The sequence below is a fragment of the Trinickia mobilis genome, from assembly GCF_017315705.1.
In the GTDB taxonomy this organism is placed as follows: domain Bacteria; phylum Pseudomonadota; class Gammaproteobacteria; order Burkholderiales; family Burkholderiaceae; genus Trinickia_A; species Trinickia_A mobilis.
In genome coordinates this window covers 1-57,259 of record NZ_JAFLRF010000039.1, presented here as the reverse complement: position 1 = coordinate 57,259, position 57,259 = coordinate 1, and the positions used below count along the sequence as shown (strand labels likewise).

At 61.9% G+C, this 57,259-nt stretch carries 53 protein-coding genes and 1 pseudogene; 31 read left to right on the top strand and 23 right to left on the bottom strand.

All coding sequences use genetic code 11. The annotated features are described in order from the left end of the window. The 6 genes from J3489_RS30900 to J3489_RS30875 all read left to right on the top strand — a co-directional run. A partial coding sequence (locus J3489_RS30900; protein WP_242540434.1) for a thiamine pyrophosphate-dependent enzyme occupies positions 1–461 on the top strand: 461 nt, incomplete at its 5' end. Next, a complete protein-coding gene (locus J3489_RS30895; RefSeq protein ID WP_207004622.1) occupies positions 454–1,296 on the top strand; it encodes an aspartate dehydrogenase in 843 nt (280 codons plus the stop codon). The genes J3489_RS30900 and J3489_RS30895, both read left to right, overlap by 8 nt. Positions 1,297–1,335: 39 nt before the next feature. After that, positions 1,336–2,826 (top strand): aldehyde dehydrogenase, encoded by a 1,491-nt coding sequence (locus tag J3489_RS30890; RefSeq protein ID WP_207004621.1) that lies wholly within the window; start codon positions 1,336–1,338, stop codon positions 2,824–2,826. An 11-nt stretch (positions 2,827–2,837) separates the two neighbouring features. Continuing rightward, a complete protein-coding gene (locus tag J3489_RS30885) occupies positions 2,838–3,803 on the top strand; it encodes a VOC family protein (protein WP_207004620.1) in 966 nt (321 codons plus the stop codon). Continuing rightward, on the top strand, positions 3,796–5,049 hold the full coding sequence (locus J3489_RS30880) for an NAD(P)/FAD-dependent oxidoreductase (protein ID WP_207004619.1): 1,254 nt from the start codon (positions 3,796–3,798) through the stop codon (positions 5,047–5,049). The genes J3489_RS30885 and J3489_RS30880 overlap by 8 nt, the downstream gene beginning before the upstream one ends. A 26-nt stretch (positions 5,050–5,075) precedes the next feature. Beyond that, positions 5,076–6,488 (top strand): MFS transporter, encoded by a 1,413-nt coding sequence (locus J3489_RS30875; protein WP_207004618.1) that lies wholly within the window; start codon positions 5,076–5,078, stop codon positions 6,486–6,488. A 126-nt stretch (positions 6,489–6,614) separates the two neighbouring features. On the opposite strand, the gene J3489_RS30870 is transcribed toward J3489_RS30875, so the two are convergent. Beyond that, positions 6,615–7,526: a LysR family transcriptional regulator gene (locus tag J3489_RS30870; protein WP_207004617.1), complete on the bottom strand. Its 912-nt coding sequence runs from the start codon at positions 7,524–7,526 to the stop codon at positions 6,615–6,617. A 131-nt stretch (positions 7,527–7,657) separates the two neighbouring features. Here J3489_RS30870 and J3489_RS30865 point away from each other — a divergent pair, with 131 nt between their 5' ends. From J3489_RS30865 to J3489_RS30855, 3 genes are all read left to right on the top strand, one after another. Continuing rightward, the gene (locus J3489_RS30865; RefSeq protein ID WP_207004616.1) at positions 7,658–8,449 is read left to right on the top strand and encodes a glutathione S-transferase family protein; all 792 of its coding nucleotides are present in this window, start codon (positions 7,658–7,660) and stop codon (positions 8,447–8,449) included. A 175-nt stretch (positions 8,450–8,624) separates the two neighbouring features. Next, the gene (gene gor, locus J3489_RS30860) at positions 8,625–10,043 is read left to right on the top strand and encodes a glutathione-disulfide reductase (protein WP_207004615.1); all 1,419 of its coding nucleotides are present in this window, start codon (positions 8,625–8,627) and stop codon (positions 10,041–10,043) included. Positions 10,044–10,271: 228 nt separating this feature from the next. After that, entirely contained in the window at positions 10,272–10,595 is a 324-nt protein-coding gene (locus J3489_RS30855; protein WP_207004614.1) for a hypothetical protein, read from the top strand. A 93-nt stretch (positions 10,596–10,688) separates the two neighbouring features. Here J3489_RS30855 and J3489_RS30850 read toward each other — a convergent pair whose 3' ends face one another. Continuing rightward, positions 10,689–11,588 (bottom strand): helix-turn-helix domain-containing protein, encoded by a 900-nt coding sequence (locus J3489_RS30850; RefSeq protein WP_207004624.1) that lies wholly within the window; start codon positions 11,586–11,588, stop codon positions 10,689–10,691. Between the two features lie 278 nt (positions 11,589–11,866). Here J3489_RS30850 and J3489_RS30845 point away from each other — a divergent pair, with 278 nt between their 5' ends. From J3489_RS30845 to J3489_RS30810, 8 genes are all read left to right on the top strand, one after another. After that, entirely contained in the window at positions 11,867–12,925 is a 1,059-nt protein-coding gene (locus tag J3489_RS30845) for a porin (protein WP_207004613.1), read from the top strand. Between the two features lie 350 nt (positions 12,926–13,275). After that, on the top strand, positions 13,276–14,532 hold the full coding sequence (locus J3489_RS30840; RefSeq protein ID WP_207004612.1) for an MFS transporter: 1,257 nt from the start codon (positions 13,276–13,278) through the stop codon (positions 14,530–14,532). Between the two features lie 69 nt (positions 14,533–14,601). Next, the gene (locus J3489_RS30835) at positions 14,602–15,450 is read left to right on the top strand and encodes a dihydroorotate dehydrogenase electron transfer subunit (protein WP_207004611.1); all 849 of its coding nucleotides are present in this window, start codon (positions 14,602–14,604) and stop codon (positions 15,448–15,450) included. Next, entirely contained in the window at positions 15,443–16,393 is a 951-nt protein-coding gene (locus J3489_RS30830) for a dihydroorotate dehydrogenase (protein WP_207004623.1), read from the top strand. Before J3489_RS30835 ends, J3489_RS30830 begins: the two co-directional genes overlap by 8 nt. 89 nt (positions 16,394–16,482) lie before the next feature. Next, positions 16,483–17,736, top strand: a complete 1,254-nt coding sequence (locus J3489_RS30825) for an allantoate amidohydrolase (RefSeq protein ID WP_207004610.1) — start codon at positions 16,483–16,485, stop codon at positions 17,734–17,736. Positions 17,737–17,763: 27 nt separating this feature from the next. Continuing rightward, a complete protein-coding gene (pyrC, locus tag J3489_RS30820; protein WP_207004609.1) occupies positions 17,764–18,819 on the top strand; it encodes a dihydroorotase in 1,056 nt (351 codons plus the stop codon). 31 nt (positions 18,820–18,850) lie between these two features. Further along, positions 18,851–20,320, top strand: coding sequence for an aspartate ammonia-lyase (aspA, locus tag J3489_RS30815; RefSeq protein ID WP_207004608.1), 1,470 nt, complete (start codon positions 18,851–18,853; stop codon positions 20,318–20,320). A 37-nt stretch (positions 20,321–20,357) separates the two neighbouring features. Then, a complete protein-coding gene (locus tag J3489_RS30810; protein ID WP_207004607.1) occupies positions 20,358–21,044 on the top strand; it encodes an orotate phosphoribosyltransferase in 687 nt (228 codons plus the stop codon). Positions 21,045–21,141: 97 nt separating this feature from the next. Here J3489_RS30810 and J3489_RS30805 read toward each other — a convergent pair whose 3' ends face one another. From J3489_RS30805 to J3489_RS30790, 4 genes are all read right to left on the bottom strand, one after another. Further along, on the bottom strand, positions 21,142–22,170 hold the full coding sequence (locus J3489_RS30805) for a LysR family transcriptional regulator (RefSeq protein ID WP_207004606.1): 1,029 nt from the start codon (positions 22,168–22,170) through the stop codon (positions 21,142–21,144). Positions 22,171–22,389: 219 nt separating this feature from the next. After that, the gene (locus J3489_RS30800) at positions 22,390–23,082 is read right to left on the bottom strand and encodes a class I SAM-dependent methyltransferase (protein WP_207004605.1); all 693 of its coding nucleotides are present in this window, start codon (positions 23,080–23,082) and stop codon (positions 22,390–22,392) included. A 55-nt stretch (positions 23,083–23,137) separates the two neighbouring features. Continuing rightward, the gene (locus tag J3489_RS30795) at positions 23,138–23,896 is read right to left on the bottom strand and encodes a TylF/MycF/NovP-related O-methyltransferase (protein ID WP_207004604.1); all 759 of its coding nucleotides are present in this window, start codon (positions 23,894–23,896) and stop codon (positions 23,138–23,140) included. A gap of 10 nt (positions 23,897–23,906) precedes the next feature. Beyond that, positions 23,907–24,893: an ATP-grasp domain-containing protein gene (locus J3489_RS30790; RefSeq protein WP_242540433.1), complete on the bottom strand. Its 987-nt coding sequence runs from the start codon at positions 24,891–24,893 to the stop codon at positions 23,907–23,909. A gap of 48 nt (positions 24,894–24,941) precedes the next feature. On the opposite strand from J3489_RS30790, the gene J3489_RS38000 reads away from it, so the two are divergent. Beyond that, complete coding sequence (locus J3489_RS38000) at positions 24,942–25,106, top strand: hypothetical protein (RefSeq protein ID WP_242540432.1); 165 nt, start codon at positions 24,942–24,944, stop codon at positions 25,104–25,106. 99 nt (positions 25,107–25,205) lie between these two features. Here J3489_RS38000 and J3489_RS30785 read toward each other — a convergent pair whose 3' ends face one another. The 12 genes and pseudogenes from J3489_RS30785 to fliD form a co-directional block, all read right to left on the bottom strand. Then, a complete protein-coding gene (locus J3489_RS30785; RefSeq protein WP_207004602.1) occupies positions 25,206–25,943 on the bottom strand; it encodes a class I SAM-dependent methyltransferase in 738 nt (245 codons plus the stop codon). 4 nt (positions 25,944–25,947) lie between these two features. Further along, complete coding sequence (locus J3489_RS30780) at positions 25,948–26,733, bottom strand: phytanoyl-CoA dioxygenase family protein (protein ID WP_207004601.1); 786 nt, start codon at positions 26,731–26,733, stop codon at positions 25,948–25,950. A gap of 8 nt (positions 26,734–26,741) precedes the next feature. After that, entirely contained in the window at positions 26,742–27,704 is a 963-nt protein-coding gene (locus J3489_RS30775) for a hypothetical protein (protein ID WP_207004600.1), read from the bottom strand. Beyond that, positions 27,701–28,399: a WbqC family protein gene (locus J3489_RS30770; RefSeq protein ID WP_207004599.1), complete on the bottom strand. Its 699-nt coding sequence runs from the start codon at positions 28,397–28,399 to the stop codon at positions 27,701–27,703. Before J3489_RS30770 ends, J3489_RS30775 begins: the two co-directional genes overlap by 4 nt. Further along, positions 28,396–29,547, bottom strand: coding sequence for a DegT/DnrJ/EryC1/StrS family aminotransferase (locus J3489_RS30765; RefSeq protein WP_207004598.1), 1,152 nt, complete (start codon positions 29,545–29,547; stop codon positions 28,396–28,398). The genes J3489_RS30770 and J3489_RS30765 overlap by 4 nt, the downstream gene beginning before the upstream one ends. 221 nt (positions 29,548–29,768) lie before the next feature. Further along, complete coding sequence (serC, locus tag J3489_RS30760; RefSeq protein WP_207004597.1) at positions 29,769–30,863, bottom strand: 3-phosphoserine/phosphohydroxythreonine transaminase; 1,095 nt, start codon at positions 30,861–30,863, stop codon at positions 29,769–29,771. Continuing rightward, the gene (locus J3489_RS30755; protein WP_207004596.1) at positions 30,860–32,125 is read right to left on the bottom strand and encodes an ATP-grasp domain-containing protein; all 1,266 of its coding nucleotides are present in this window, start codon (positions 32,123–32,125) and stop codon (positions 30,860–30,862) included. Before J3489_RS30755 ends, serC begins: the two co-directional genes overlap by 4 nt. 196 nt (positions 32,126–32,321) lie before the next feature. Continuing rightward, positions 32,322–34,250, bottom strand: a complete 1,929-nt coding sequence (locus J3489_RS30750; RefSeq protein WP_242540437.1) for an O-linked N-acetylglucosamine transferase, SPINDLY family protein — start codon at positions 34,248–34,250, stop codon at positions 32,322–32,324. A gap of 243 nt (positions 34,251–34,493) precedes the next feature. After that, positions 34,494–35,201: pseudogene (locus tag J3489_RS37995) on the bottom strand (LbetaH domain-containing protein); the annotation flags it as partial. Positions 35,202–35,503: 302 nt separating this feature from the next. Beyond that, positions 35,504–35,851 carry a flagellar protein FliT gene (locus J3489_RS30745; protein WP_207004594.1) on the bottom strand — a complete coding sequence of 116 codons (348 nt, stop codon included), beginning with the start codon at positions 35,849–35,851 and terminating at the stop codon, positions 35,504–35,506. A gap of 7 nt (positions 35,852–35,858) precedes the next feature. After that, on the bottom strand, positions 35,859–36,293 hold the full coding sequence (fliS, locus tag J3489_RS30740) for a flagellar export chaperone FliS (protein WP_207004593.1): 435 nt from the start codon (positions 36,291–36,293) through the stop codon (positions 35,859–35,861). A 35-nt stretch (positions 36,294–36,328) separates the two neighbouring features. Then, the gene (gene fliD / locus J3489_RS30735; protein WP_207004592.1) at positions 36,329–38,578 is read right to left on the bottom strand and encodes a flagellar filament capping protein FliD; all 2,250 of its coding nucleotides are present in this window, start codon (positions 38,576–38,578) and stop codon (positions 36,329–36,331) included. Between fliD and J3489_RS30730 the strand changes: the two genes are divergently transcribed. Beyond that, the gene (locus J3489_RS30730; protein ID WP_207004591.1) at positions 38,544–38,789 is read left to right on the top strand and encodes a hypothetical protein; all 246 of its coding nucleotides are present in this window, start codon (positions 38,544–38,546) and stop codon (positions 38,787–38,789) included. The genes fliD and J3489_RS30730 overlap by 35 nt on opposite strands. A 76-nt stretch (positions 38,790–38,865) precedes the next feature. On the opposite strand, the gene J3489_RS30725 is transcribed toward J3489_RS30730, so the two are convergent. Further along, positions 38,866–41,046 carry a flagellin N-terminal helical domain-containing protein gene (locus J3489_RS30725; protein WP_207004590.1) on the bottom strand — a complete coding sequence of 727 codons (2,181 nt, stop codon included), beginning with the start codon at positions 41,044–41,046 and terminating at the stop codon, positions 38,866–38,868. 478 nt (positions 41,047–41,524) lie between these two features. Here J3489_RS30725 and J3489_RS30720 point away from each other — a divergent pair, with 478 nt between their 5' ends. From J3489_RS30720 to rpsU, 3 genes are all read left to right on the top strand, one after another. Next, the gene (locus tag J3489_RS30720) at positions 41,525–43,420 is read left to right on the top strand and encodes a tetratricopeptide repeat-containing glycosyltransferase family protein (protein WP_207004589.1); all 1,896 of its coding nucleotides are present in this window, start codon (positions 41,525–41,527) and stop codon (positions 43,418–43,420) included. Positions 43,421–43,582: 162 nt separating this feature from the next. Further along, on the top strand, positions 43,583–44,524 hold the full coding sequence (locus J3489_RS30715) for an aldo/keto reductase (RefSeq protein WP_207004588.1): 942 nt from the start codon (positions 43,583–43,585) through the stop codon (positions 44,522–44,524). 381 nt (positions 44,525–44,905) lie between these two features. Further along, positions 44,906–45,118 carry a 30S ribosomal protein S21 gene (gene rpsU / locus J3489_RS30710; protein WP_006050883.1) on the top strand — a complete coding sequence of 71 codons (213 nt, stop codon included), beginning with the start codon at positions 44,906–44,908 and terminating at the stop codon, positions 45,116–45,118. A 192-nt stretch (positions 45,119–45,310) separates the two neighbouring features. Here the strand turns inward: rpsU and J3489_RS30705 are convergent, their stop codons facing one another. Both J3489_RS30705 and J3489_RS30700 read right to left on the bottom strand, forming a co-directional pair. Then, entirely contained in the window at positions 45,311–45,739 is a 429-nt protein-coding gene (locus J3489_RS30705) for a hypothetical protein (protein WP_207004587.1), read from the bottom strand. Between the two features lie 342 nt (positions 45,740–46,081). Next, positions 46,082–46,687, bottom strand: coding sequence for a DNA-3-methyladenine glycosylase I (locus J3489_RS30700; protein WP_207004586.1), 606 nt, complete (start codon positions 46,685–46,687; stop codon positions 46,082–46,084). Positions 46,688–46,846: 159 nt separating this feature from the next. Between J3489_RS30700 and J3489_RS30695 the strand changes: the two genes are divergently transcribed. Continuing rightward, positions 46,847–47,740: a glucosamine kinase nucleotide-binding domain-containing protein gene (locus tag J3489_RS30695; protein ID WP_207004585.1), complete on the top strand. Its 894-nt coding sequence runs from the start codon at positions 46,847–46,849 to the stop codon at positions 47,738–47,740. 101 nt (positions 47,741–47,841) lie between these two features. Further along, on the top strand, positions 47,842–48,663 hold the full coding sequence (locus J3489_RS30690; protein ID WP_207004584.1) for a Cof-type HAD-IIB family hydrolase: 822 nt from the start codon (positions 47,842–47,844) through the stop codon (positions 48,661–48,663). Positions 48,664–48,758: 95 nt separating this feature from the next. On the opposite strand, the gene J3489_RS30685 is transcribed toward J3489_RS30690, so the two are convergent. Next, a complete protein-coding gene (locus tag J3489_RS30685; protein WP_207004583.1) occupies positions 48,759–49,478 on the bottom strand; it encodes a histidine phosphatase family protein in 720 nt (239 codons plus the stop codon). Positions 49,479–49,855: 377 nt separating this feature from the next. On the opposite strand from J3489_RS30685, the gene J3489_RS30680 reads away from it, so the two are divergent. Then, a complete protein-coding gene (locus tag J3489_RS30680) occupies positions 49,856–50,155 on the top strand; it encodes an H-NS histone family protein (RefSeq protein WP_207004582.1) in 300 nt (99 codons plus the stop codon). A 424-nt stretch (positions 50,156–50,579) separates the two neighbouring features. Here the strand turns inward: J3489_RS30680 and J3489_RS30675 are convergent, their stop codons facing one another. After that, positions 50,580–51,644, bottom strand: a complete 1,065-nt coding sequence (locus J3489_RS30675; RefSeq protein ID WP_207004581.1) for a glycosyltransferase family 4 protein — start codon at positions 51,642–51,644, stop codon at positions 50,580–50,582. A gap of 696 nt (positions 51,645–52,340) precedes the next feature. Here J3489_RS30675 and flhD point away from each other — a divergent pair. From flhD to J3489_RS30645, 6 genes are all read left to right on the top strand, one after another. Continuing rightward, positions 52,341–52,661, top strand: coding sequence for a flagellar transcriptional regulator FlhD (flhD, locus tag J3489_RS30670; protein ID WP_207004580.1), 321 nt, complete (start codon positions 52,341–52,343; stop codon positions 52,659–52,661). A 246-nt stretch (positions 52,662–52,907) separates the two neighbouring features. Further along, on the top strand, positions 52,908–53,462 hold the full coding sequence (gene flhC, locus J3489_RS30665) for a flagellar transcriptional regulator FlhC (protein WP_207004579.1): 555 nt from the start codon (positions 52,908–52,910) through the stop codon (positions 53,460–53,462). 273 nt (positions 53,463–53,735) lie between these two features. Next, positions 53,736–54,596: a flagellar motor stator protein MotA gene (gene motA, locus J3489_RS30660; protein ID WP_207004578.1), complete on the top strand. Its 861-nt coding sequence runs from the start codon at positions 53,736–53,738 to the stop codon at positions 54,594–54,596. 163 nt (positions 54,597–54,759) lie between these two features. Further along, entirely contained in the window at positions 54,760–55,764 is a 1,005-nt protein-coding gene (gene motB, locus J3489_RS30655; RefSeq protein ID WP_207004577.1) for a flagellar motor protein MotB, read from the top strand. Between the two features lie 54 nt (positions 55,765–55,818). After that, a complete protein-coding gene (locus J3489_RS30650; RefSeq protein WP_207004576.1) occupies positions 55,819–56,184 on the top strand; it encodes a response regulator in 366 nt (121 codons plus the stop codon). Between the two features lie 145 nt (positions 56,185–56,329). Continuing rightward, a partial coding sequence (locus tag J3489_RS30645; protein ID WP_207004575.1) for an Hpt domain-containing protein occupies positions 56,330–57,259 on the top strand: 930 nt, incomplete at its 3' end.

Below are 57,259 nucleotides of genomic sequence, written 5' to 3'. Positions count from 1 at the left end.
CAGGCGTGCATGCGCTGGGCGGCGGCATCGGCCAGGGCATGCAGATGGCGATCGGCGCGGCGCTCGCCGGATCGGCTGCGAAGACGGTTTGCCTCGTCGGCGACGGCGGCTTGATGGTCAACGTCGGCGAGCTCGCGACGGCCGTGCAGGAAAACGCCGACGTGATGATCGTGCTGATGAACGACCAGTGCTACGGCGTGATCCGCAACATCCAGGACGCGCAGTACGGCGGGCGCCGCTACTACGTCGATCTGCACCAGCCGGACTTCGCGCAGTTCTGCGCGAGCCTCGGTCTCACGCACTACCGCATCTCGTCGCTCGATGCGGCCGATGCGGTCATCCGCGAAGGTCTCGCGAAAGAGGGGCCGGTGCTCGTCGAAGTCGACATGCTCTCGATCGGCCAGTTCGCGACGGCGTTCGCCGGCCCGCCGGTGAAGACCGAGGAGCCTGAACATGCGTGACAGTCTGCAGGACGAGCATCGCCGCGGGCATCTCGCGCCGATCGATGTCGCGATGATCGGCTTCGGCGCAATCGGGCAAACCGTCTATCGCTCGGCAGCCGCCGACCCTCACGTGCACGTCTCGCACGTGATCGTGCCGGAGCATCAGGCGGCCACGGTGCGCGAAGCGGTAGGCAAAGGCGTCGACGTGGTGTCGTCGGTCGCGGCGCTGTCGAGCCGTCCGCACTTTGCGCTCGAATGCGCGGGGCATAGCGCGCTCGTCGATCACGTCGTGCCGCTCTTGAAGGCCGGCACCGATTGCGCGGTGGCGTCGATCGGCGCGCTGTCGGACCTCGCGCTGCTCGACGCGTTGTCCGCCGCCGCCGACGAAGGCGATGCGACGCTCACGCTCTTGTCCGGCGCGATCGGCGGCGTCGATGCGCTCGCGGCAGCGAAGCTCGGCGGCCTCGACGAAGTGGTGTACATCGGCCGCAAGCCGCCGCTCGGCTGGCTCGGCACGCCGGCGGAAGTGCTCTGCGATCTGCACGCGATGACCGATCAACGCGTGATTTTCGAAGGCAGCGCGCGCGACGCCGCGCGGCTCTTTCCGAAGAACGCGAACGTCGCCGCGACCATCGCGCTCGCGGGCCTCGGGCTCGACGAAACGAAAGTGCGTCTGATCGCCGACCCGAACGTGATGCGCAACGTGCATCGCGTCATCGCGCGCGGTGCGTTCGGCGAAATGTCGCTCGAAATATGCGGCAAGCCGCTCCCCGACAACCCCAAGACCTCGGCTTTGACGGCCTTCAGCGCGCTCCGTGCGCTGCGCAATCGCGCGGCGCGCTGCGTGATCTGACGGCGTAGGTCGACGCAAACGATCTGACGGACGACACACATGACTGATTTCGATTCGAGCCTCGTTCCGTCGGGCGACATCCTGATTGGCGGCGAGTGGCGGCAAGGCCGCGGCGCGCCGTACAGAAGCGTGTACCCGGCAGACCAGACGATCAACGCGGAAATCTCGACAGCTGACGCCGAAGACGCGCGCGAAGCCATCGAAGCCGCGGATGCGGCATGGCGCGACGCGAACTGGGCTGGCCTGAAGCCGCATCAGCGCGCGAGCGTGCTGTACCGCGTCGCCGAGCTGATCGGCGCGCGCCACGAAGCGCTCGCGCAATTGCAGCGGCGCGACAACGGCAAGCCGATCGGCGAAACCCGCGCACTCGTGGCGAGCGCCGCCAATACCTTCCGCTACTTCGCCGCGTGCCTCGAAACGCTTGACGAAGATCTGACGCCGTCGCGCGGCGACTATCTGACGATGAGCGTGCACGAGCCGCTCGGCGTGATCGGTGCGATCACGCCGTGGAATTCTCCGATTGCGTCCGATGCGCAGAAGCTTGCGCCCGCCCTTGCGGCCGGCAATGCGGTCGTGCTGAAGCCGGCCGAAGTCACGCCGCTCGTTTCGCTCGCGCTCGCACGCATCTGCGAGGAAGCCGGCGTGCCGAAGGGCGTGCTGAGCGTGCTGCCCGGCAAGGGTTCGGTAGTCGGGGACGCGCTCGTGCGCCATCCGCTCGTCAAGAAGGTGTCGTTTACGGGCGGCACCTCGGTGGGCCGCGGCATCGCGCGCATCGCCGCCGAGAAGCTCATGCCCGTCTCGCTCGAACTCGGCGGCAAGTCGCCGACCATCGTGTTCGACGACGCCGATCTCGATCACGCGGTCAACGGCGTGCTGTACGGCATTTTCAGTTCGTCGGGCGAAGCTTGCATCGCGGGCTCGCGGTTGTTCGTGCAGCGCTCGATCTACCGCGCATTCATGGAGCGGCTCGTGGAGGGCGCGCGGCGCTTGCGCGTCGGCGATCCCTCGCGCGTCGAGACGCAAATGGGGCCATTGATTTCCGCGCAGCATCGCGAATCGGTCGAACGCTACGTCGCGCTCGGTCTTCAGGAAGGCGGCCGCCTGCTGTGCGGCGGCGAGCGCCCGGCCGGCGACGGACGCGAAAACGGCTTCTTCTATCAGCCGACGATCCTCGATGGCCTCGCGAACAGCGCGCGCATTTGCCAGGAAGAAATCTTCGGGCCGGTGCTCGTCGCGATGCCGTTCGACGACGAAGCCTCGCTCGTCCAGCACGCCAACGACAGCGTGTTCGGCCTCGCCGCCGGCATCTGGACGCGCGACTACAAGCGCGCATGGCGCGTGGCCCGTGCGCTCGAAACGGGCACCGTGTGGATCAACACCTACAAGCTGTTCTCGATCTCGACACCGTTCTCGGGCTGGAAGGAAAGCGGCATGGGCCGCGAGAAGGGCCGGCTTGGCATCCGCGAGTACATGCAGCAAAAGAGCCTCTACTGGGGCTTGAATGACGCACCGCTGCCGTGGGCGAATTGAAGAGGTCGGTCATGACGATTCTTGGCATAGAGCAGGTTACTTACGGCGTGACGGATCTCGCGGCTTGCCGGCGGTTTTTCGCGGATTGGGGCTTGAAGGAAGTCGCGCACGACGAAACGAGCGCGCGCTTCGAAACGCTGAACGGTTGCACGGTGCTCGCGGTCGACAGCAACGATCCGTCCCTGCCGCCCGCGTTCGAGGCGGGGCCGACGCTGCGCGAAGTCACGTGGGGCGTCGCGACGCGCGCGGAACTCGACGCGCTGCGCGGCCGCTTCGCGGGGCAGCCGGGCCATTTCGAAGCGGAGGAGGCCGTCGGCTGCATCGATCCGAACGGCATGGCGATTCGTGTCGAAGCGACCAGAAAGCGAGCGCTCGACATCAAGGGCTCGCTTTCGAACGTATGGGGCGAGACGCTTCGCGTCGATCAGCCGAGCACGATATACGAGCGGGCCGAACCGGTCGAGGTTGGGCATGTCGTGTTCTTCACGAACCGGCTCGTCGAGCAAGAAGCGTTCTATCACGAACTGCTCGGCTTCGAGACCTCGGACCGCTACCCGGGGCGCGGCGCCTTCATGCGCTGCGCGCCGCACGGCGGCCACCACGACCTGTTCCTGCTGCAACTGCCGGACGGCAAGCGCGGCCTGAACCACGTCGCCTTTACGGTGCGCGACATTCATGAAGTGTTCGGCGGCGGCATGCACATCAGCCGCTGCGGCTGGACGACACAGCTCGGCCCAGGGCGGCATCCGGTCTCCTCGGCGTACTTCTGGTATTTCCAGAATCCTGCCGGCGGCCTGATCGAGTATTACGCCGACGAGGATGTCCTTACGCCGGCGTGGCAGCCGCGCGAATTCGAGCCCGGTCCCACCGTGTTCGCGGAATGGGCGATCGAAGCCGGCCTCGACGGCAACACGCGTCGTCAGAAAAACGCGCCCGCGCCGGCCGGCCGGTTCATGACGGAGCGCAAAGATGACTGAAGCACCGTTTCAGGCAGGTTCCGTGGGCGCCGGGCTTCGTACCGTCGTCGTGATCGGCGGCGGGCAGGCAGCGGGGTGGGTCGTCAAGACGCTGCGCAAAGAGGGCTTCGCGGGCCGGCTCGTGATGATCGCCGACGAGATCCACCTGCCGTATGAGCGTCCGCCGCTGTCGAAAGCGGTGCTTTCCGGCGAGGCCGGCATCGAAACGGTGCGGCTCGTGGCCCCCGATGCGTTCACCGCGCTCGGCGTCGAAGCGTGGCAGCCCGACTACGCCACGTCGATCGACCGTGTTCGCCGTGTCGTACGCACGCAAAGCGGCCGCGAAGTCGAATACGACCGCGTCGTGATTGCGACTGGCGGCGCCGCCCGGCGTCTGCCGGAATCGATTGTCGGGACCGGGAATCTGCGCTACCTGCGCACGCTTGACGATGCCGTGGCGCTCGGCGAGCAGTTGCGCACCAGCCGGAGGGTGCTCGTAGTCGGGGGCGGATGGATAGGCCTCGAAGTCGCGGCGACGGCGCGCAAATTGAACGTCGATGCGACGATCGTCGAGGGGGCGCCGCGTTTGTGCGCGCGCTCGGTGCCGCCGGCCGTATCGGACTTTCTGCTCGAACTGCATCGCGCGAACGGCGCCGACGTGCGCCTGGGCGCATCGCTTGCCGCGCTCGAGGACCATCCCGGCGATCCGGGCCGGGTGCGCGCGACGCTCGCTGACGGATCGACGCTCGACGCAGACTTCGCCGTCGCGGGCGTCGGTCTCGCGCCCCATACGTCGCTTGCCGTAGCGGCGGGGTTGCATGTCGACGACGGCATCGTCGTCGACGAATACGGCATGTCCGACGACGCGTCGATCTTCGCATGCGGCGACGTCGCGAACCATCCGAACGCGTGGCTGAAGCGCCGCGTGCGCCTCGAGTCGTGGGCCAACGCGCAGAACCAAGCCATCGCGGTAGCGAAGGCCGTGCTCGGCGTTCGCTCGCCCTACGAAGAAATCCCGTGGTTCTGGTCGGATCAATACGACGTGAATCTGCAGATTCTCGGCGACATCCCGGCCGATGCCGAGATTGCGGTGCGCGGCGACATGGCGGCCAGGCGCGCGACGCTGTACTTCCTGAAGGGGGGCGCGATTCACGGCGTGATCGCGATCAACACGCCGCGCGAACTGAAGCTCGCACGCAAATGGATGAGCCAGGGGCTCACGGTCGACGCGGCAGCCCTCGCCGACGTCGGACGTGCGCTCGCCTGATAACGACAAACAAAGGAGACTCAAGGATGAGAACCATCAATATTGGAGCCGTGGAAGAGGGCAGTGCCCGTGCCGCCGCCGGCGCAATCGAGGCCGTCACCCAGGGATCGATCATTGCGCGCCTCGAGCGGCTTCCTGCCAACGCGATGCAGGTGCGCGCGAGAATCCTGATCGGGCTGGCGACGTTTTTCGACGGCTTCGACGTCATCGCGATCGCGGTGACGCTGCCGCTCTTGATTCACAAGTGGGGGCTCACGCCAGGGCAGGTCGCGTTCCTGATCGGGTCCGGCGCGATCGGCCAATTGATCGGCGCCTTGCTGTTTCCTTGGCTCGCGCAACGGCACGGCCGGGTACGTGCGATTGCGTGGAGTTCGGGAATCATCGGCATCGCGAGCATCGCCTCCGGTTTCGCGCCAACCTTTGTCGCATTCGTCGTGCTGCGGATCATTCAAGGGATCGGGCTTGGCGGTGAAATACCGGTGGCGGCGACGTACATCAACGAGATCACTCGCGCGCACGGACGAGGCCGCTTCGTGATGCTGTACGAGATCGTGTTTCCGATCGGCTTGCTCGGCGCCATGATCGCGGGTGCGTGGATCGTGCCGCGCTTCGGCTGGGAAACGATGTATTTCATCGGCGCGGTGCCGCTCGTCCTTTTCTTTGTGCTCGCCAAACTCGTGCCGGAGTCGCCGCGCTGGCTTGCCGAACGCGGCCGAATGGCTGAAGCCGACAGCGCCGTCAGCGCGTTCGAGGCAAGCGTAAAGGGCCCGCTCGCGCCGGTCCGGCAAATTGCCGAGTTCGAGGCGCTCATGCACCGTCACCCGAAGCGCCGCGTACAGGATCTGTTCAGCCGGGCCTATCTGAAGCGCACGATCGCGGTCGCAACGATCTGGGTCACCGCCGGCTTCATTCAGTATGGACTGTCCACCTGGCTCCCGACCATCTACAAGACCGTCTATCACGCTTCGTTGCAACTTGCACTCAACTTGGGGGTGCTTGGCTGGGTGCTCGGCGTGCTCGGATCGCTGACCTGCGCGCTCATCGTCGACAAAGTTGGCCGCAAGCCGGTGATCACATGGTCGTTCGTTCTGTGCACGCTATCGCTGATTCTAGCTGCGGTGTTTCACGGGGAGTCCGTCTACGTCGTTGCGGCCTTTTGCTCGCTCGCACTGGCGTTCATGTCAAGCGGCTTCATTACCGCGTACGTGTATACGCCGGAGCTGTACCCGACAAGCATCCGCGTGTCGGGCGTCGGGCTCGGCAGCGCGGTGCTCAAGATCACGGCGATTTTTTCTCCGGCGCTCGTCTCGCAGACGATGGGCGGCAATCTCATCACTGCGTTTGCGATGTTCGCGGCGGTGCCGTTTGTTGCAGCGTTGGCTGTTCATTTTCTTGGCATCGAGACGAAGGGAAAGGTTCTGGAGCAGCTCGAAGCATGAGCGACGCTCCAGTGGACCGGACTATCGGCTGCAAATGCCGATGCAACGCAACAGCATCGGCTCGACATGCTGTTGCTTTGCGGACTGCATACCGGCGTGGCCAACGGTTTCAAGCCGATTGCAGCACTACGGGGTCAACCCCACGTTAAGCGCTGGATCCCGGCCAAGCTCCGTCGCCAAATAGTCGACGACCACTCGCAACTTCGGGGGGACGAATTTACGCGACGGATAGACTACAAAAATCGGCAGGCCTTCTGGTTCGTATTGCCTAAGCACCTGGCAAACCCGTCCTGACGTCAGGTCGTCATGAAACAGCCAATTCGGCATCACGGTGATCCCAAGGCCGCGAATACAGGCTTCCCTAATCACGTCCGCGCTGTTGGATACAAAGCTTCCCGACACGACGACAGTTTCACGGCAGCCATGGGACAGAAATGACCAATGAGGGCCGATCGCAGGGTTGGAATACACCAGGCAATTGTGAGTACTGAGGTCTAGCGGGCCCTGTGGTTCGCCAGCAGATTCCAGGTATGCCGGAGAAGCTACGGCAATACGCGATGTTGTGCCGGCCTGTCGAGCAACGAGGTCGCCGTTCGGGTTTCCAAAGCGAATCGCGACGTCTAGCCCATGTTCGACGAGGCTGTCGGCCATGTCGCTCGCGACTATCTCAACGCGCAATTGCGGATACTGCTCGAGCAGGTCGCCAACGCAGCGAACGAGGTAGCGTTGCGCAAAAGCGTAGGGACTTCCTATGCGAATTAACCCGCGGGGCGTCCTCTTTGCTCCACCTAGGTGTGCCTCTGCCTCTGCGACAGTGTCCAGAATCTTTTGAGCAAAGCTGAGATAAGTAAACCCGTCTTCCGTCAGTTGCAAGTGGCGAGTTGTTCGATTCAGAAGACGAACACCGAGGTGATTTTCAAGCGCGGCAATTTGTTTGCTCACGCTAGGTTGCGTCAGCCCCAACTCCCGAGCCACGGTCGAAAAGCTGCCGGATTGCGCAACTCTGACAAATACGCTCATCCCCTCGATTATGTCCATACGGGTTTACCGGATCTTTTGACTGGCATTTATTCCACATGGGCATGGCAATTAGTCGCCCGTCTCGCCTTATCAAGCATGTAGAACACTACTAAAGTGTAAGCTCCTTTTACACGATAGCGGACGAAAAATTGCTAAAACTCTATCACCACAACATCTCCGTATGTGCGCAGAAGGTGCGCATTGCCTTGGATGAAAAGGGCATCGAGTGGACGGGACAAGAGGTCGATTTGATGAAGCAGGAACACCTTACTCCTGAGTTCCTCAAAATCAATCCGAAGGGACTGGTCCCTGTTCTTGTTCATGATGGCATCCCGGTCCGTGAATCTACTGTCATTCTCGAGTATATCGAGGACGTCTTCCCAGAGCGGCCGTTAAGGCCTGCGTCACCTCTGGGAGCAGCAAAGATGCGGATGTGGACAAAGATACCTGACGAAGGATTACATATTGCCTGCGCATCGGTTACCTACGCTGCGTCGTTTGTGCACCAGTTGCGAAGCCATCACGATAGAAAGGAATGGATGGAACGCCTGGCCAAACTGCCAGACCGCGCTCGGGCAGATCGCCAGCGGCAAATCATGGAACAGGAATTCAAAGCACCCTTCGTGAAAGATGCGGTCCTTCTGCATGACAAGGTTCTTAAGGAAATGGATGCTGCGCTCGGTGAGCAGACTTGGCTTGCGAGTGACGAGTTCACATTGGCCGACATCGCTATCATTCCTTATGTGACCCGTCTTGACCGCTTGGGTTTGGAGAAGATGTGGGCGCAACGACCCAACGTAGCGAGGTGGTTCGACGCAGTGCAGGCTCGACCAAGCTTTGATTCGGCGATTACATCGTTTCGATCGAACGCCTACGATGACGAGCTGAAAAAGCAGGGCATTGACGTTTGGCCGAAAGTTAATGCACTCCTAACGGAATAGCACGTTGCCGGCCGAATCAGCAGCTTATGTGGACAACGTTGTGTGATTCGAGCGCCCATTTTGCGATGACATCAGCACGTTGTGTTGCCGCTGGGCGCTGCACGACACTCGGTTTCAGCTCGCGCTTTACCCATTGCAGCGTTCTCTGAAAAACCATCGCACGTTCCAAATGATCATGAATATTCAGGAATTCGATCTAGTCGTCATTGGCGGTGGTTCCGGTGGAGTTCGCGCCGGTCGTGTCGCTGCGTCCCACGGCGCTAAAGTTGCCATCATTGAGGAGCACCGCTACGGTGGAACATGTGTCATCCGCGGATGCGTGCCAAAGAAGTTATTTGTATACGCGTCCGATTTCGCGCAACAGTTCGAAGACGCATCAGGATTCGGTTGGACGTCGGTAAAGCCGAAGCACGACTGGGCTACTTTGGTCGCAGCTAAAGACCGGGAGATCAAACGTCTCGAATCGGTATACAAGCGCTTGCTGCATGAAGCAGAAGTTACGACTTTCGATGGCCGGGCTGTGCTCCTTGACGAACACACGGTCCAGGTCGGTGAAAGAATACTCCATGCGCGGATCGTGCTGATTGCGACGGGCGCCACGCCTGTTAAACCATTGGTGCCTGGCTCGGAGCTTATGATCACTTCCAACGAGGCATTCGATTTTCCAGCGTTCCCTCAACGCGTTGCGATCCTCGGCGGCGGTTACATAGCGTGTGAATTCGCCGGAATCTATTCCGGACTGGGTGCTGACGTAGTTCAGATTCACAGGGGCGATCAGATCTTGCGTGGCTTCGACGAGGATGTGCGGACACACCTCGCTACTGAGATGCAGAAATCGGGAATTGCACTTCGGTTGTCGCAGCGTGCCGTGCGCGTCGAAAGAAGAGAGGGAGCTTTGCGCATTACGGTCGACTCCGGGGATCACTTTGACGTGGACGCGGTTCTGGCTGCCACTGGCCGGCGGCCCAATACCTCTGCGCTAGGACTCGAAAAAGCGGGGGTGCGTCTCGCGGAGTCGGGCGCCGTGCTGGTCGACGCTTACTCCCGGACTTCGGTCAATAGCATTTTTGCGGTGGGTGACGTGACGGACCGAGTCGCCCTGACCCCGGTTGCGATTCAGGAAGGGCATGCCTTTGCGGACACTATGTTCGGGAATAACCCGCGCGCGGTGCTTCACAGCAACGTACCGTCGGCAGTCTTCAGTCGACCCAATGCTGCATCAGTCGGACTTACTGAGGCTGAGGCGAGTTCGGGTGGACGCGCGATCGACGTATATCGCACGCAATTCAAGCCCATGCGCGCGACACTCTCGGGACGTGACGAGCAGATATTGATGAAGATCGTAGTTGACGCCAAAACAGACCGCATGTTGGGCGCTCATATGGTCGGCGATAACGCGGGCGAAATCATCCAAGGCTTGGCTATTGCGATTACAGCGGGAGCAACCAAAGCACACCTCAGCGCAACGTTAGGAATACACCCGACGGTGGCGGAGGAATTTGTGACGCTGGGCGCTTCCATCCGTTCGTCTCAGCGAATTGAGAAGAACCGTAAAACATGCCGTTGCACTGGCCTGCCTCACGCAGGATCGTGACCATCTGTTCGTCGGCAAACCTGCTCTTCTTCATGACTTCCTTTCTCCGTTGGAAGCCGTTCTCTCAAGTTTCAACGGGTCCGAAAATTCCAAGGCAGGTCAGCGGTGACCGCTGCACATTCGCGAGTTGTCTTTTTTTTTAGACGCGTGCATGATGTCTCTTGGCGACCCGCTGGCGGTTAGGGATACCTCAGAAGTCGTCTGTTCGCAATCGTTCAAGGACGCAAAATGAATCTGCAACTCGCAAGTGCGTGGCTCGAGCGCACGCACGTCGGTTTCTCGGATATTCACCAGTTTGCTTCACAGTGCCGCGACGCGGCCGCAGCTTCGGGGCGCGAATCGGCGGCGCTCGTGTTGCTCGCGGAGCGTGCGGCAGCTTTTACCGAACGCCACGAGGGTGTTGCGGTATCCACTGGCGTAGTCGATGAATTTCTCGCTGAATTGCGCCAGGATGCGAGCGCGCTGAAAGGCGCGAGCGGGGCATCGGATGCCGCTTTTCTCGAAGCCCTCAATGCGTTTGCCGCCAAGCTGGCGCCGGCCATGGTTGTTTGATGGAACGCGCGCAACCTGGTTGCGCGCGCATCATACCCACGCTGCGCTCCTCGGTCGCCGCATGGCAATGCGGCTATATGGCATGCAGTAGAGCTAACTGCGTTCAAGCAATGACTGCAACAGTTTTGCGCCGTCCCGCCCTTTAGCGGCTCCGGTCCACAGGCGTTCAATCAATCCGCGGTACATCGCAACCGCATCTGCTGACGTTGTAATCGTCGCTATGCCTGTTCGCACATTGGGAAGTTCGCCAAGCCGGAAGGGTGACACGGCCACGTGTTGGCTCCCCGGTTCCTCGAAAATCTGGAAGGTCTCGCTCGGCAGGTTGTCAGTCACGATGCCGACCTGGACGCCAATAGGGTCGCTGTTCAACACCTCGATCATGTGTGCGACTTCCTTGCGCGCAGCGAGCTTGCGTTCAAGCTGCACACCCGAAGGCAGACCTAAGCGACCCACAAGACCGTGATGCAGGAACTGCTCAACCTGTCGAAGCCCGATAACACTCAGGATGCTGGGGCGCTGCTGTTCAAACAACTTGCGCCGAGCGGCCAGAATTTTCAGAACGTCGCTGTTAATCCGCTTCGAGCTTTCGCCAGTAAGTTCGTCCGGAACGCTCTCCTCAAGCATGGAGCGTAGATGCTCCACGTAAGCCTCGGACGTAAGCAGGAACGAAATCGGGTCGAAGTTCGCCAGTATGCGCGTCGAGCGTGATTCGAGTTGGCGCATGCGCTCAAAGTAACTGACCGCGGAATCGTGGTATTCGGACTCAACGCCTAGCAAGTTAGGAAGCGTCACTTCCAGGAGTGCCGCCAGACGCTCGAGTGTTTCAATCTTGACGATTTCGCCACGCTCAAGGTTATAGACGGCCGCGCGGGAAATCGCGAGCCGCTCAGCTATGTCGTCGGAGCGAAGTCCGCGAGCCATGCGATAGGCGCGAAGGCGCTCGCCGATAGCGAGGAAGTCGAAAGTGGGCGCTGTTTTGCGGGAACCTAGCATTTCGGCCACGATACATCCTCGTATAAAAATACAAACAAATTGTACATCAAGGCATCTTTAGAACGGCGATGATGCTAGGGAAAATACTGAGGCGATTTTAGCGAAATTTTAGACTAATTGATATTTTGTGCACTTGTCGTTTTACATATACAAATGCAATATCTCTGCGCGACGTTCGCCCACCGGCGCGTCACAGATGCCCGGTGTGCGTTCGCGACGTCGACGAAGCAGACCGGAAGACCACGCGGCTGTCAGCAGAAACGAACAAGAGGCTTTACATGTCTGGTGCAAAATTCAAACTCCTGCCGAGTCTTTGTCTTCTCGGCACTGTCGCGCTGAGCGCTCCGGCGTTCGCGCAATCCTCGGTACAGCTTTACGGTCTGGTCGACGCGTTTGTCGGCTCCGTCAAAACCCCTGGGGCCGGTGCAGCTGTGGTGACTCAAGGGGGCGGGCTGTCCACGTCTTATTGGGGGCTTCGCGGTACAGAGGACCTGGGCGGCGGCTATTCCACATTCTTCGTGCTTGAGAGCTATTTCCAGCCTCAGAACGGCACGTACGGCCGCTTCACAAACGACAGTTTCTTTTCCCGCAACGCGTACGTTGGGATTGCTACTCCGTATGGTTCCATTCGTGCGGGGAGGCTGACAACGCCTCTGTACCTTTCGACTATCAACCTCAACCCGTTTTTCAACTCCTATACATTCTCCCCGTGGATTTTCCACACGTACAAGGGGCTAGGCCCGCAGGGCGTAGTGGGCGATTCCGGCTGGAACAACGCCGTGGCCTATTCGTCGCCGACGGTTGGCGGCCTTAACGGCACGGTCATCTACTCGTTCGGCAACACTGCGGGTGACGCCGGTGCGCATAAGTGGGGTGGGGCGCTTAACTATGCGAACGGCCCGGTCGTGCTGGCGGCCCATTACCAGTACATCAACTACAGCAATGTGGCGGGGGACATCGCGACGGCGTTGCCGGCCGTACCTGGTCTCAAGAGCCAGGAGACGATTCAGTTCGATGGGTCCTACAACTTCAACATTGTTCGCGTATTCGCCGGCTACATGAACATCCGCGACAACGCGACGCTGGGTACGACAACGACAAACTCGGAGCAGCTTGGCGTCTCTGTTCCCGTAGGCGTGGGTTCGGTCCTTGGGGACTTTGTGTATTCGAAGTCGACCGGACCCAACAGTGGCGACGTTCACCGCACCACCTGGGCCGTCGGCTACGACTATCCGCTCTCGAAGCGTACGGACGTGTACGCTGCGTTCAAATACGACCACTTTGCCAGCCAGTCCACAGGTCTGACATACGGCGCGGGCCTTCGGCAAAACTTCTGAAGGCGAGGCAGCGCGACAGCCGTTCAGTCAATACGGGTCTACGGGTCTACGGGTTTTCACTAACGGAATTTGGGTTGTGGGGCGCATTCAAAGCGCGTAATCTAAATATTTAGACGGACGGTCGAGCCAACAGAGCGAGGCACCCGAGACAGCCACCTTTCCGCGCAGTTCAAGACCCTAGGCCGTCATCACTCAGTGCATAGCATGAAGTTTACCGGTTGTGTTGTCCGGGATCGATTTCGACGCACTGATTGTCTATTTTTTTGTACGGTTGGCATCGTGGTTTGATGCTTGGGTCCACAAGACCTGTTTTCGAACCGTAGGAAAGGAAGTTTCCACTGGAGGATGTAATGGAAGCAAATGCAAAGGCAGCAGGGCCCAGTGCCACCGCGATAGCCGGGGCGGACGACCGTCCCAACAAGTACGCCTGGAAGGCACTGGCCGGTTCGGCAATCGGTTACGCGATGGACGGATTCGACCTGCTCATTCTTGGGTTCATGCTGCCTGCCATCGCGTTGGACCTGCATTTGACCACGCAGCAGTCGGGTGCGCTGGTCACGTGGACGCTGATTGGCGCGGTGGGCGGTGGATTCCTGTTCGGTTCGCTTTCGGACCGGTTCGGCCGTATCCGAGTTTTGACGTGGACCATCGTGATTTTCGCACTCTTCACCGGGTTGTCTGCTTTCGCTCGTGGCTTCTGGGATTTACTGGCCTACCGGACAGTCGCCGGCATCGGTCTGGGTGGAGAGTTCGGAATCGGCATGGCACTGGCCGCTGAAGCATGGCCCGCAAAGCATCGTGCTCGCGTGTCGTCGTATGTCGGCCTCGGCTGGCAGAGCGGCGTGCTTGCAGCGTCTCTGCTCACCCCGTTGCTGCTTCCGCATATCGGCTGGCGCGGAATGTTCCTGCTTGGTGTGGCGCCGGCACTCGTTGCATGGGTCGTGCGTAACAAGCTGCATGAGCCTGAAGTGTTCGTGCGGAGTGCGAAGACATCGGCCAAGAAGTCCAATGCGTTCAAGCTGCTCATCGTCGACGGACGAACGGCCCGTACCAGCCTTGGCATTGTCATTCTGTGTTCGGTCCAGAACTTCGGCTACTACGGCATCATGATTTGGCTACCGACCTACCTCGCCAAGACGCTTGGATTTGGCCTCACCAAGTCGGCGCTCTGGACGTCGGTCACCGTCGTCGGAATGATGGTCGGCGTCTATATCTTCGGCCAGCTGGCGGACCGCATTGGACGCAAGCCCACCTTCCTGCTCTTCCAGGCTGGCGCGGTGGCGATGGTCATTATCTACTCGAGGCTTTCGGACCCGGGTGTGATGCTCTGGGCCGGTGCGCTCATGGGCATGTTCGTCAACGGAATGATTGGTGGCTACGGTGCCCTGATGTCGGAGGCGTACCCGACAGCGGCACGCGCTACCGCGCAGAACGTTCTTTTCAATATCGGCCGCGCGGTTGGGGGATTGGGTCCCATCGTCGTAGGCGGTATCGCCGCCGCTTATTCGCTTCAACTCGCGATTGCCCTGCTCGCAAGCATCTACGTGCTCGACATGGTCGCAACGATCTTTCTCATTCCGGAGTTGAAGGGCGCGGAACTGGAATAACCCGGCAGTTTGCTGCGAACCGCTCTGTTCCCTCACTCGTTCGCGGCGTTATTGAAGAGTGGAGTCATCATGCCAGCAAGCCCGTGCGGCCTCGAGAATGCCGCAACTGTCGCTTCCTATCGTTGCAAAGTCGCAGAGCACTACTGGGTCAACCAGCGATACAAGTACATCCGTCTGGAAGCAGACGCGCCCATCGCACGAATCACGAAGGCTGGGCAGTTCTACCAGCTCAAATGCCCAACTACGCAGGAACATGAACCGTTCCTGCTGCGCCCGATGAGTGTCTATGGTGCGGGTCCCGAAGACAACCGTATCGAGTTTCTCTACAACGTCACGGGCGTCGGCACCAAGGCGATGGCGACTTTGCTCGAAGGGGCGCACATGGACATCGTCGGGCCGCTGGGTAACACGTTTACCTCCAGTGCTAACTATCGCCGCATTCTCGTGGTCGCGCGCGGCGTGGGTCTCGCTACGATGGCTCCCCTCATCAAGAAAGCGTCCCAGGCGGATGTCGACATCACAGCCGTTATGTCTGCGCGTTCGCCAGCCGACCTGATGGAAAAAGAGTTTCTGCGCGGCGCGACGGCGGATGTCCGTAGTGTCTTCGATGCGGACGGGACGTCTTCGGTCGAGGCGGTGGAGGTGCTGCTTCGTGAGCTGATCGAGGAGCAGCGTCCTGACGCGGTGTACACCTGTGGGTCGCATCGTCTCCTGATGCTATTGCAGCGCGTCCTTTCCGACTATCCGCAAATCACCGCCGAAGTCGCCATGGAGCAACGCATGGCGTGTGGCATGGGTGTCTGCCTGTCATGCGTGCGGCTGTTCGACTGCGATGGTGACCGTCAATTCCTTCGCGTCTGTCGCGAAGGCCCTGTGTTTCCCATCCGCGAGGTGGTTGGGGAGGTGGAATTTGGCTAATTTAACTGCCCGGGTTGGCGACCTGATTTTGCGCAACCCCGTCATGCCGGCGTCAGGCTGTTTCGCGATTGAATACCAGGAAGCACTGGACCTCAATCGTCTTGGTGCGCTCGTTGTGAAGAGCGTGTCCCCAACGTCGCGCGCGGGTAACCCCACGCCGCGCGTGGCAGATTGCTACAGCGGGATGCTCAATTCGATCGGCATCCCGAGCAAGGGGCTCGAGTATTACTGCGAGAACGTGCTGCCGCCGTATCTGAAGTTCAATACGCCAGTTGTCGTTTCCATTTCAGCCAACACTGCTGACGAGTTTGCCGAGGCCTGCGAGGAAATGTCGTTGCCAGAAGTCGCAGCCATCGAGGCGAACATATCGTGCCCGAATCTTGAAGCAGACGGCATGGCGTTCGCCATGATGCCTGATACGACCTACAAGGCCGTGTCAGCAATTCGCCGGCGCACCAATCATCCGTTCTGGGTCAAGCTCACGCCCAACGCGAGCAACATCGCGGCCGTCGCGCGGGCAGCCGAAGACGCCGGCGCTGACGCCATCGTGATGGGCAACACGGTACTTGGCATGGCTATCGATGTCCGGACCCGCAAGCCGAAACTCGGCAATGTGATGGGCGGCCTGTCCGGTCCCGCCATCAAACCTATTGCGGTGCGGCTCGTGCACCAGTGCTACAGGGCAGTGCGGATCCCGATTATCGGTTGTGGCGGTATCCAGACCGCCGAAGACGCCGTCGAATTCATGCTCGCAGGTGCCAGTGCCGTGCAGGTCGGAACCGCATCGTTCCGTGACCCGGGTGTCATGCAGAAAATCATCGACGGTCTTGAAGCGTACTGCACGGAGATGGGCGTCGAGAGCATTCGGGACCTGACCGGACAGGTGAAGCTGGACCGCCAGTTGAGCGACCGCTGGCTGCGGTTTGCGCAACAGTCGGGCTGAATCCTCTACGCGTGAAGGCGGCGCGCTCGCTGACTGCCTTCGGGAAAGCGCCGGATCGCACCGGCTCATTGTGCAAATGGACAGGCATCATGGAAATACTTGAGCTTACCGGGCTCGCGCAGAAACTCTTTGATGATATTCGCGAAATCTCGTCCGACGGTGTAGGTGTCACGCGAGACAGCTACGGCAAGGGCGAATCCGCGGCGGCCGATTACCTGCGGCACTTTGCCGAGAAGGAGGGGCTGCACGTCGACGTCGACCGCGCTGCCAACCTCATTTTCCGTCTGCCCGATAGCGATGCGCAGCTCCCGGCGGTCTGGGTTGGCTCGCATATGGATTCGGTGCCTCAAGGCGGCAACTTTGACGGCCTCGCGGGCATCATCGCAGGGTTGCTTTGTCTAGTTGCGCAGAAGCAGAGTGGTCGACCGTCAGGTACGCCGCTGCGCGTTATTGCCTTTCGCGGGGAGGAAAGCGCCTGGTTCGGCAAGGCTTATATGGGCTCAGGCTCCCTCTTCGGCAAGCTCTCCGCGGAGGACCTCGAACTCAAGCACCGGACGTCCGGCAAGTCGCTCGCCAGCTACATGGCGCAGGTCGGCGCGGACACCGCCGCCATTGCGTCTCAGGAACCTCTATTCGATAAATCCAAGGCCAAAGCCTATCTCGAACTGCATATCGAGCAGGGCCCCGTCATGGTCGCCCGCAAGATTGCGCTCGGGGTGGTTCCGGGCATTCGAGGCAACGTCCGGCACAACCGGATTACCTGTGTCGGTGAGGCGGGGCACTCGGGCGCGGTCCCTCGCTGGCTGCGTCACGATGCGATGTTTGCCGTAGCGGACCTGATAACCAGGCTGGACGAGCACTGGCGCGTGCTGCTTGAGCGCGGTATCGACCTCGTCGTGACGACGGGCGTCGTGGGTACCGACCCGTCCGAGCATTCCATCTCGCGTATTCCAGGCACGGTTCACTTCAGCTTCGAAGCGCGCAGCAAGAGCCACGACACGCTCGAAGGGTTCTACCAGTTGATGCGTACCGAGTGCGCGTCGATTGCCCGCGAACGTGGGGTGAAATTTGAATTCGACCGGAGGCTCGACTCTTCGCCCGCCACGATGGACGAGAAGATTTGCGCTGAGCTCGCCGAGTCTTGCGCACGCATGGCGACACCCTGTGAACCCGTACCCAGCGGCGCCGGACACGATGCGTCGCTGTTTGCGAACGCTGGCATCCCCAGCGGCATGTTGTTCATCCGTAACGAGAACGGCTCCCACAATCCGCACGAAGCGATGGACATCGACGATTTCATGCTTGGCGTGCGTGTGCTTGCCGACACCGTCGACCACCTCTAACGAATCCGCGTCGGTCAAGGAACAGTCATGGTTCAGTCAATTACCGTCCGCCGCCCGGACGACATGCATCTGCATCTGCGCGACGACGCAATGCTTCGTACCGTGCTGTCTTATTCGGTGCGCCAGTTCGGCCGCGCCATTGTGATGCCCAATCTCAAGCCGCCTGTTACGACCGTGTCGGCTGCGCGCGCATATCGCGAGCGCATTCTCGAAGCATTGCCCACAGGCTCTGCATTCGAACCGTTGATGACATGCTACCTGTGTGACAGCACAGACCCGGCTGAAATCAAGGCAGGATTCGACGAGCGAGTGTTCACGGCGGTGAAGCTGTATCCCGCCGGCGCGACCACACATTCCGAGTATGGTGTGACCGGAATCGACAGGGTCGCAAAGGTTCTCGATGTCATGCAGGAACTAGGAATGCCGCTTCTCATTCACGGTGAGAGCACTGACCCGGGTGTAGACGTTTTCGACAAGGAAGCGGTTTTCCTTGACCACACGCTCAAGCCTTTGCTCGAGATGTTTCCCGCGCTCAAGATCGTGCTCGAGCACATCACCACCGAACAGGCCGCGGACTTTGTGTCGGCAGACACCAGTGGCCGGCTCGCCGCGACCATCACGCCGCAGCATCTGCTTTTCAACCGGAATGCGATGTTCACGGGAGGGTTGCGTCCGCATTATTACTGTCTGCCGGTCCTTAAGCGCGAGCGGCATCGACTTGCGCTTCGGCGCGTCGCGACCTCCGGCTCACGGTCGTTCTTCCTCGGCACCGATTCGGCGCCGCACGAGCGCGGAGCGAAAGAAGCTGCGTGTGGTTGCGCAGGTATCTTCAGCGCACCGACAGCCCTCGAGGCGTACCTGACGGTGTTCGACCAGGAGCATGCACTTGACCGCTTTGAAGCGTTCGCGAGCGAAAACGGCCGTCTTTTTTATGGCCTGCCGCCGAGCGAAGGCACCGTCACACTGACGCGTGAACGCAATGACGCGCCACGAAGCGTCGCGCTCGGTGACGGCAAATCAATTGAAACGTTCATGGGAGACGGCGAATTGCCCTGGCGCCTCGTCGACTACTCGAACACTTGAACTGCGATTAAAAGACCCGTCGGAGAGCGCTATGAGCAATCAGGAATTCCGTGTCGAGTATGACCTTCTCGGCGAGAGACAGGTGCCGCAGGCAGCGTACTACGGCGTGCATACGTTACGGGCAAAGGAAAACTTCGAGATTTCGGGTACGACCGTCTCGTCCTACCCCAATCTGGTTATCGCACTTGCTGCGGTGAAGCAGGCCGCAGCCGTCGCCAATGCCGAACTTGGTCTGTTGCAGCCGACATTGCGCGATGCGATCGTCGCCGCGTGTATCGAAGTGCGAGAAGGCCGCTTGCATGAGCAGTTCGTCGTGGATGTTATCCAGGGCGGCGCCGGCACCTCGACCAATATGAACGCCAACGAGGTTATCTGCAATCGGGCGCTCGAACTTATGGGCCACAAGCGTGGCGAGTACACCTATCTTCACCCGAACGAGCACGTCAATCTCGCACAAAGCACGAACGACGTTTATCCGACGGCACTGCGCATCGCGACTTTCTTTGCCATCGAGCATCTGCTCGATGCAATGGCGCGACTGCATGCGGCGTTCGATGAAAAGGCACTGGAGTTTGCTGGTCTATTGAAGCTGGGGCGTACGCAACTTCAGGACGCCGTTCCGATGACACTCGGGCAAGAGTTTTCGACCTATGCCGTCATGCTCGAAGAGGATATGGCGCGCCTGCGTGAAGCTTCGGCATTGATCCGTGAAATTAACCTGGGGGCGACTGCCATTGGCACGGGTATCACCGCTCATCCGGAATACGCGCAAAAGGCGCTGGAAGCGCTGAAGCGGATCACGGGTATCGAACTGAGCACGGCGCCGAATCTCATTGAAGCTACGCAGGACTGTGGCGCGTTCGTTCAGATTTCCGGTGTCCTGAAGCGTATCGCCGTGAAACTCTCAAAGACCTGCAACGACTTGCGATTACTTTCGAGCGGGCCGCGTGCCGGCTTTGGCGAAATCAATCTGCCGCCCATGCAGGCCGGCTCTTCCATCATGCCCGGCAAGGTCAATCCGGTTATTCCGGAGGTCGTCAACCAGGTGGCGTTCGAGGTTTTCGGAAACGACATCACCGTGACCTTTGCCGCCGAGGGTGGCCAGCTCCAGCTCAATGCCTTTGAGCCCATCATTGCGAGCGCGCTGTTCCGCAGCTTCAGGCATCTGACCGCGGCGTGCATCACGCTCGCTGAAAAATGCGTTAAGGGCATTACAGCGAACGCGGAGCACCTACGCGAGACGATGGACCGGTCCCTCGCACTCGCCACGGCGTTGAACCCATACATCGGCTACAAGAACGCGACGGCCGTTGCGGCGCAAGCCCATGCGCAGGGTACGACCATCAGGGAAGTCGTGCTTCGTCGCCAACTGATGACCGAAGCTCAACTCGACGAGGCGCTGCGTCCGGAGGCGCTCATTCAGCCGCGCATTTATGGAAGCATGGCCGGTCGAATTGCCGTCGCGGGAACCGGTGAAGAGCAGGACGCCGTTGCGCCGTAAGGCCATCGCGTACGCTATGACAAGTATCGGAGTTTGCATGTCGATTTCACGCACGGAGCTCGCGCTCACCACGACCGTCGCGAAGGCGCTCATTGAAGCAGGGTGTGTTCAGTTTCGCGTCGACGAGCCATTTCGCCTGCCGTCAGGGTGGACCAGTCCGGTCTACATGGATTGCCGGCGCCTAATCTCGTTTCCAAAGCTCCGGCGCGACCTGGTGAGCGAAAGCTTGCGACTTCTGCGTGACCGCAATTGCTTGGAAGGTATCGATGCCATTGTCGGCGCGGAGTCCAGTGGTATAGCACTGGCCGCGTGGATTGCAGACACGCTGCAGTTGCCGCTGCAGTACGTGCGAAAGAAGGCCAAGGGTCTTGGCCCGTCGACGCAAATCGAGGGGGTGGTCGAAACCGGCGACTGCGTACTGCTGGTTGACGACCTGATGGCTGCGGGAGAGTCGAAGCGTGAGTTCTGCCGCGCGCTCAACGAAGTCGGTGCAAAGATGAAAGACATCTTCGTTATTTTCGACTACAGCGTGTTCCCGACGGCAGAAGTGCTGGAGCGCTGGGGCGTGACCGTCCATTCGTTGGCCACCTGGCAAGATGTTCTGGTCGCTGCAAGATGTGACGGCCTTGTCGACAGCCGCTCACTGAACGAACTTGAAGCGTTTCTCAAGGATCCGGTCGCCTGGTCCCACGCCCATGGTGGAATCGTCTGGACCCGACGTTAAGCCTGCCGGCAAAGCACGCACGTAAGGAATCAACGGGCGAGCAAGCAACCGCACTGTCGGCGCGGCGCGGTTGCGTGCGTGACAGCAACCGCGCCCGTTACGGCAACACCTGCGCGTATTCCGCCGACTCAACCGGCGACTGCCGCTCAAAAGCATCGATTGCGTGCACCGTCGCCGACCTCCGACCCGCGCCAGCGCCCTTCCCTGAACCCTCCGGAAACGCCGCCACCTCATCCGCCTTCAGAGCGAAATACTCAACCAGGTGATCGATAAACGTCCTTACCTTCACCGGCAAATGCCGCCGGCTCGGATACGCGACATTGATCTCCACCTGCGGCAGCCCGTAATCCGTGAGTAGCCTCACCAACCGACCCTGCGCCGCATCCCGGCTGATCAGATAGCTCGGCAGAATCGCCACTCCCATCCCCAGCAGCGCGAACTGCCGCAGCATCGCCGTATTGTTCGCCGTGATCACATTGGCCGGCCGCACGCGCACTTCGTCGTGCTCTCCGCTGAACACATGTTCATCCCCCCAATATTCGGACGGCGGACTCAGGCAAGGATGCTCCATCAGGTGTTCGGGACGCGTCGGCGTGCCGTGCTCGGCGAGATAGCCGGGCGTCGCGCAAACGGTCATGGAATCGGTCGTCAGGTGCCGCGTGACGATGCTTCCGGTACGCATCTGCCGCGCAACCAGAATGCCGACGTCGTACCCCTCTTCGACGAGATCGACGCTGCGATCGACGAGCGTCACGTCCGGCACGACCTTCGGATAGCGTTGCGCGTAGCTCTGCAGCACGGGCGCGAGCGCATGCAGGCCGAACACGACTGGAGCGACGATCCGCAGCGTGCCGATGGGTTCGTGATTGCGCGCCGTCACCATCTGCTCGACGTCTTCGAGCTCGTCGAGAATCTGCCGCGCGCGTTCGAGATAGACCTGGCCGGGTTCGGTCAGCGAGAGACTGCGTGTCGTGCGATTGAGGAGCCGGGTGCCGAGCCGGCCTTCGAGGTCCGCGACGTGGCGCGTCACGACGGCGTTGGAGACGTCGAGCGCGTTGGCGGCGCCGACAAAACTGCCGATATCCGCCACCTTGACGAATATCCGCACCGACTGCAAATGATCCATGGCGCAACTCCTGTTACAGCCGCCGCGTGACTTGGGGCGGCGAAAGGGGCGCGCTCACACGGCATCAACCAGTGAAATCGATTGTATCGACCGGGTCCTGACTGAATGCTGACCTGAAGATGACAATATGGACATGTTGCCGACACGGGCGCACTACCCGGCGTGGTCCCACGGCGGCTCCTCGCCCCACTCCTCGGCCAGCGCACGAGCAACGCCCACTTACCCGGCTCGCAATTCGTATACACCAAGCCATGAAGCCACCACGCCTACACTGCCGCCCGAACACCACCAAAGCAGATCGAGTCCGCGATTGATCGCACGTGTGAGCGCTCCCTTAATTCCACGAGAAACGTAGAACGAGCGCCACTGGCGGGTCCGGTAGGGATCCTTGAAGAAATAGATGTCGACGAGCTCGATCAGCCGCGCTTCGCCGAATGAGATCGGCATGCCAGTGGCGCCGAATGCATGGCGAATGCTCTGCGGCAGGTAGGGCCGCACGTGCGAGAAGTCGTGATAGAACCGCTCGCCGAGAGTTGGGCTGACGATAATGAGGCGTCCGCCTCGTGCCAGCATTGAGCAAAGCCGGGGCACGAGGGCCACAAGCGCAGTTGGGTCCACGTGTTCGATCAGGTGGCTCAAGAACACCACGTCGAACGGTTCATGCCGGAGCGCGAAAAATTCTTCGGGTTCGAACGCCGCATAACCCTTGCTCCGGGCGCGCGCGACGTACTCAACATTCGAATCGACACCTGTAGCCTTCATTTCCAGCGCGGCGAAGCAGTCGAGGAATTTTCCGAGTCCGCAGCCAAAATCAAGCACCCGCAGAGCCGTGCCGCTTGTACTCTGAAATGACCGCATCAACGATGTGATGCGGTCGTATTCCAGCGTCTGGTAATGCGCAGACTTCTTCATGCCCCGATTCTCCAAAACTCTTTGCGACGGACTATTGCCCCGTTTTGCCGTGTCCTCAGTTCGACTCCGTTTGCCGGACGAGTAAGGCGTGCCCATTCAGGTTATGAATGAACAATTCGTTCGCATGCGTGACGACGATCTCATTCACCGCTTGCGTCGCGCCTTCGCAGCCGAAAAATCCATAGTCGTCGAACACCACGATGCCGTTTCGCTGCACACGCGGCCAGATCGCGCCGAAGGACTGTTTTACCGAACTGTACGTGTCGACGTCGATATGCGCAAAACACACGTTGGCCGGGAGACGCGAAAGCGTGTCGTCAGGGAAAATGCCGCGATGGATCTCGCAACGCCGCCCCACTTTGCTGAAGAGGTCCTTGACTATTTGCTCATTCGTGTCGGCGTGCTCGCCGCCTGAGTAGAGGGTGTCGCGTGCACTATCGTTCTTGGCCACGCCGGTGAACGTATCGAACAGGTGCACGACCTTCTCCGGTGACGCCTGCGCAATCAGCGCCGCAGTGCCGCCGCGCCAGACCCCGACCTCGACGATATCGCCCGCGACGTGCCCCGTTTGCTGCGCCAATCGATAAAGTTCGTAGCACCGGTAAGTGTCCACCAGCGTGTTTGCTTTGATGCTCTCGAATGCGCGGCAGAAGGTCTCGTCGCTCAGCCACGGCGAATATGTCGCAAACGGAATGACCTGCGTGTGGTCGATGTTCTTAATGAGTGATTCGAAGCGCGTTTGCCGAAATCTATTGAGCAGGTCTCTTCGTTCCGCACGCAAGACCGACAGAAAGTCGGGCGATGTCTTATCCATTGATGGTTATCTATCTGATGAGAAATTCGACCATATCCACATCGAGCACCGGAATCGCACGCTTCTTCGCAACGTTCAGGCGTTCAGGAAAGTGGTTGTCGATGAAGATCGAGGTGGGCGTCACATAGTCTGCTTTGGACTCGTCGTCGCGAACGACGACGATGCGCTCGAAAATCCCGCTATCGATGCGCGCACTGGCAAGCGTCTTCGCCACGTCGAACCGGTGACGGGTAAGCAAGACGATCTTCTTGCCTGCGGCGATCGATTGATAAAGGAACGCCATGGTTTGAGGCACGGCGAATCCGTTCAGGATCAACGTGTCGTCCAGGTCGACGAACACGGTGTCATATTCGAAATCGAGCTCGGCACGCGTCGCGATGTTGCGCTCGACCAATTTGACGTGCGGGTTCTCCAGCGCAATGAGATCACGTTCCAGGAAATCCTGAACGGCCATCAACGGCAGGTTGATCCCCCTTGCCCGCTGCGCGACCATGGTCCCGGCAACACGGCAGGACATTTCCAGCAGCTTCCATCGCCCGTTCCCATCAGCTTTGAGCTGGAAAAACCAGGGCCCGCGCAGCTCGAGCGCGTCATTGATTTCACGGGCGATCGCCTCGATGTCCGGCGTCGCATCCAGCAAGCGCGAGCGCATGGTGATGCCGGCTCTCACCCGTTCACGCGTTCGCGGGCCTATCCAGACCAGCTTGCGTTTTCTATCGGTGAAACAGTCGACAGTGATTTCGGCGCCCGGGAGGTATTCGACCAGCACCGGGTCCTGCATTTTCTGCATCGCGTCGCGAGCTTCCCGCAGTCCGTGCACGAGCGTCACGCCCACGCCGCCTTGGCCCAGATCCGGCTTGACGATGACGGGCCACTCGCTGATCTCTTCCAGGGAATCAAATACGCGCGGCACCCAGTCCGCGCCTGCGAAGCGACGGTGAGTTGCGCTCTTGCGGCGCGCGAGCGCGGCGCTCCGCGGATTGCCGTTGACGAGCATGCACCCCGGCCGGTCAAGGCGCGCGGCAAGGTACTCGAGCACGGTGTCGTGCGTCGCGAAAACCATGTCGATTTCGAGGTCGGCGAGAAGGCGGGAAAATACGCCATCGAACCGGTCGTCGCTGATCTTCGGAAGGTCGCCGATGTACCGCTCGAATCGAAAGCGTCCGTGATCGTCGACGCTCGATGCGCCGTAGAGCTCGACATGCAGTGAGTATCGGAGCGCCTGATGAATCTCGGCGGCATTCTCCGATCCGCACGGAAACACCAGCACGTTGACTTTCTTGTTCATTTCCGTGGGCATCAGGCTGCTTCAGCTTGCGGCGCCGCGTTCGCAGATGACGTAAATGCTCGAACACAGATCAGGGTAGACGCGTCCGAGTTCGTAGCAGCCATCGATGTACTCCTTCGAAATGATGCCGGCTTGAAGCGCTGCATCAATCTGGAAATTAGCCAGCGCTTTGAAGATTACCCCGCCGTGTGTAACCGGCCGCAATTTTGCCGCACGCGCTTCGGCGAGCAACGTATCGAGCGAGTATGTCTTGCGATGCCCGTGTGCGGTCTCGGCTGGCGTCACTGCGGCCGCATGGCTGATTAGCCCCATGTTGACGGCGATCTGCCGCGATGCGGCGTGCGCATTCGGCGTGGCGATAAACAGGCGGCCATGTTCGGTCAACCAGCCACGGATACGGCTCAACAGGTCGACGGCGTGATCAAGATGCTCGAGCGTATGAATCAGGAAAATGTTGTCGTAATGCCGTTCCGGTTCGAAGGTCTCGAAGGTCGAATGATGGAATTTGACTTCGCTCCCCACTTTCGCCGATGCAACCGCAATACAGTCCGAAGAAGCCTCGACTGCTTCGACCGCCGTGAAGCGGTGCTTTAGCAGCCTCGTGAAGTTCCCTTCGAAGCAGCCGAGCTCGAGGGCGTTATCCGCCACGTAGTACGGCGCAAACGTCTTGAGCATGTACTCGTGCATCAAATAGTCGAAATCGTATGCGTAGCGGTGGTCGGGATGATCCTTTGCTTCTGCGTTGTAGTCTCTGCTCACAATGTCAGTCCTGTCCACGTTGGTAAAAGCGCTGCTCGACGGGGAGGTAAAACTCTTCAAGAGATGTGGGGGTTCGCGCGTTGAATCCGATTACCTGTCGAAGAAAGTCGCTGCAGCGGGCTGCGTTGGCATAGCCGAACAGCCTTGGGTAATCGAGTTGCTGTTTGAAGAATGCGCAGGTCAATGTCAACGTCAGTGCTCTTCTGGGGAGTGTCGTCCGGTTTGTTCCCGCCGCGTGCCAGATTCGCGAGTCGAACAGCAACACCGAACCTCGGCGGCCGGTGATCCGGCTCGCGCGCTCGAAGAATGCTTCGTCGTCGGGCTTCTCCGGCAGGTGTTGCGACCCGGACAGGATGTAGGTCGCGCCATTCTCGATTGTGAAGTCGTCCAGCATGACGAGCGAGTTCAACATAAAGCGCTTCGCCGTCGAATGGAATCGAATGTCGCGATGCACGTGATGCGCGTAGGTCGACAGATCGGTCTCGTTAATGAAGCCGCCGTACGAATTCAGGATGTAGTTGCCCGCGAAAAACTGTTTGAGCAGCGGATCCAGTTTTTCAAAATTCGCCAGCAGCTCGAGATAGCAGGGAGCGTCGGCGAGCACGTGGTGCGCGGTCCCGCCGCAATTTTCCATCACGCCGTTGCGCACGCGGATTGCGTCGCGTAGCTCAAGAGACGGAATGAGCGCGTCGTTGAGCGTGTCGACCAGGACCGTAGCGATGACATCCGGTACGAGAGTCCAGCCTTGGGTTTCGATCTCGGTTTGGTGGCGGTCGGCAAGCGTGCTCATGAATGATTTCATTCCTTTAGAACGAGCTCTGCGATGTGGTCCAGTTGCGCGGCGGAGAGTCGCTGGTCACACGGAAGAAAATGCGCGGATTGACCGAGTCGCTTTTCTAATTCGGGCATCGATTCTGCCTCGGCTACTTCAGGCCAGTAGCAAGGCGTATAGATTCTCTGCGCAAGAAGCCGCTGGCGCAGGTCGGCAGGGCCGCCGAGATAGGGGTAGCAAAGCGGAGTGCTCGTGCCTTTGCTTGTAATTGGAAATGCATTGGAGGCGCTCAACCTTTCATGCAGGCGCGCGAAATTTGCAACCCGGCGTGCCCGCACATCTGCATAGTCGATGCTCATCAAAATGCGTCTGGTCAAATTCGACATGCATTTCGGCTGCTGGAATTTAAGGCTTTCTTCCGCGGCCGTGTAGTCCGCATATCCCGATTCGGCATCCTCGTCGATCCGTTTTACCAAATGCGCAAAACGCAGCGGCGTATGTCTATCGATCTCAGTCGGCGCGCTGACCGGAAGCTGCGTGACGAGGTACCCGCCGTCTGCGACACCGACAAACTTTCTCGGCGAATAAAGCGTTGCCGCGCAATCACGAGGTTCCGAAAAGAACGCCTGCGCGTTGTCGATCACGACGCGTTCGCGCGGGAAACGGTTTAGAACATCGTCGACGTTGTGCTCGCAAATTCCGAAGTAGTTCACATACAGCAGCAATTCGCCGTCGCCGAGTGCCGCCGATTTCACGCGCAGGGCTTCGTCAAGCTCGTATCGCTTGACCGGAACGCCGGTGATCGTGAGCGGTTCGATCATGCTGTCGCAGATGTAGTGCGGCATCCACACGGCCTTGGGCCGACAGGCTTGCAGCAGCGCAAGAAATGCCGCGCGCGACGATTGAAAGCGCATTGCTTCACGGTGGTGTTCTCCCGTCGCTCGGGGCAGTTCAAGCTGGAGATAGCCGCCGATGGCTTCTGATTTCATGCGATTAACGGCCCGCTCAACATTTCTTGCACCTGCTCGGCACTGTTGAACATCAGAACATCGAGCATCGACAGACCCGGATGAAACGCTGCGCATCGCTGCGGATAGGGCTCTAGATTTGGTTCGATAAAACGCAGTGCGATGCCCGCGGCTTCGAAGTCGCGCGCCTCGTATAGCGTGCGGCCACCCGGTAGATTGACGTACGTGTCGGCGCGCTCCTTCGAACAGATGTCGCGTACCCGTTGCGCGCCTTTCAAGAATGAATTCTCGTAGACGGCTGAAGACGGCACGAACGTCGTGTCGAGCTTCAGATACCGTGCGATCTCCGTCACGCTGCGCGCCGCGAGCGTCGAAATAGGGAGACTCGTGGAATCGAAAGCCTCCCCAATGAGCTTGCTGACGCCGGCATAGTAGGGCGCCTTCGAGTACCCGTGACGAATCGATTCGAGCAGCTTCGGGAGCCAGCGCTCGCGCGGCTGCACGTGAACCTCGTTGATTTGCATCCATGGGCTCGCGTTGGCCAGCGGCACGGTGATGTAGCGTACCTCGCCGCCAAGCAATACCCGGTTTCGATTGATCCAGCCGTTCTTGATGTAATTGACATCGTCGTAGAAGACGAAGCGATCGACGGCTGCTACCAATTGGAAGTAACCGATATACGGAAACAGGTATGGCTGCATGATAGCCAGCTTCACTGACAGTGTTCCGTAATGATGTTGACCACCCTTCTGATGTCGTCATCCGACAGCGCAGGATAGATTGGCAGACACAGCACCCTTGCAGAGGCGTCGGATGCGACCGGGAGGTTGTCCCGGTGCGCCGAAGGCAATCCGCGGTACATCGGAAAATCCGAAATCAGCGGGTAGAAGTAGCGGCGCACGATCACTTCGCGCTCGCGGAACTTGTGATACAAAGCGTCGCGGCTGATTGGATAGTTGGGCTCGACGAGAATGGGGAAGTACGCATGGTTCGCGACTGTTTCGCCAGCATTGCCCAGGCACCGAATTCCCGGCACCCGATGCAGCAGTTCGCGGTAAAGCGCGTCGATTTGTTTGCGGCGCGCCAGTGCCTCGTCGATGTGCTGGAGCTGCAACAGTCCGAACGCCGCAGTCACCTCGTTCATCTTGCCATTGATGCCCGGTGCGACGACGGTCACCTCGTCCACGTGACCGAAGTTCTTCAGATGATCGATACGCTGCTTCGTTTTCGGGTCGGGGCAGATGATGGCGCCGCCCTCAAACGTGTTGAAGACCTTGGTCGCATGGAAGCTGAGAATGGCCAGATCGCCATGTTGCAGCACGCTGCCCGCTTCGGTTTGCACGCCAAAGGCGTGCGCAGCGTCGTAGATCACCTTCAGGTTGTAGTTGTCGGCAATTTTCTGGATTGCTTCGACGTCGCACGGGTGGCCGTAGCAATGGACGGGCATGATCGCCGTGGTCTGCGGCGTAATCGCCGCTTCGATTTTTACCGGGTCGAGGTTCAGGGTGTCTGGCTCAACGTCGACGAACACCGGCTTGATTCCGTTCCAGAGCAGCGAATGTGCCGTTGCGACGAACGAATAAGGCGTGGTGATGACCTCGCCGGTAATGCGCAGCGCCTGCAGCGCGGTCACGAGTGCCAGCGTGCCGTTCGCGAAGAGTGCGAGATGCTCGACCCCGAGGTAGTCGCAGAGCGCCTTTTCGAGTTGGTGGTGAAACGGGCCGCCGTTGGTCAGGACCTTGCTGGACCAAATTTTCTCGAGGTAGGGCAAGAACTCGGCGAGAGGCGGAAGATGCGGCTGCGTGACGTAAATGCGCTCTTCGGCGGATGTCGGGATGACACGAAGCGATGTGTTAGCGTTCATTTAGCAGCTCCTTACCGGCGGCCCCGCACGGCGATTCGCGGTCGCTTGCCCCTGCACTTTCGCCTGCGTTGAGGATTTGGTGCACTCGTCTGCGAAAGCCGGCAGGGTAAAGGCAATCGAGATTTCGTCGGCGAGGTGCAGCAACCCGGCAAATTATGCGGCCCGGCTCCGGGTATCTATGCATCGAGATGAGGTGGAAAGCCCCGCCTTTTTTGCAGATGTCAAACCCGCTCCCGGCAGAACTCCGCCAGCGCGCCGGTCAAGACTTCCACCGCCTGTTCCGTGACGGCGTTGTAGAGCGAAGCACGCAAACCGCCGATCGACCGATGACCTTCGAGGCCCACGATGCCTTGTTCCCGCGCCACGGATACGAATGCGTCGTCGAGCCGCGGGTCTCCGAACGTGAACGCCACGTTCATCTGCGAACGCCACTGTCGGTCCGCGTGGATCGTGACCGCATCGCCCAGCTCGTCCAGTGTTTCGTAAAGGCGGCGCGCCTTTCTTTCATTGATGCTTTGCATCGCTTGCAGGCCGCCTATGTCGAAGCGCAGCCAGCGCGTGACGAGCGTAAGCACATAGATGGCGAAGACGGGGGGCGTGTTGTAGTTCGAGCCGTGCGCGACATGGGTCCGAAAGTCGAGAATCGCGGGCAAGCCGTCGGGAATCCGGTCCAGCAGCGAGCGCTTGATCACTGCGACCGTCACTCCCGATGGGCCCAGGTTCTTTTGCGCGTGGGCATAGATCATCGAATACCGGTCCGCCTGGAAGCTCGCGGACAGGAAGTCGGAAGACATGTCCGCGATCAGGGGCACGGGCGCCTTCTCTTCATAGGCGGGGAATTGCAATCCCTCCACGGTCTCGTTGGACACGTAGTGCAGAAAAGCGGTCGAATGATCGATGCCGAGCCGATCGAGCGCCGGCAACCGCCGATAGCCGGAGTCGGCGCCGTCCCACGCCACCCGCGTCTCCCAGACTTTCGCCGCCTCCGACGTGGCGCGTTTGCTCCAGTAGCCGGAGATGACGTATTCCGGGGGGGCGAAGCCCTTGCCCGCAAAATTCATCGGGATCATCGCGAACTGCAGGCTGCTGCCGCCTTGCATAAACGTGATGGCATAGTCGTCGGAGAGACCGAGCAAGGCGCGCAGATTGTGTTCGGCTTCGTCCAACAGCGCGCGAAACCACTCCGACCGATGGCTCATGCCCAACACCGAGATGCCGGTCTCGGGCAGTGCGGCGATGGCCTGACGGGTTTGCTCCAGGACGGTGTCGGGAAGCGCTCCGGGGCCGCCGGAAAAATTCAAGGTGTTCGAATTCATAGGTCGTTGGTCGTGGGGATTCCGTCGTTGCGGCAAGCACCTGCCCGTTGCAACATGCCGCTGAAAGCATCGAACACGCGGCGCATCTGAGGGCGTTTGTACGGAAAGGTGCCGGGGTCGTCCATGTCGTGAATGACCATTGCTGTGGCAACCTCGAAAATGAGCAATCTGCCGTCGGCTGTCTCGGCGCAATCGAAGCCGACATAGTCGAGGCCGGTCAAGGTCGCGATGTTTTGCAGCGCATCGCGGTGGCGCGCAGCAAAGCCGGTATCGAAATCCGCCATGAAGCGGGCTTCTTCTTGCCGCCGCTCAGGGTGGGCGATCATCTCGACGTACGGATAGTGAACGATCCAATCGCGCGAGATGCCCATGTGGCAGGCGTAGGGCTTCCCCTCGATCAACACGATCCGGTATTTGCGAAAGAGGCCGTCTGCATCGCTGTAGTCAATGAATGGCGCAACGTAGAATTCCGCGGCGTCCGCATTTTCCACGTACGTCCTCAGCTCATCGCGGTTCGAGACCTTCGCCAGGCCTTGCCCCGCGTGGGAGCCAACCGGGCGCACGATGAACGGGTAGTGTCCGTCGATTTCCTGCGACAGGTCCCATTCGTCCGCCGCTGCGGCAAGGAGCCGCATGCGCTGCACACGAAGCGTGTGAGCCATGCAGATGCCTGGCATCTTTCCGAGGAGTGCGTAAGCGGCGTCGCGCGTGGTGTGCGCGACGCGCTCGGGCCGGTTGAGCACACGGCGTGCAGTGCCGGCAATGAGCTTCGCGATCTGCGCGAGCGGCTCGGAATTGGCATCGAGCGCGCACGCCGCGACGAGCACGACGTCGTGGTCGGGCAAGCGGGCGGACGACGGCAGTTGCCCGTCGACGTACAGCACTTCGACCTGAAAGTCAGCGTTCTCGATCAGGCACTCGAACGGCGTATTCTTCATCAGATCGCCCGGTGCCTTCAGTGCCAGCACCCTGACTGGCGAAGAAGGTTGAGCGTCTTTCAGGCGGTAGAGTCGGCGCGCCTGGAGCGCGAGTGCCTGGACAGCGAGCGCAGACGCCTTCTGATACTTGAGTTCGAGTACGAGGGAGAGGTCGAGCAGTGCCTGAGGATCGTCGTTCCGTTTGCCATGTTCCAGCAGGCGCTCGCCAAGAGGCGTGAGATCCGTCCCCGCGGTCGCCTCCCTCAGCAATCTCGCTAGCCCCAGCGGGCGATAGGCAAATGGCTGTTTTGTGTTCTCGATAGTCTTTGTTTCGACGGTGTTCATGGATGCCGGGGTGCATTTAAAGACAATAGCGTCGCTCGAGGTGCCGCGCCCCCTTGGGTTCGGCATTGAACCAGGCATTCAATCGGCAAGCTTGATCAAAGCACAACACCGATGCCGCTCCAAATCTACATGACGGTCCCGCTGTGCAATTGGACGAAAAGAGCGGACAAATGGCGCAAGTTTGTGTTTATCGCCGTCAGCGTGCTTCCTGATGGGTCGGCTGCGACACGTCGAGGCGGGTTGGCGGCAGCCCCGCCGTCCAGTGTTGCCACATAAGGCGCAGTGCGCGGGACATTCCCTCTGCGACGACTTCGGGCTGGAAGTAAGTCGAGCGTGCGCAACGCTCGCGCATGCTTGCGCGCAGCTCGGCAAGTCCGGCAAGGTTGTTCGCCAAGTCCACGCCTTTTTTGACGAAGTCGGCTGGGTCAGATGCAATGAACTCCCCCAGCCCTAAATTCGACATGACCATTTCGCCGCCACGGCTAGCGGCGGTCCGGCCAGGAAGCGTGAGCGTCGGCACGCCCATCCAGGCCGCGTGAAGCGTCGTTGTGCCGCCCGAATAGGGGAACGTGTCGAGGCAGATGTCGACTGCATGATGCTGCTGCAAATACACCCGTGACGGCAGGCGAGGGCGCGATTCCAAGCGCGCGCGGTCGATTCCCTCCTGCTCGAACCACTCTACGAGCTTTCTGTAGCCCTCGTCCGGTACCCCGCCGAGCAGCATGCGTGCCGCCGGGATTGCGTGCAGCAGTTGTGCCCACAGCTTGACGACGGGGGGACGCAGCTTGGTTAGCCGGTTGAAACTGCCGAATGTGACATGACCATTGGCGAGGGCGGGCAGGCGGTTGATAGGCGGTGCCGCGTCGGAGGGGACGAACGATGCTGTCGCGCGCAAGTAGACGATTTTCTCGACGAATTGCTGCTCGGCTTCGCCAGGTGGTACGAGCAAATGGTCTGCGAAATAGTAATCGACGGTGCGCATCCCCGTCGTGGCGGGATATCCCAGCCAGCTTGCCTGGATCGGCGCCGGCTTGCGCGCGAATACGGGCAAGCGGTTGAGTCCGGTATGCCCCGATAAGTCGATCAAAATGTCGATGCCGTCGGCGCGGATCTTTTTATCCAATGCGTCATCGCTAAGATCGGCTACGGGCGTCCAGCTGGCAAACTTCTCGCGCAGTTGCTGGCTGATGTTGTCTTCAACGGTATTGTTGTAATAGGCATGGAGCGTCAGGCCTGGCTCGCGCGAAAGATGGTGCAATACCGGCGCGAAGAAGGAGGCCACCGCGTGGGCGTATAGATCGCCCGAAACAAAGCCGACACGCAGGCGGCGTTGCGGGTCCCGCACGTTCTTGTGCGGCTTGCGGTAAGCGCGGCACTTGTCTTCGACGAGCTCACCGAACAGACGATGCTGCGCCAACATCGCCTGGACATCGGCAGTTTCGTCATGGCTCGTGACGAACAGCAGGTTGCTTCGGACAGTGTTCAAGTCCGGATCGAGCTCGAGCGCCCGGCTGCATACGTCCCGTGCTTCTGCAAGCCGGCCCAGTTGGAGCAGGATGAATCCGAGCGTCGCCAGCACGCGCGAGTCGGCCGGATCAATCTCGAGCGCACGCCTGACGGCCACTTCGGATTCGTCGTAGCGGTATTGGAGGTTCAGGGCCAAGCCAAGCACGCAATGCCCTTCGATGCGCTCGGGCGCCAATTCGGTGAGGTGCCGCGCTTCGCGCTCGGCCTCGGCCGTATGTCCCTTGTGCCGAAGAATGTCGGCGAGCGCCAGGATGGCGTCATAGTCGTGCGGATCGAGCTCGCGCGCGCGTCGCAGGGCGGCGAGCGCTTCATCGAATTGCGCCTGGCCGGCCCTTGCGAGCCCGAGCACTCGCCAGCCGAGCGGATGATGCGCGTAGCGCTCGGTCAGGCCTTGTGCCACATTCGCGGCTTCAGCCGTTCGGCCATTCTTGAAAAGCGTCACGACTCGCTTGTGTTCGGCAGCCGTGGGCGCGGGACGGGCTGCGGCAGGCAGCAATTCGGCGGCTCGCTCAAGGGGGCCGCGCGCGGCATCGGCACGCCCTTGCTGCAGCAGTGCGCTGCCCAGCGCTTGCCAGCCGAACGCGTGTCCCGGCAGCATCAGTGTCATGTGCCGGGCAACCGCTTCGGCTTCCTGGTGTTGTCCCAGCTCGCGCAGCGTCTTCAAGGTCGCGATGAACTCGTCGGCGAGCGCTGTGACTTGCTCGGGTGTCGGCGCGCTTGGCGGCGCCCCTTCGGTGTCCGCCGTCGCAACGGCGGCCGCCTGGTCAAGATCGTCGATTTGCACGCGTGCGGCGACCTGTGGGGCGGGTGCGTCCAAGGCGTACTCTGCCGCCTCGCGCATCTGCTGTATGAACTGGTCTTTAGCCTCTTGCAGCGCCGCCAGTACGTCGAGGGCTCGCCCCTCGTCCGCGGTGAGATCGACGAGGAATGCCTCATTGTTGCCCTTCACCCAGTCCAGTGGCATATCCCACCAGGCGAGCTGCAGCAATTTTTCGCGGATCTTCTCGGAGAAGCGAAAACGCACTAGACGCGCACGCGACCCGGCATAAATGCCGTACGGCTCGCTACGGAAATTGGGAGGAACGACCGCTCCTGCCCCGATCACGCAGCCGCTTTCGACGATGCCGCCGCCGAGGAACAATGTCTCATCCCCGATCCAGACGTCGTTGTGAATGATGGTGTCTGTATATTGCGGAATGGGGGCGCTCACCAGTCCGTTGCCGAATACGTCCAGCATGCTGGTCGAAATGGTCCGCATTTCGTGCTGGCCGTTCAGCACGAAGCGTAGCCGCTGCCCGCCAGCCACATACTTGCCGATGACGAGCTTCTGATGGCCTTGGTCGTACTTGACGATCGAGCCGGTCCCGATGCCGGAGCAGCGGCCGATATGAATCGATCCCGGATCGGTGACTTCACCAAGCCAATTCTGAAAAAGTGATTTTGGAATGCACGAGAAGGCCCCGTCTCGGTAGCCGATCACAGTGAAATGCGTCGACAAGGGGTGGCCGGCGAGTACCCCGATACAATCGTCCGAACTAACAATATTCATTGGCACCCGCCATGATGCTGTCAGGCCCGCCTCACGCTCGTGGATGACAGGTCGATGCTGGGCGCGAGCGGAAACGGGTTGATTCCCCTGCCGCGCAGAGCAGGGGCAGTATAAGAGACCCTAAGAGGCACCGTCTGAGGAAATAGACTAGTGTTTTGGCTTCTTTTCGCGGCACTGGCACCGGCCTCAGGGAGGAGGCCGGCTCGACCGGCGGCGGGCATTTCGCCCGCATTCGTCACGGTGGGCACCCGACATCGAACGGTCGTCATGAAGGGCTGGATGCCCGAGCCCCGGTGCCTGGCTCAACCGCGCAGCGGCACTCCGTAGGTCTTCTGAAGAGCCAGGGTTTGCCGGTCGCTGGCAATAAGCGCGGACAGGAACGCGAGCCGAGGCGCCGCGCGCTCGCGCACTTCCGCCTCGTCCGTAAGAATGCAGCGAAGCAGCGCTTGTTGACGTGCCTGCTGTGACGCGTCGAACGAGAAGCGGCCATGCACCGGCCGAAGCGTATCGACGACGGCGGAATATTTCTGTTGCAACGCGATGACGGCATCCCAGTCGTCTTGCCGTGCCGCCTTCAACATGTTGCCTGACAGGTGCGCGATGATCTCATAGCGCTGGAACAACTGATCAAGCGTGGCAGGTGCATCCATATTGCCGTCACCCCGCAGTCGACACGCGGGCCGGCGAGGCCGCACCGGTGACTTGATTTTGAATGCCGATCCACCCTTCCTCTATCGTGCCGAGCAGATTGTCGACTTCGTCGAGCAGCGCCGGGTCGTTGCGCAGATTGGCTTCGAGCAGACGACGCTTCATATATTCGTAGAGCCCGTCGAGGCGACGTGCGAGTTCACCGCCTTTCTCGAGATTGAGCCCTTGCTGCAGGCCGCCGCCAATGAGCATGATGGCATGCGATATCAACTTGCCTTTCTCGGCTACGTTGCCGCTTTGCATATGCATGCGGCTCATGCGGACCGCGCGACGCGCCCCTGCGAACAGCAGGGCGATGAGCTCATGCGGGCTCGCGCCGAGTACGCTGCTCTCGATGCCAATGCGCTCGTAGCTGCTAGCGCCGAATTTTCCGGTCGAATACACGAGTGCTCCCGTCCTTTATGCCCTTGCGCCCGCCGTCAGGCGGCCGACGTCGGGGGGTTGAATATCAGCTGCAGGAAGGTTGAAGTCGATTGCAGTTGCACTACCGTCGCGTTTAGCGTGGAGAACTGCGTGACATATTGCTGCCGCACCTGCGAGATATAGCTCTGCAAATTGGTTTCCTGGTTTTGCAGCGCGGAAACCTGTGTGTTCAACGTGTTCGTCGCATTGGCGATCGCGCCGCTCGTCGGGTTTGTCGCGCTTGTCACGATCGAGTTGATCAGCGATGCGTAGCCTTGCGAGTAACGGATGCTGCCGAGTGCGCCGGTGCCGGTGCCGGTCACCTGGATCTGCAGCCCGGCCGCCGGGCCGCTGTTGCCCATCGTCAGGACTTGGCCATTGCCGGTCGCCGCATAGCCGCCGATCGTTCCGGCCACATTGAACCCCGTGGCGGCGGTGGCCGAACTGCCGAACAGTTGCGCGGCGCCAGTACCGGATACCATGACCGACGAATTCGACCCGTAGCTCGCAGAGGCGATGGTGAGGATGCCGTTGGTTTGCGTCACATTCACCGACGCGCCAGCCTGCTGCAGTGTGCTGTTGGTGTTGACGGCAGTCTGCAATGCCGTCGCCAGTTGCGCCGATGTGTAGATGCCCGCGGGCACCGTGATGTTGGCCGGGGTCCCGTCCACCGTCACCGAGAGCGGTATCCCGCCCGCCGGAATCGTTGTCGAGTTGTTGCTTACGCTGCCGCCGAACAGCTGCGTTGCGCCGTTGCTCGTGCCGTTCGCGATCGAGATCGTCTGACCGGCAGGCGGCGTCACGCTCAGCACGCCGTTGTTCTGCGTAACGGTGGCAGTCACGCCGGCGCTGCTGAAGTCCGTTTGCAGTTGCGTCGCAAGGGCGGCCGGCGTGGTGTAGGTGTTGGCCGTCAGGTTGACGGTGGTCGGCGTGCCGTTGATCGTCACCGTCAAGCTGGTGCCGGGCGCAATGGTGGTTGAGCCGCTGAGCGCAATCGAACCGGTCGCCGTGTCGTAGGTCGGCGTCGACGAGCCTGCGAACGTGCCGTTCGTCGCGGCCTGCGTGATGTTGACGGCGTACGAGCCCGGCTGAGTGTTGGCGCCGCCGACCAGGTACGTGACGTTGCTGTTCGTCGCCGAGCCGGCCGTGCCGAACAGCGCGCTGAACTGGCTCGGGTTGCTCTTCAGGGCTTGCGACAGCGTCGTATCGTTGACCGACAGCGAGCCGTCGTTGTTGAGCGAGATCCCGACTGCAGCCAGTGACGAGTAGCCGTTCCCCGTGCCGGTCAAGCCGTTGGCAAGCGCCGATTGCAGTTGGTTCTGGATCTGCGTCGTGGTGGGGTCGCCGATCAGCGGGCCGTTCGTGCCGCCCGGATTGTAGGCGGTCAGTTGGCCGAGCGTGCCGTGCAGCGTGTTGTAGGCCGACACGAAGTTGTCGATGTCGGTCTGGACCGAACTCGTGTTGGCGGCTACCGTGACCGTCGACGTTCCGGTCTGCTGGAGGTTCAGCGTCAGGCCGGGCACCGCGGTGGCAACCGAATTCGTCGAACTGGTGAGCGAAAGTCCGTTGACGGTCAGGTTGGCATTCTGTGCCGCAACGGTCTGCGTGATGCTGCCGCCTGTACCCGGCGGGTAGGCAAGCACGGAAGCAATACCGGAATCGCCCTGCACCGAAATCTGCATGCTCTCGTTCGCACCGGTCTGGTTCGAGGTCAGCACAAGGTGGTATGGGGAGGTGCCGCCGTCGTTGACGATCGTCGCCGTGACGCCGAGGCTGGCATTGTTGATCGCGTCGCGCAGCCCGGCCAGTGTGTTGTTGCTGCTGTTGATCGTGATGCTGCCGCCCGGTTGCGCCGCGTTCGGCGTGAAGGTCCCGCCGCTTTGCGTGCCGAACGCGAAGGTGACCGTCGAGTTTCCGCTGCCCGACGCAAGGCTCGTGTTCAGGCTCGCCTGGCCGGCCGTGGCGAGCGATTGCGCCTGCGCCAGCTGCGTCGTGTTGACCGTGTAGGTGCCGGCCTGCACGCCGATGACTGCGCTCGCGGTCAGTGCAGCCGTATTGCTCGACGTGGCCGTGTACGAGCTGAACTCGGTCGGCTGCGTGAGCGTCCAGAGCGACTGTTGGAATGTCGAGAGTGCCGAGTTCAGCTGGCCGTACGCCGAGATCTCGGTTTGCACGCCGGTCACCTGGTTTTGCAGCTGAGTGAGCGGAATGCTCTCGACCTGCATCAGGCCCGTGAGCACTTGGCTGATCGGCACCGTGGTGCCCATGCCGAGCGCGGCCGACGAGATGATCGACGACGCGGACGGCGTCGAGGATGTGCTGCTCGTGGTCGAGGCGGTGCTGGTGCCCGTGGTGGCGGTCGTTGCCGTGCTGCCGGTCGCAGAAATCGGGGTGGACATGGGTAGCCTGTGCCTTTGGGGGTGGCGCGGCGCGCCGGTGGTGCGTCGGTTTTGGAGGCGGCGCGAATGCGTCGCGTGAGCGCCGCCTCCAAAACCGGCCGGCGCTCACGCGCCGGCCGTGTGCTACAGGGTTACTGCCGGACTGCCATTGTGCCTTACTGGAGCAGCTTCAGAACCTGCTGCGGCAACGCGTTCGCTTGCGCAACCATCGCCTGTGCGGCTTGCGACAGCACCTGGGCACGCGACAGCGCCGACGTTGCCGACGCGTAGTTCGTGTCCTCGATCGACGACTGCGTCGACGTAGCGTTCTGCACCGACGCCGTCAGGTTCGAGATGATCGACGTGAAACGGTTCTGCACCGCGCCGAGCTGGCCTTGCAGCGTGCTGATCTGGCTGAGTGCGGAATCGACGCTTTGGATCGTATGCTGCGCGTCCGCCACCGTCAGCACGTCGACGCTCGCCAGCGCGCCCGACTGGGCGGCCGTGTACGTCGTCGCGACGGTCGGCGTCTCGAACGTGCCAACCGGCGTCGCGTTCGCCGCCACAATGCCCGTGGCGAAGGCCGTCCCAGTGCCCGTTTGGGCGTCGGCGGGGGCCGTGATCGAATAGCCGGACGTGTTGATCAGTTCGAGGTCGCCGCCGTTGTTGACGGCCGTGATCCCAGCGACCTTCTGCGCGCCGTTGATATTGTTGACGAACGTAGCGATGGAATCGCCGCTCGTCGCCGTGAAGGTGACGTTCTGGCCGTTCAAGGTGAACGACAGCGTACCGCCGTTCGTGCCGTGGTTGAACGCGCTCGAGCTGGCCACGACTTGTGCATTGTCGATGCCGGATTTGAAGCCGTTGCCGGCGTTCGCAGGCGTGTCGGTGACGGCAAGCGATTGTCCCGAGGTATTGTTCACCACGAGATTGCCCTGAGCATTGACGCTCGCGGTGATGCCAGCTTGCTGGAGCAGGCCGTTCGTGTTGATCTTGTTTGCGATCGTGGTTGCCGTGTCAGTGCTGGTCGCCCCGATGTTGATCGCATTGGCCGTCGCGCCGACGTAGAAGCCGATCGTGCCGCCGCTCGTGCCGGCATTGAATGCGCTCGTCGACGTGATCGTCTGGGTGGACAGCAGCGAGTCTGCGCCGTTGGTGGAGTTCACCGACTGGCTGGCGATATCGGTTGCCGCCGCACCCGAGAGCTGGATCGAGCTGGCCGACGACAGCGTGACTTTGCCTTGCAGGACGTTCGACGTCGATTGGAAGTTACCGGCCGAGACGAGCGCCCCGAGCGAACCACTGCCATTTGCGGCGGAGGTGTTGTCAAGACCGCCGGCAAGCGTGTTCGCGGCAGCATTTGCAGCCGACGAACTTTGCGTGGCGAGGATGTTGCTGCCGTCAGCCGCGTTCAGCGTGATGGTCGTGCCGTTCGAGCCGAGCGACGCCGTGACGCCGGTCGTGGTCGATTGTGCGTTGATTGCGTTGACCAGCGTCGACGAGGTGATCGACTGACCGACGTTGAGCTGGTCGCCGGTCGTACCGAAGATGTTCGTGCCGTTGATGGTCAGATTGTAGTTCTGAGCCGTCGTCGTGCTCGAATTGGTGACCGTCGTGAACGTGAAGTTCTGCGTGTTATTGGCGGTCGCCGTCAGGCCCGAAATGTTCGAGGCGTTGACCGCGGCGGCGGCGGCATAGGCGCTGTTGGTGGCCTGCGCTTGCGTCGAACCCGCGACGGCGTTGCCGATCGTGACGGCTGCGGAGCCGCCCACCGAGATATTGAGCGCTTCCGTCGTCAGCACGCCGTTGGTGCCTTGCAGCGAGAACGTCGTGCTCGAGGTCTGGCCGATTTGCGACGTCTGCGCGCCTTGGCTCAGGTTCACCGCAATGGTCTGGCCGGCGTTGGCGCCGATCTGGAAGTTTTGCGCGCCGAACGCGCCGTCGAGGAGCGCCTGGCCGTTGAAGGTCGTCGTCGCAGCGATCGTGTTGATCTGCGCGAGCGACTGCTGGACTTCCTGGTTCAGCGACGCGCGGTTCGCAGGCGAGTTCGACGCGTTCGATGCCTGAACGGCGAGCTGACGGATCGTCTGCAGGTTGTTCGTAATTTGGGTCAGGGCACTTTCACCCGTTTGCGCGAGCGAGATGCCGTTGTTGGCGTTCTGCTGCGCAACGGTCTGGCCGTTGATCTGCGCTTGCAGCGTGGTGGCGATCGCCAGGCCGGCGGGGTTGTCCGCGGCGCTGTTGATTGCCAAGCCCGACGACAGCTGGGTGATCGCATTGGTCACCGCCTGTTGATTGGCTTGCAAGTAATTCTGCGCAATTTGCGACGCAATATTGGTATTGATAACCGTAGTCATTCAATTACTCCTTTATTCGATGGTTGGCGCAAGCCGGCAAATTCGCCGTAACGTACGGCCGTGCACCGCGATGTCCATTTGCCGTCGTTAGGTGGGTTATCGGATTGGCATCGGAAATCTTTAGACCAACAGTTTTTGCCGCACCACGCGCGCTCCCCCTTCCTCGGGAAGCGCGCGAGCCTCGCGCGCCGCCGGTCGGCGCAGCGGGCGGCCGGTCAGCATCACCGGCGTCCGCTCGCAGCGGCTCGCCGGCGGTGGCGAGGCCGCAGATCCGGAATCAGTCTGCCGCGCCATGCCGGCCGGTTGGCCGTCGAGCTTTCCTTCTCGCCTCGCCGGGCGAATCAGCCGTTTTTGCCGCATGCGATGGCTGCGTCAAGGCGCGGCAATGAATCGACTCGAAGGTTGACCGGTTTTTTGGCCGTTATTCCGCCCTTTGCTGCCTCACCATCTGATTCAGAATGACCGCGTCCATTTGCAAATGTCTTTCATTACGGTCATGTCGACCCTGCTTTTTCAAACCTGTCCCGGCGTTCCGGCCGGGCTGAATGGCGACGCCTGCGCCGAGGCCCGTGCAAGCGCGCCCGCATTGAGGCGGCTTGCGGCGGTTCTGGATGCGCAATGCCGCCATGCGGACGCCGCCACGCTTTTGAAGGCTGCGCTCATCGCCGCGCCCGCATTGCCCGGCCTGCGGGCGCGACTCGCGCTTTCGCTGTCGGCGGCCGGCGAGCACGGCGCGGCGCGTGCTCAGTTCGAAGCCGCGCTGGGAGCCGACGCGGCCGCCGATGCCCATGGCAACGACGATCTCCCGGCACGGCCGCGGCTCCATCTCGCCTTTTCGCGCACGCTTCTCGCGCTCGATGCGCCGCAGGAGGCGTTGGCGCAAGCAGAGGCCGCGATCGCGGGCGATGCCGGCGACGCGTGCACCCATGCCGCGCATGGCGACGCACTGGCCGCGCTGCGCCGCCTGCCTGACGCGCTCGCGGCGTATCAGCGCGCGGCCATGCTCGATCCGTCGCTCGCATGGGCGCACTACGGCATCGGCGTGATGTTCATCGAGCTCGGCCGTCCGATGGCCGCGTTGCAGAACTTGTCGCGGGCACTTGAACTGTCGGAGCGCAACGGGAAGGGCGTGGTCGCCGTGGAGCAGGGCGGGAATGCTGCGGCCCCGGCGGGCTGTTCGTGCCTGCCCGCTCACGCCGTTTCGATGTCGGCGATCTGCGAGTCGATCGGGCTGGCATTCGGCAAAGGAGGCCGGCCGGCGGACGCGCTGCCGTGGCTCGAGCGCGCGCTCGAGCTCCGGCCGGATAGCCCGGCGGCTCTGCGCTACATGGGGAATGCACTGGCGATGATGCGCGCGGACGACGCGGCGCTTGCCTGTCTTCAGGCGGCTCGCCGCGTCCGCACGGACTGGGACGAAGCCTGGCTCGACGAGGCAGGTGTGCTGTTGCGTCGCGGTGACTTTGCGGGCGGCTGGCGCGCCTACGGCAGGCGCGAGGGGCAGCGGCTGCTCGAAACGCTGCCGTCGTGCTGGTCCGGCGAAGAGCCGCTCGGCGGCAAGACCATCCTGCTGCTCGCCGAACAGGGCCTCGGCGACACGATCCAGTTCGCCCGCTATGCGCCGCAAGTGGCGGAGCTGGCGCAGCGGGTGATCGTCGAGGTTCAGGCTCCGTTGCGGCCGCTGTTCGAAGAGGTGGCCCGGGACTGGAATGTCGAGATCGTTGCGCGCGGCGACGCAAGGCCGGATGGCGACTATCAATGCCTGCTGCTGAGCCTGCCGCGCATCTTCCGTACGGCGCCCGACACCATTCCTCTGCAGACGAAGTACCTGCGCGCGCCCGATGCGCGACGGGCGCAGTGGCGCGAGCGCGTCGCGGCCCGATGCACGGCGGGGCATTTGCGGGTTGGCCTTGCGTGCGCCGGCAATCCGCATTTCAAGAACGATGCGCTGCGCTCGATACCGCTCGCGGCGTTCGAGGCCTGTTTCGACCTGCCGGGCATCGATTGGGTGATCCCGCAGCCGGAGATCCGCGAAGCGGACCGAGCGGCGCTCGAGCGGCACCCCCGCATCGTCTCCTTCGGCGCGCAACTGGCAGACTTTGCCGATACGGCGGCGCTGCTCGAGCAACTCGATCTCGTCATCTCCGTCGATACTTCCATCGCCCATCTGGCTGGTGCGCTGGCGCGGCCAGCGTGGATCCTGCTGCCGCACTATCCGGATTGGCGCTGGATGCATGACCGTGCCGACACACCCTGGTATCCGACTGCACGCCTTTTCCGTCAGGCTGTCGCACATGACTGGCCGGGGGTGATCGAGCAGGTGTGCGGCCAATTGCAAGCACGCGTCGCCGGGGAAGCGCAGACGCACAGGGGCTGATGCGCGGCGTTGTCTCCGACGACAGCGGGCGTCGGCGGCTGGCCCTCCCGGCTCGGCGTGCCGGCGTGGGGACATGGCGAATACGAATAGGCCCGCCAGCAGCATCCGCGCGTCGAGCGGTGTATCCTTCTTTGCCTGACATCGCGCATCGTGAGGAAAGCCGTGCACACGCGAAGAGTCGGCAGCTCGGATCTGCAAGTCGCGCCGCTGGTGTTCGGCGGCAACGTAATCGGCTGGACGGTCGATGAAGCCACGTCGTTCTCGATTCTCGATGCGTTCGCCGACGCCGGCCTGAACTTCATCGACACCGCCGACGTGTACTCCGCGTGGATGCCCGGCAACCAGGGCGGCGAATCGGAGACGATCATCGGCAAGTGGCTCGCGAAGCACGGCAAGCGCGACCGCCTCGTACTCTCGACCAAAGTGGGCAAGCATCCAAGGCGCAAGGGGCTGTCGGCAGGGAACATTCAGGCGGCTGTGGAAGATTCGTTGCGCAGATTGCAGACCGATTACATCGACGTTTACTTTTCGCACGAGGACGATCCGGACGTACCGCTCGCCGAAACGCTCGGCGCCTATCAGCAACTGATCGAGGCGGGCAAAGTGCGGGTGATCGGGGCGTCGAACTACAGCGGCGCGCGCGTGCTGGAAGCGCTCGACCTGGCGCAGCGCTACGACCTGCCTAAATATCTGTTGCTGCAGCCGGAGTACAACCTGTACGAGCGCGCGGTCTACGAGACGGACCTCGAGCCGGTCGCCGTGGCCGAGCGGCTGGGCGTCGTGCCTTACTACGGGCTCGCGAGCGGCTTTCTGACGGGTAAATACCGCTCGCGCGCGGATCTCGCGAACCGGGCGCGCGGCTCGCGCGTCGAGCGCTATCTGAACGAGCGCGGCTTTCTGATCCTGAACGCGCTCGACGAAGTCGCCCAGCGCCGCGACGCGACCCCGGCGGCGGTCGCGCTCGCGTGGCTGATCGCCCGGCCCAGCGTGACGGCGCCGATTGCGAGCGCGACCTCGGTCGAACAGGTCAAGAGCCTTGCCGCCGCGGTCCACCTGATGCTTACGGACGCCGATATCCGCACGCTCGATAACGCAAGTGCTTGAACGTAAATGTCAAAAGGCGGACGAAGGGGCTGGCGAAGGCAGCGTATAGCTGTTATGATCGCGGGCTGAATTGAGATTTCCGTCATTCCAGCCGCCGCGTACCCTTCTGTAATTTGTGTCGCGTGTCTTGGCTAGGGTCTGGCGGTCGCACGTGTCAAGCGCGAATCTGTTGCAAGCGCGCCGCGAAAGCGGCCCAAAACAACGGAAAAGCGCGCCAGCAAGCTTGCTGGGCGGGCGTTCGCGGGAAACTCCCCAACTCTCTTTTCCGGCCTCCGTGGCCGATTGCCTCTCGTTTCGCCAGTTTGGGGAACGACCGGAGTGCCGGCGCGTGAGTGGCTTGCCGCCACGCATTTTGACCGTATCAAGCGACTTAGGAATTACATGACCACGATTCTTTTGAAAGAAAACGAGCCGTTCGAAGTGGCGATCCGCCGCTTCCGCCGCGCAATCGAAAAAAATGGCCTGATCGCCGAGCTGCGTGAGCGCCAGTCCTACGAAAAGCCGACGACGGCCCGCAAGCGCAAGAAGGCAGCAGCCGTGAAGCGCCTGCACAAGCGTCTGCGCAGCCAAATGCTGCCGAAGAAGCTCCACTAAGCTTCCAGGCCGCGCGGCTCAAAGCTGCACGAAAAGCAGCAAGAACGGCGGTGTGTGCTTCGAAAGAAGCCACACCGCCGTTGCGTTTGGGGGGCGTGGCATTACGGGCGTGAGTTTGGGGCGTAGCTTTGGGTCTGCACATCGGATCGCGGTTCCCCGGCGCGACTTGCCCAGCCCGTGCCAGGTTGGATCTCAGGCGGCGTGCTGCTTGATGTGCTCGGCCGACAGGCCGAATTGACGAGCGATCGATGTCAGCCTTTCCTGCCACTCCCACGTGCCGAACGCGTCGTGGACGTTTTGCAGGCAACTGAGGAGGTCCACCGTCGCCGGGTCGAAGATATTGACGCGCGCCCTGAGCAGCGCCTTCTTGAGCGCGGCGACTCCGGCATCCATATACGCCGGCACTTCGCCAGGGCGCTTGCCGATGTAACGCACCGGCACGCCTTCCATCGCGGTCACGTAGTCCTGCGGCTTAATGAGACTGCCGACCGGGCAGCCGCCGCAATAGCCCCGATACGCTCCACCGCCTCGCGGAAGCAGCGCGGCGCGACCTTGGCCGAAAAGATGGTCCACGGCATGGTCGAACAACGCCTGGTGCGTCAGGAAATTCAGGTTTTTCATGGTTCTGGCGGCTTGCGCGAAAGTGCGGCGGCCGTTCGTTGTCTTATACGTGCGGGTATAACGCTTCGATCGGTAAAAACGAAGACATTTTCTAGACGAGTTCGCAATTTTGACCGCACTCGGCAACGCACCGCACCGGGCGAACCCGCGTTGAACCTTACCCGGCAAGGTTTGCCGCCGCCTTGAGCCCGGTGGGGCGGCTGCGTTTCAGGACTTTCCCTAGCGGCTGTGCTCGTCGCGGCGAGTGTTGCGAAAACGCAGACGAGTCGGGACGTCGCCGGTGGGCGGCGAGGGTGCGAGGACCACGCCGCGGCGCGAGCTTCGTGGACCCGCCAGCGCGGCTTACGCGCTGGTGCGCTTGCGCCCCTTTTTGCCGAGCGCCGCGCACCGGTCATGGCAGATGCAGTCGACTTCGTGATCGTTCACCATCCCCACCGCCTGCATGAACGCGTAGCAGATCGTCGAGCCGACGAACTTGCAGCCGTGCTTCTTGAGCGCCTTGCTGAGCGCGTCGGAGATTTCGGTCGAGGCCGGCGCGTCCTTATATGACGCATGACGGTTCTGAATCGGCACGCCGTCGACGAACGACCAGATGAAGTTCGCGAGCGAGCCGTGCTCGGCGCGAATCTGCTGGACCGCGCGCGCGTTGAGGATGGCGGCTTCGATCTTCGCCCGGTTGCGCACGATGCCCGTGTCCTGCATGAGTGCTTCGACCTTCTTCGGCGTGAAGCGGGCTACGGCATCGGCATCGAAGTTCGCGAAAGCGCGCCGGTACCCTTCCCGCTTGTTGAGAATCGTCGACCATGACAACCCGGCCTGCGCGCCTTCCAGCACGAGCATTTCGAACAGGTGCCGGTCATCGCGCGAGGGCAGGCCCCACTCGGTGTCGTGATACTGCTGGTCCGCTTCGCTTTTCACCCAGTGGCAGCGGTGTGTCTGCTCCGTCATTTGCGTGCCTCGTTTTGATTTCCGTTTTGGTTTGCGCCGAGAGTCTTGCGCCAAGGATAGCGTATCGGCTTTGCGCAACAACTAGGCCGTTCGGCCGATTGGCGCGCGGCGGCGAAGCAGATAACCTCGCACTCGAAGTTTTCTACAAACGGATGGACGATGGACAAGCATGAATTTCTGATCGGCGTCGACGGCGGCGGCACGGGTACGCGCGTCGTGCTGGCCGACGCGCGCGGCGTCGAACTGGCGCTGGGCACGGGAGGCTCGTCGGGGCTCGGCCTCGGGGTGGAGCGCGCGTGGCAATCGATCGAAGCCGCCGTTGCGCAGGCGTTCGAGCGCGCGGGCGTCGCGCTCGACTGGTCGCGCTGCGCGCTCGCCTGCGGGCTTGCCGGCGTGAACAATCGCGACTGGCTCGCGGCGTTCATCGCGCAAGCGCCCAAGCTGGCGGCGCTGGTGATCGAGAGCGATGCGTACACGACGCTGGTCGGCGCGCATGACGGCGCGCCCGGCGTCATCGTCGCGCTCGGCACCGGCAGCGTCGCGGCGGCGCTCGATGCGGCGGGCGTCTGCCGCATCGCCGGCGGCTATGGGTTTCCGTCGGGCGACGAGGCGAGCGGCGCCTGGCTCGGCATGCGCGCCGTCGTCCACGCTCAGCGCTCGCTCGATGGCCGAACGCAGCCGGACGCGTTCTCGCAGGCGTTGCTCGCCCGCACCGGCGCGCACGATCGCGACAGCCTCGTCGTCTGGCTCTGCGCCGCGAATCAAACCGCCTACGCTACCCTTGCGCCGCTCGTGCTCGAGCACCGGGCGCATCCTTTTGCCGCCGGTTTGCTCGCGCAGGCCGGCGCGGACATCGCGAATATGATCGACGCGCTCGATCCGGCCGCGCAGTTGCCCGTCGCGCTGTGCGGCGGGCTCGCCGGACCGTTGGCGCCGTTCGTGCCGCCGTCGCACCGGGCGCGGCTGCGGGCGCCGCTATCGGACTCGGCACATGGGGCGCTGCGGCTTGCCCAGCGCGAAGCGGCGCGCGCCGCGCGGGCCGCCAAGCCATAAGCGAACATGTGGGCAGGGTTGCGCGATGACAGGGTGTCATCCGGCCGTCGGACCAAGCGGCGATAAAATAGGACTTTTGCCGCAGCCACCCTCGCCTAGTCATGTACAAAGTCATCGCCACCGATCTCGACGGAACCCTGCTCAACAGCGATCATCAGCTCGACCCGTTCACAGTAGCGACGGTCCGCAAGCTCGCGGGCGACGGCGTGCATTTCGTGATCGCGACGGGGCGCCACTACTGCGACGTCGCCGGCATTCGCGACATCCTCGGCATTCGCCCGCATTTGATTACGTCGAACGGCGCACGTGTGCACGCGCCCGACGACACGATGATCCACGCGCAGGATCTCCCTCCTGCGACAGTGCGCCGACTGGTGCAGCCGGAGATCGCCGGCGCGCATGGCCGCATCATCGTCAATCTGTTTGCCGACAAGGCGTGGCTGATCGATCGCGACGCGCCCGAGCTACTGGCGTTTCACCAGGATTCGGGGTTCCGTTACGAGGTGATCGATACGCTGGCGCACGACGGTGCCGATATCGCCAAGGTGCTCTACATCGGCGAGCCGGACGATCTCGCGCACGTGGCGGCAAACCTCGAGCGCGAATTCGGCGATGCGCTCTACGTCACTTACTCGCTGCCCGATTGCCTCGAAGTGATGACGTCGAACGTCTCGAAGGGGCGCGCGCTGCAACTCGTGCTCGAGCGGCTCGGCGCCGATGCCTCGAAATGCGTCGCGTTCGGCGACAACATGAACGACATCGATCTGCTCGAAACCGCCGGCCACCCGTTCATGATGAATAACGCCAATCCGGATCTGATCGCGCGTTTGCCGCAAGTACCGCGCATCGGCAATAATTTCGAAGCCGGCGTTGCGCATCAGTTGCGCAAGCTGTTCTCGATGGAGGATGAGATCGCGTCGTAGCGCTTGGCGCCGGGCCATTCTTCGTTATTCGATGCCGGTTGTTGCATTAGCCCGCGTGTCGCAAGAGTCAATCGGAGCGACGCCAATTCCCAGCATCAATTCGACGCAGCCGCCGCCGGCGCCGCGGCCGCCCCCGCACTCGATGCCGCATCCGACGCCTCAGCAGGCAGCGCTGCGCACGGGCAGTCCGTAGAACGTCCGTCGAGCCCTTGCTGCTCGTGCTTGAAGCTCGCGTGGGGCGTGCCGTTCTGCCAGTCGAGCTTCACGATATAAATGCTGTCGAAATCGGCGCTTGCCCAATGCGGGACGTCGCTCGCGTTGCCGCCGTGGGCCGCCAGCACGTCGCGCACGAGTTTTTCGATCAGCTTGTGCTCCCACGCAATCACCACGAGCTTGCCGCGATAGGCGGGTACGACGAGCGTGCGTTCCAGCTTGTCGATCTGGGACAAGCCATACGGCGTCTGAACAGGCATGCCGAATTGAATCGCCGTAGGCTCGATGGTCGCGAGCGGACGAACGTAGTAATACAGGTGGCCGCCGTCTTTCTTTTTCTCGCTTGGGTCCGGCGCAAAAATCGCGTCCGGCTTGCCGAATTTCGCGGCGATCACCGCGGGCAATGCGAGCGCGCGGTTCAGGCCCTGGCAGTCGAGCTGTCCATAGCCTCCCGCGGGTTTCTCCCCGTGCCGCACGAATACGAGCGTTTCGATCTCGCTTCCGGCGGCCTCCTTGGCTGTCGCGGCCGGAGCGAGCGTGCCGGCGCACAAAGCGATGCCGGCGCATAGTAGACCCTTGATATATCGACGCGAGCGTTTCATTGGTAACCACCTTGGTGAGCCATGCGAAGTCGGACGATTCTAGCAGCGCGCCAAACCCGGCTCAAAACCGTGGTCGGCTAATCTCACCGATACGGTATCCTAATGAGTTGGCGGTGCATGCGAGTACAATTAGCGCCATTCGGCAATCCGCATTGACAGGTCGTTATCGCCATTTTGTCTGCGCGGCAGTCCGCGATTGTTAAATAACATTGAGATCGATCTGATAATTTCCCAATAAGGGGCTATCCGCAGTGCTGTAACGAAGTTTATTTATTATCAGATGAATTGTGGTAAGACTGGGTAAATTGCGCATTGCTTATTGCGTTCTTTACGACTAGTCTCGGGGCAAATGACGTGTACATAACAAGGAGGCCAACATGTCTCAATACGCGGATCTGAAGGCGCAAATCGCCAAGTTGCAGGCCCAGGCTGATGAAGCCCGGCGCACTGAAGTCGGAAACGTGATCGCTGAAATCCGCCAGAAGATCACCGAATATGGTCTTTCGGCGCATGATCTGGGCTTTGCCGAAGCCGCTCGCCGAGGCCGTCCGCCGAAGAAGGCGCCGTTGCCGCCGAAATACCAGGACCCGAAATCAGGGAATACCTGGAGCGGCCGGGGCAAGCCGCCTAAATGGATCGTCGGAAAGAATCGGGATCGCTTCCTGATTCAACAATGAGTCGATGGCTGAATCGAAAGCGAATTGAAGGTAGGCGGATCGCCGCGGCTAAAACCTAAATCGACTGGCGCATCGGGGCTATGCGCGCCGACACGAAAATAGGCGTTTATCGGCAATTGCTTGTCGACCCGAGTTAGCGCTTCAGCGCTTACTCGGGTCCCATGCAGAGCGGTCGACCCGAGTTAGCGCTTCAGCTGTCGGCTGGAGTCAGTGCTTCAGCACTGACTCCAGCCCCATGCAGCGCACTTACTCGGGTCCCATGCAACGCAGCCGGCGAATGAATTGCGGTTATCCGTGCTCGCGCTCGCGGGCTTGCCGACGGGTTTATCGACGGCGGCTCGCCGAGCCGCGCGACGCCTAAAATGCGACCGGCGGCGCTTCAAGACGAAGCGCCGCCGGCCATTTCCATTCTTCAGCAGATCGCTCAGCCTGCGGCCACTCGACGCAGGACGGGGCGCCGTGCGCGCTGGACGAGCGCCGTATAGCCGTCGATATAATTCTGCGCCATCGTCTTGGCGCTAAAGCGCCTCTCGAACTGCGCGCGGATCTCGCTGCGCGACAGTTCGTCGAGCCGCTGCAGCGCGGCGACGGCGCCCTGCACGTCTTCGACGATGTAGCCGGTCACGCCGTGGTCGATCACCTCGGGCACCGAGCCGCGGTTGAACGCGATGACGGGCGTCCCGCACGCCATCGATTCGATCATGACGAGGCCGAAGGGCTCGGACCAGTCGATCGGGAACAGCAGCGCCTTCGCGCCCGAAAGGAATTCGGGCTTTTGCGCTTCGTTGATTTCACCAATGAATTCGACGTGCGCCTGCGACAGCAGCGGCTCGATCTCGGTCTTGAAGTATTCCTGGTCGACTTTGTCCACCTTGGCGGCGATCTTCAGCGGCAGACCGCTCAGCGCGGCGATCCTGATGGCCGTATCGACGCGCTTTTCCGGACAGATGCGTCCCAGGAACGCGAGGTATTCGGGCTTTTTCTGCGGCTGCGGGGTCAAGAGCCCTTCCGGCAGGCCGTGATAAATCGTGTCGAGCCAATTGGCCTGCTGCAAAGGCAGGCGCTGCGAATCGGAGATCGACACGACCGGCGCATCGGTGAAGGTGTCGAACATCGGCTGCAGCTCGGGCAGGTCGAGCCGCCCGTGCAGCGTCGTGACGAACGGCGTGTCGAGCCCGGAAAAGAGCGAGAACGGCAGGTAGTCGAGGTGAAAGTGCAGCACGTCGAACTCGTGCGCGACGCGGCGCACCTTTTCGAGCAGCAGCATGTGCGGCGCGAGCAGGTCGCGGATCGACGGATCGAGCCGCAGCGCGCGCGGCCATGCCGCTTCGAGGTTTGCCGAGGTGACGGAGTCGCCGCTTGCGAAGAGCGTGACGTCGTGGCCGAGGTCGACGAGCGCTTCTGTGAGATAGGACACGACGCGCTCAGTGCCGCCGTAGAGCTTCGGGGGTACGGCCTCGTAAAGCGGCGCAATTTGGGCGATTCGCATGCGTAACTCTCCTTGTTCAAGAACTTCGCGGGCCGGGTGTTGCCCGCCTGGGGTGGCGGGGGCCCGGCCCGGCGAGCCGGATCGCGCTGGTTGCGCAGCCCGGCAGAGGATGGCCGACGATGGGTCTCGCGGTCCCTGGAAGACCATTATCGGGATCGAGCGCACGGATTCGAGCGATTTTTCAAACACTTGCCGCTTGTTACAGGCCGAAACACCGGCGCGTTCCTTGCGGTCGGCTTGACGCGCCCGTTTTTGCCGTGAAAAACGCAAGTTCGATCTCCGTGCCCGCTCGACTAAGCAGAAATCGGGCCGCATGGGTTTGGCGAGCGCCCCGGTCGAGCCGAATTCAATAAAGAAAGGAAAGGGAAGGTGTGCCGCCGGGGCATTTGTTGCGGCGTCGTGAAATCTCTCTATAATTTCGGCAAATACTTTACGTCTCCTTTTTCACGCCATTACCAGGCCGCTCAATACGACACGCATCAATCGCCGATGCGTCGTTCTTGTCAGAAAAATTCCTACACGTTTTATAGACTTTTCCGTCGAATAGACGGGGTGTCCGTCCGATTTCCGCTCCTTGCGCCTTCCGAGACAATGCAGGCAGGACCATAAACGGGCTTTCCGTGCGGCTTTTTTATGCGCGGTCGAGCAAACGTTTCCGTAAGCCTGACCAGCTAGTTAGATCGACCCGGGGGAATCATGAGCGCCAAAAGCGAAATGCTCAGCGAGATCAAAGAAGTCAACCTGTCCTATCTATTGCTCGCGCAGCGTCTGTTGCGCGAAGACAAGGCGATGGGCATGTTCCGCATGGGAATCAACAGCCAACTTGCGGACGTGCTCGCCAATCTCTCGCTCGCACAAACCGTCAAACTCGCCGCATCGAATCAAGTGCTGTGCCGTTTCCGGTTCGATGACCACGCCGTCCTGTCTTCTCTTGCCGACAAGGGCAAAACCAACGCCGTCGCACAGGCGCATTCTGCCATCCTGATGGCGAGCCAGCCGGCCGAAGCCATTGGCTGAAATGAAACGGCCCCCATGCTCACTGCTTGCTTTGCATGGGACCGGAGTAAGCGCTAAAGCGCTAACTCCGGATCGACACACTGCCCCCGAGGGGGCGTGTCAGTGCGCTTGGGGCGGCCCGGCGCGCACCGACAGCGCGCCAGTGCCCTAGCCATACAGCACGCATGCCGCTTGGCGGCCGTGCCGCTAAGGGGTAATGCCGCCACGGGGCAAAACAAGCAGTCAAGAACGCAGGACACAACGCGGATGGCTACAAAGAGCGTGGTGCTCGAAGTCAAGGAAATCACCTTGGCGATCGAGCTGATCGAGCTTGGCGCACGTTTGCAATTGCTCGAAGCAGAAACCAGCCTGTCGCGAGACCGGCTCATCAAGCTGTACAAGGAACTGAAAGGCGTTTCGCCGCCGAAGGGCATGCTGCCGTTCTCGACGGACTGGTTCATGACTTGGCAGCCGAACATCCATTCGTCCCTGTTTTACAACACGTACCGGTTCATGGTGGAGTACGGCGGCTGCGAGACGATCCAGTCGATCGTGAAGAGCTACCGGCTTTACCTGGAGCACGTTCGACTGCACGCCGAGGAGCCGCTTCTTAGCCTCACGCGCGCCTGGACGCTCGTGCGCTTCTTCGATTCGGGGATGCTGCAGATGACGGCCTGCACGCGCTGCGGCGGGCAGTTTGTCGCGCACGCGCACGACCCGCAGCACGGCTTCGTCTGCGGTTTGTGCCAGCCGCCGTCGCGGGCCGGCAAGACGAAGAAGGCCGGCACGCCGAAGGCCGACATGGTCGAGATGGCTGCTTGAGGGCTGCTTGATGGCACGATGACGTCGCTTCGCCGGCACCGTAAGGCGCCGTAAGCCGCGCGCTTGCCGGCGGCCCACGCCGTCCGTGCCGAGGCGATCGGGCGCCGTCGCCGAGCGCCCCCGCGCTCCGGGGGCCATGCCGCGCCCCGGCCCAATCCGGTGGCTCGTGGTTTACACGACCCGCGTGTCCGCTTTTCCCCTCAAAGTTTTTGTCCTGCGTGCCGTAAACCAATTAACGACGGTCTCCCCGTCGCTTTTTGTGAGGGCCCGGCAGTGCTGATTTTCGTTGGAACATTCGTGACGCTGTTGTCCGTCTTCGGCGGTTATGCGCTGGCAGGCGGCCATCTGGGTGCGCTGATTCAGCCGACCGAAATTCTGATGATCTGCGGAGCCGGCGTGGGCGCGTTCGTCCTGGGCAACGGGGTCAAGGTCATCAAGGCGACGGTGCGCGTGCTGCCGACCCTGTTCAAGGGCTCGAAGTACAACAAGGACGTCTATATGGAGCTGATGGCGCTCCTTTACGTTTTGCTTGCGAAGGCGCGCAAGGAAGGCACGCTCACGCTCGAAGCCGACATCGACGATCCCGAGAAGAGCCCGATCTTCACCCAGTATCCGAAGATCCTCGCCGACAAGCACATCGTCGAATTCCTGACCGACTATTTGCGCCTCATGGTCGGCGGCAACATGAACGCGTTCGAAATCGAAAGCCTCATGGACGAGGAGATCGAGACGCACCACGCCGAAGGCGAAGGCCCCGCGCACGCTTTGAGCCGCGTCGGCGACGCGATGCCGGCGTTCGGCATCGTCGCGGCGGTGATGGGCGTCGTGCACACGATGGCCTCCGCCGACAAGCCGCCCGCCGTGCTGGGCGCGATGATCGCGGAAGCGCTCGTCGGCACCTTCCTCGGCATTCTCCTTTCCTACGGTCTGATCGGTCCGCTCTCGAGCCTCGCCGAACAGCGCGTGGCCGAGTCGACCAAGATGTTCCAGTGCATCAAGGTCACGATTCTCGCGAGCCTGAACGGCTACGCGCCGGCGATCGCGGTCGAGTTCGGCCGCAAGGTGCTCTTCTCGACCGAGCGTCCGTCGTTCGCCGAGCTCGAAGAGCACGTGCGCCGCGTGAAGGCCAAGTAAGCGAGCGCGGCTATGAACTACCCCCACGCTCACTATTGTTCGCTGTCGACCGGAGTTGGCGCTTTAGCGCTTACTCCGGTCCCATGCAAAGCTCCCCCCGAGGGGGCTGACGCCTCCCTTGGGGCGGCCCGGCGGGAGGCGTCATGACAACGGGGAATCGGCCATGAACAAAGGAAAAGAGCGCGCCATCGTCGTCAAGCGGGTGATGGCCCCGAAGAAGGGGCACCACGGCGGCGCGTGGAAGCTCGCGTACGCGGACTTCATGACCGCGATGATGGCGTTCTTCCTGTTGATGTGGCTCCTGAGCTCGGTCACGCCCGTGCAGTTGAAGGGCATCGCCGAATACTTCCAGCAGCCGCTCAAGGCGGCGCTCTTCGGCGGCGACCGCAGCGCCGAGGATTCGAGCATCGTCAAGGGCGGCGGCCGCGACATCTCGACCGACAGGGACGGCGTCACGCGCCGCAGCGACGGCGACACCACCAACGCGACGCACACCGCTGCCAAGAGCGACGACGAGGCGATCAACCCGCAGCAAGGCTCGCTCGAACGCCGCGAGCAGGTGCGCCTGCACGATCTGCAGATCAAGCTGATGGCCGCGATCGAGGCGAACCCCGTGCTGCGCCAGTTCAAGCAGCAGATCCGCGTCGACTCGACGCTGACCGGCCTGCGCATCGAAATCGTCGATACGCAAAAGCGGCCGATGTTCGCGACCGCGAGCGACGACGTCGAACCCTACATGCGCGACATCCTGCGCGCGATCGGCCAGACGCTGAACGACGTGCCGAACCGCATCGTCGTGCAAGGCCACACCGACGCTGTGCCGTATGCCGGCGGCGAAAAGGGCTACAGCAACTGGGAGCTGTCGGCGGATCGCGCGAACGCCTCGCGCCGCGAGCTGATCGCGGGCGGCATGGACGAAGACAAAGTGCTGCGCGTGATCGGACTTGCCTCCTCGCAAAACCTGAACAAGGCCGATCCGCTCGATCCGGAGAACCGGCGTATCAGCATCATCGTGCTGAACAAGAAATCGGAAGACGCGCTGATGCGCGACGACACCTCCACGACGACGCTGTCGGACGACGCCGCGGGCGCCAAGGCCCTCGGCAGCACGCTCGCGCCGGCGCCCGCCGTGGCCCCTCGACCCGTGACCGTGCCGGCCAAGCCATGAGCGGCGTGCCGTTCGCGCCGGTCCAACGCGCCCGTCAGGCGCCGTGAGGAATTCATGATCAGGAACATTCTGGCGATCGACGATTCGGCCTCGATGCGCGAGATCCTTTCCGCGACGCTGACCGAGGCGGGCTACAGCGTGACGGTCGCCGCCGACGGCGAGGAAGGGCTCGAAAACGCGCTCGCGCACGCGTTCGATCTCGTGCTGACGGACCAATACATGCCCAAGCGCAGCGGGCTCGATGTGATCGCCGCGCTGCGCGCGAATCCGGCCTATGTGGAGACGCCGATCCTCTTGCTCACGACCGAGGACGGCGAGGCGTTCAAGGACGCGGCGCGCGCGGCGGGCGCGACGGGCTGGATCGAAAAGCCGCTCGACCCGGAGACGCTGACCGAGCTGGTCGCGACGCTCGGCGCGTAGCGGCAGCACGACAGGCAGGGCCCGACGTAAGGAACGGAACGTAAGCGAAAGTCAAGCCCGCGCATGGACGCGCGAAATTTGACGACCCAGCAGATTTGCAAAGCGCAGCAGCAGCCAAGGACACGACCCCTCGCGGTGACCCAGCATGACTCTTGACATCACACAGTTCTATCAGACGTTTTTCGATGAAGCGGACGAACTGCTCGCGCAAATGGAGCAGTTGCTGCTCAACCTGGATATCGGTGCGCCGGACCCCGAGGACCTCGCTGCGATTTTCCGCGCGGCGCACTCGATCAAGGGCGGCGCGGCGACCTTCGGCTTTACCGCGCTCACGGAAACGACGCACATCCTCGAATCGCTGCTCGACCGCGCGCGCAACAACGAGATCACGCTGCGCAAGGACATGGTCGACACGTTCCTCGAAACCAAGGACGTGCTCGCCGATCAGCTCACCGCGTACCGCGCGAGCGCCGAGCCCGATGCGGCGGCCGCCGCCGCGGTGTGCGCGAAGCTCGAACGCCTGAATGCGGAAAGCAGCGAAGCGGCGGCACCCGCAGCGCCTGCACCGGCACCTTCGGCGCGCACGGAAGCCGCGCCGGCACCGGCACCGGCGCCTGCTGCCGCGAGCGGCGGCGTGACGCCGCCCGAGCACGTCGTCGCGCAGGCCGAGCAGGAAGTCGGGCACACGCCGGCCAATCGCGCGAGCGCGTCGGCGCCGGCCGCGGCCGGAGCGGATGCAGCGGCTGCCGGAGCAGGACCTCACCTGAAAATTACGCTACGGGGGGTGGGGGAGAAGGACCAGGAACTGCTGACCGAAGAGTTGGGGAACCTGGGGCAGATCGTCGGAACGGTGAAGAGCGGCAGCGAGCTGACGCTGTATCTCGAGACCGATGTGTCCTCCGACGACATCACTGCCGTGTGCTGCTTCGTGATCGACGACAGCCAGATCGCGATCGGCCGCGGCACCGCGCCCTCCGGGGAGGAGGCGCAGCCGGAAGCAGGGAGCGCGGTGCCGGCCGCAGCGGCGAGCGCCGCTGCGCCGCCCGCGCCGCCGGTTCAAGCCGCAGCGCCTGCG

Excerpts from the sequence above, each read along its gene's own strand:
- J3489_RS30680 (WP_207004582.1), top strand. The coding sequence starts at position 49,856 with ATGTCTCAATACGCGGATCTGAAGGCGCAAATCGCCAAGTTGCAGGCC.
- J3489_RS30800 (WP_207004605.1), bottom strand. The coding sequence starts at position 23,082 with ATGAAGAAGTCTGCGCATTACCAGACGCTGGAATACGACCGCATCACA.
- J3489_RS30745 (WP_207004594.1), bottom strand. The coding sequence starts at position 35,851 with ATGGATGCACCTGCCACGCTTGATCAGTTGTTCCAGCGCTATGAGATC.
- J3489_RS30750 (WP_242540437.1), bottom strand. The coding sequence starts at position 34,250 with ATGCTGCCGGGACACGCGTTCGGCTGGCAAGCGCTGGGCAGCGCACTG.
- J3489_RS30880 (WP_207004619.1), top strand. The coding sequence starts at position 3,796 with ATGACTGAAGCACCGTTTCAGGCAGGTTCCGTGGGCGCCGGGCTTCGT.
- flhD (WP_207004580.1), top strand. The coding sequence starts at position 52,341 with ATGAGCGCCAAAAGCGAAATGCTCAGCGAGATCAAAGAAGTCAACCTG.
- J3489_RS30805 (WP_207004606.1), bottom strand. The coding sequence starts at position 22,170 with ATGGATCATTTGCAGTCGGTGCGGATATTCGTCAAGGTGGCGGATATC.
- gor (WP_207004615.1), top strand. The coding sequence starts at position 8,625 with ATGAATATTCAGGAATTCGATCTAGTCGTCATTGGCGGTGGTTCCGGT.
- motB (WP_207004577.1), top strand. The coding sequence starts at position 54,760 with ATGAACAAAGGAAAAGAGCGCGCCATCGTCGTCAAGCGGGTGATGGCC.
- aspA (WP_207004608.1), top strand. The coding sequence starts at position 18,851 with ATGAGCAATCAGGAATTCCGTGTCGAGTATGACCTTCTCGGCGAGAGA.
- J3489_RS30795 (WP_207004604.1), bottom strand. The coding sequence starts at position 23,896 with ATGGATAAGACATCGCCCGACTTTCTGTCGGTCTTGCGTGCGGAACGA.
- serC (WP_207004597.1), bottom strand. The coding sequence starts at position 30,863 with ATGAATTCGAACACCTTGAATTTTTCCGGCGGCCCCGGAGCGCTTCCC.
- J3489_RS30890 (WP_207004621.1), top strand. The coding sequence starts at position 1,336 with ATGACTGATTTCGATTCGAGCCTCGTTCCGTCGGGCGACATCCTGATT.
- J3489_RS30835 (WP_207004611.1), top strand. The coding sequence starts at position 14,602 with ATGCCAGCAAGCCCGTGCGGCCTCGAGAATGCCGCAACTGTCGCTTCC.
- J3489_RS30775 (WP_207004600.1), bottom strand. The coding sequence starts at position 27,704 with ATGAAATCAGAAGCCATCGGCGGCTATCTCCAGCTTGAACTGCCCCGA.
- J3489_RS30875 (WP_207004618.1), top strand. The coding sequence starts at position 5,076 with ATGAGAACCATCAATATTGGAGCCGTGGAAGAGGGCAGTGCCCGTGCC.
- J3489_RS30690 (WP_207004584.1), top strand. The coding sequence starts at position 47,842 with ATGTACAAAGTCATCGCCACCGATCTCGACGGAACCCTGCTCAACAGC.
- J3489_RS30675 (WP_207004581.1), bottom strand. The coding sequence starts at position 51,644 with ATGCGAATCGCCCAAATTGCGCCGCTTTACGAGGCCGTACCCCCGAAG.
- J3489_RS30895 (WP_207004622.1), top strand. The coding sequence starts at position 454 with ATGCGTGACAGTCTGCAGGACGAGCATCGCCGCGGGCATCTCGCGCCG.
- J3489_RS30850 (WP_207004624.1), bottom strand. The coding sequence starts at position 11,588 with ATGCTAGGTTCCCGCAAAACAGCGCCCACTTTCGACTTCCTCGCTATC.
- J3489_RS30780 (WP_207004601.1), bottom strand. The coding sequence starts at position 26,733 with ATGAGCACGCTTGCCGACCGCCACCAAACCGAGATCGAAACCCAAGGC.
- J3489_RS30700 (WP_207004586.1), bottom strand. The coding sequence starts at position 46,687 with ATGACGGAGCAGACACACCGCTGCCACTGGGTGAAAAGCGAAGCGGAC.
- J3489_RS30810 (WP_207004607.1), top strand. The coding sequence starts at position 20,358 with ATGTCGATTTCACGCACGGAGCTCGCGCTCACCACGACCGTCGCGAAG.
- J3489_RS30885 (WP_207004620.1), top strand. The coding sequence starts at position 2,838 with ATGACGATTCTTGGCATAGAGCAGGTTACTTACGGCGTGACGGATCTC.
- J3489_RS30825 (WP_207004610.1), top strand. The coding sequence starts at position 16,483 with ATGGAAATACTTGAGCTTACCGGGCTCGCGCAGAAACTCTTTGATGAT.
- J3489_RS30765 (WP_207004598.1), bottom strand. The coding sequence starts at position 29,547 with ATGAACGCTAACACATCGCTTCGTGTCATCCCGACATCCGCCGAAGAG.
- J3489_RS30755 (WP_207004596.1), bottom strand. The coding sequence starts at position 32,125 with ATGAACACCGTCGAAACAAAGACTATCGAGAACACAAAACAGCCATTT.
- pyrC (WP_207004609.1), top strand. The coding sequence starts at position 17,764 with ATGGTTCAGTCAATTACCGTCCGCCGCCCGGACGACATGCATCTGCAT.
- J3489_RS30790 (WP_242540433.1), bottom strand. The coding sequence starts at position 24,893 with ATGCTCGTCAACGGCAATCCGCGGAGCGCCGCGCTCGCGCGCCGCAAG.
- J3489_RS30840 (WP_207004612.1), top strand. The coding sequence starts at position 13,276 with ATGGAAGCAAATGCAAAGGCAGCAGGGCCCAGTGCCACCGCGATAGCC.
- fliD (WP_207004592.1), bottom strand. The coding sequence starts at position 38,578 with ATGGGCACCACGGTGCCGATCAGCCAAGTGCTCACGGGCCTGATGCAG.
- J3489_RS30725 (WP_207004590.1), bottom strand. The coding sequence starts at position 41,046 with ATGACTACGGTTATCAATACCAATATTGCGTCGCAAATTGCGCAGAAT.
- J3489_RS30685 (WP_207004583.1), bottom strand. The coding sequence starts at position 49,478 with ATGAAACGCTCGCGTCGATATATCAAGGGTCTACTATGCGCCGGCATC.
- J3489_RS30705 (WP_207004587.1), bottom strand. The coding sequence starts at position 45,739 with ATGAAAAACCTGAATTTCCTGACGCACCAGGCGTTGTTCGACCATGCC.
- J3489_RS30845 (WP_207004613.1), top strand. The coding sequence starts at position 11,867 with ATGTCTGGTGCAAAATTCAAACTCCTGCCGAGTCTTTGTCTTCTCGGC.
- J3489_RS30650 (WP_207004576.1), top strand. The coding sequence starts at position 55,819 with ATGATCAGGAACATTCTGGCGATCGACGATTCGGCCTCGATGCGCGAG.
- J3489_RS30870 (WP_207004617.1), bottom strand. The coding sequence starts at position 7,526 with ATGGACATAATCGAGGGGATGAGCGTATTTGTCAGAGTTGCGCAATCC.
- rpsU (WP_006050883.1), top strand. The coding sequence starts at position 44,906 with ATGACCACGATTCTTTTGAAAGAAAACGAGCCGTTCGAAGTGGCGATC.
- J3489_RS30720 (WP_207004589.1), top strand. The coding sequence starts at position 41,525 with ATGTCTTTCATTACGGTCATGTCGACCCTGCTTTTTCAAACCTGTCCC.
- J3489_RS30695 (WP_207004585.1), top strand. The coding sequence starts at position 46,847 with ATGGACAAGCATGAATTTCTGATCGGCGTCGACGGCGGCGGCACGGGT.
- flhC (WP_207004579.1), top strand. The coding sequence starts at position 52,908 with ATGGCTACAAAGAGCGTGGTGCTCGAAGTCAAGGAAATCACCTTGGCG.
- J3489_RS30855 (WP_207004614.1), top strand. The coding sequence starts at position 10,272 with ATGAATCTGCAACTCGCAAGTGCGTGGCTCGAGCGCACGCACGTCGGT.